Below are 57,671 nucleotides of genomic sequence, written 5' to 3' on the forward strand. Positions count from 1 at the left end.
CGCGATAGTACAACCAACCCACGCCCGCGGCAAGCCCGGTACGCCGACGGCCGGCATACCGTCTCCAGTATGCCGGCCGTCGAACAGGGCCATCAACAACAGCCCAACCCACCGCAATCAGCGGCTCAGCGCGGTTCAGCGCAAATCGTCCCAGCAGCCCGTCGCCTCGAGCGCCTCGACCGCCGCCTGGGTGTCATCGCACAACACGGTGATATGCCCCATCTTGCGGTCGTGCCGCACTTCGGCCTTGCCGTAATCATGCAGATGCCATTCGGGGTGCTCGGGGATGAGCGCGCGCGTCGGCGCCACATGCTGGCCGAGCACATTGACCATGACGGCCGGGCTGAGCAGCCGCGGCTTGGGCAGCGGCCAGCCGGCGATCCCGCGGATATGCTCGTTGAACTGGCTCGAGGAGCACGCCTCGATGGTGTAATGCCCGGAATTATGCGGGCGCGGCGCCAGCTCGTTGACAATCACATGGTCGTCCCTGGTGACGAACAGCTCGATCGCGAGAATACCGGAGAGTTCAAAACCTTTCGCCAGCCTGACGGCAAGCTCATGCGCCTCGCGCTCCACCTCCTGCGAGACGGCCGCCGGGGCGATCGTCATATGCAGGATGTTGTTGCGATGTTCGTTGCGCACCATCGGGAAGGTCACGTAATCATGCCCGTTGCCGGCAACCAGAATCGAGGCCTCGAACGCGAAATCGACGAAACCTTCCAGAATGGACGGCGGGAACATGCCCTCGCGCTGCGCCCGCTCGCGCACCTGGGCGAAATCGTCCGGCCCGTGCAGCACGGTCTGGCCGTGACCGTCATAGCCGCCGGTACGGGTTTTGAGCACCGACGGATAACCGATTTCGCCGAGCGCGGCCTCAAGCTGGTCGATGCTGTCGACCTGCCGCCACGGGGCGGTCGCCGTGCCGTGCTCGTTGATGAAGGTCTTCTCATGGACGCGGTCCTGGGTCACGCGCAGCAAATCAGTGCCCTGCGGGATGGCCACCAGGTCGCGCACGTCATCGAGCGCATCCGCGTCGACGTTCTCGAACTCGTAGGTGAGCACATCGCTGCGTTCGGCAAGCTCGCGGATCGCTGTGACATCGTCGTATTCGGCGGTCACCTGGAAATCGGCCACCTGGGCGGTCGGGCAGCTAGGGGTCGGGTCGAGCACTCCGATACGGAAACCCATCTGGCGTGCGGACAGGGCCATCATGCGGCCCAGCTGGCCGCCGCCGACGATGCCAATCGTCGAACCCGGTTCCAGATACTTGATACGGCCGTTGGTTTCCTCAGACAAGCTCGGCATTGGACTGTGCCACCTTCTCCTTGAGGCTCTCGCGATACGCTTTGAGTTCGTCGGCCAGACGCCCGTCGGTGATGCTCAGGATGCTCACGGCCAGCAGGCCCGCGTTCGTGGCGCCGGAATTGCCGACCGCCGTCGTGGCGACCGGGATACCGCCGGGCATCTGCACGATGGACAGCAAGGAATCCCAGCCGGACAGCGCATGCGAGCGCACCGGCACGCCGATGACCGGCAACGTGGTCTGCGCGGCGACCATACCGGGCAGATGGGCTGCCCCGCCGGCGCCGGCGATAATGACCTTGATACCCTTGTCACGCGCGGAATGCGCGAAATCCGCCATGAGCTCAGGCGTACGGTGGGCGGAGATCACCTGCTTCATGTACGGCACTTTGAACTGGTCAAGCATTTCACAGGCGTGCTTCATGGTCTCCCAATCGCTCGCCGAACCCATAATCACAGCAACTTGCGGCGTTTCTTCAGCCATTCCTACCTCCAGATCGGACAGAGTGGACGCATGGAACCACTCTACGCAACGGCTTCGAAAAACAGCCGTGCAACCACCTTGGATATACGGCACAGATATGCAGTACAATCATCGCGCATGCGATTTACGAAGAAACTGGGGGTATTTTCGCCGCCCTCAATCATTGCGCCGCGCGTAGTCTACAATCTCAAATTTGGGACAAACGGAAGGAGCAAGCGTATGGTTGGCGGTTTTCTGGAGCATATTTCTAGCCCCGCCGACGTGAAAGCGCTTGATTCCAAGGATCTGCCGGCCCTGTGCCAGGAAATCCGCACGACGCTGGTGCGGTACGGCAAACTGCACGGCGGGCATATCGGCTCGAACCTCGGCATGGTGGAGGCGACCGTGGCCCTGCACCGCGTGTTCGATTCGCCGCTCGACAAAATCGTCTTCGACGTCTCCCACCAAAGCTACGTGCACAAGATGCTCACCGGGAGGGCTCCCGCCTATATGGACGAACGGCTGTTCGGCACGGTGACCGGGTTCACGAACCCCAAGGAAAGCGAACATGACATGTTCGTGCTCGGCCACACCGGCACCTCGATTTCGCTGGCGTGCGGGCTCGCGAAAACCCGCGACCTCATGGGCGGGCTTGACGGCACGAGCGGCACGCGCAATGTGATCGCCGTCATCGGCGACGGATCGCTGAGCAGCGCCATCGCGTTCGAGGGGCTCAACAACGCGGCCGAGCAGGGCACGAATATGATCATCGTCGTCAACGACAACGAGATGTCCATCGCCGAGGATTTCGGCGGCATGTACGGGCAGCTCGCCCGGCTGCGCGCATCCGGCGGCACCTCACAGCCCAATATCTTCAACGCGTTCGGCCTTGACTACCGGTATGTCGAGGACGGCAACGATGTGGCCGCGCTCGTGGATGCGTTCAGCCAAGTCAAGGATATCGACCACCCGATCGTCATCCATATCCATACCGCCAAAGGGCTGGGGCTTGACGCCGAGGATGCTGCCGCCGGCGTAAAGGAAGGCCGCTGTGAAGCCAACCACTGGCAGGACCCGCTCGCGACCCAAGGCAATCCGCTCGGCGCGCGCAAGCACTACGGGCAGCTGGCGATGGCGCGGCTGGAACCACGGTTCGCCAGCGAGCCGGGACTTGTGGCCATCTCCCCCGCCACCCCAGGGTCGAACGGCATCACGCGTGAGTTCCGTGAGCGGGCAGGCGCCCATTACGTGGATACCGGCATCACCGAGGAGCATGCGGTCGCGTTCGCCTCGGGTATCGCGAAAGCCGGCGGCACACCGGTGCTCGCAACCAGCGCGACCTTCTTCCAACGCACCTTCGACCAGTTGCAGCAGGAGCTGTCGCTCAACGGGACGCCGGTGACGCTCCTCGTGTTCGGGGCGGGCATTTCCGGCGCCGATAACACGCATTCCGGGGCCTTCGACATCCCGATGTTCGCGAATATCCCCGACCTGACATATCTGACGCCGACGAGCGGGGACGCGTTCCTTGCCATGCTCGACTGGTCGACGACATCGCGCGACCATGGCGCGGTCGCGATCCGCGTGCCGGGCGAGCCGATTCTTGCGGCCGAACGGGCGGCAGCGGCTTATGGCGGCGCATATCCGCGGTATTTCGGCGATACGGACGAAGCGCGCACGAAGGGCGATGCCGGCAATGCCGACACACCGTTCGCCCGGTACCGGGTGACCCGGCAGGGCTCAGATGTCGCGATTCTCGGCTTGGGCAACATGTATCCGCTGGCCGAGCGTATCGCGACGAATCTGGCAGAATCTCGCGATGACGGGACGGCGGCGATCGACGCGACCGTCATTGACCCGCAGCAGTGCACAAGCCTCGACACCGCATGCCTTGAGGCGTTGCGCGGACGTCATTCACTGGTCGTCACGCTTGAGGATGCGCAGCTGTCCGGCGGTTGGGGCGAGCAGGTGACTTGGTATTACGCGAACCGGGAGAACCGGGACGCGCTGCTGCCGGCAGATGGCGGCGAGCGCATGCGCGTGCTGAACTTCGGGGCAGCCAAGGAGTTCACCGACCGCGTGCCCGCGCGCGACCTGTACGAGCGCTACGGGCTGACCGCGCCGCAGGTCGAGCAGGCCATCCGCGCCGCATTGCGGTAGCTTTCTTTGCCGGTAGCGCCTTTGCGGGTTCGTCTTTCCGGGTTGCTGTGACAACCCGGATCGCGCCGGCCTACTGGTTTGATTTGATGGCGTCGAGGGCGGGCACGCGCACCGCCTTGTTCGCCGGACCGAACCCGGAAATCAGGCTGATCAGTGTGGCGAAGGCGATGGCGAACACGTACAGCCACCATGGAATCACCGAGACCCGCGCCGCCTCGTCGCCGGTCCCGTTGCCCAGGATCGCCCACTGCAGGTGTTCCGCGCTGACGCCCCCATACCGGATGAGATTGATTGCCAGGGAAATCAACGCACTCACCAGGCAGCCAATCACGCCGCCAATCACGCCGATCGCACCGGCTTCCACGAGGAACATCGCTCGGATGTCATGGACCGTGCAGCCGAGCGCTTTCATGATGCCGATTTCACGCACCCGCTCGGTGACGGACATGACCATGGTGTTGGCGATGCCGATGGCGGCGACCAGCAGCGCGACCGCACCGATACCGCCCAGAATCAGCTGGATCGAGCGGGTTTGCTCTTTAAGCGAGTCCAGCATGTCCCGGCTCGAGGAGGTCGTGAACCCCATCGTCCTGATCTGGGATTCGACATCGGCGACATGGTCGATGTCCTGCACGCGCACGAGCGCCGAATCATACGCCAGCGAGCTCGTCGCCGCATTCGGCTGGATTTTCGCGACAAGGTCCTTCAACATGCCGATGTCCATGAGCAGACCGGAAGATGTGGCCGGCCCTTTGCCGTAATCCTCCTTGAGCAGCCCGGAAACCTGGATTTGTGCGCCGGAGCCGGAAGCCGATGCCGTATTATCCGTCGTGGTGGCGGTGGACGATGACGACGTGCTCCCGGAATCGTCGGAGGGTGCGGCAGCCACGGTGATTTTGGTCGTAAGGATATTGAAGAACGGGTCCTGTACGTCCGACTTGTCCCGGCAGCCGTTGGCGCGCTCCTCGGCGGTGCAGGATTCGGCGACATTCATCGGTGCCACCCGGTAGTTGTCGCCTTCGGGGCGCAAACTATCCGCGAAATCGTATGCCGTGTACTGCCCGGCAAGCACCTCGCCCTGACGCTCCGGTTTGTGCCCGGAGACCAGCTTGTACCCCATAGCGTCGAACTGGTCCATGTCGATGGCCTCAATCGTCCCGACATCGTTGGTGTACCGGTTGGCGGGGCCTGCGGTCAGGCTCGCCGACGGGTAGGTGATGTGGCCGGTGGCTGCAGCGACGTACTGCAACGAGCGGAAATCCTTGACAGCCTTGTCGTCGAGCCGCTCGGTCGCCGTGCCGGAGCTGTCAGACATCCCCATAGGGCCGGCAACCTGCATGCCGCCGGTACTGTTCGCACCGGTGACGGTGATGATGGTCAGATCGCCCATCGAGGCGAGCATCTGCTTGTTCTGTTCGTCGATGCCGCTGCCGAGCGAGACCATGGTGACGATGGAGCAGCAGCCCACTACCACGCCGAGCACAGTGAGTATGGTACGTGATTTGTGGCGGAACAGGTTCTGCCGACACAGGTGCACGAGGTCGGAGAATCTCATGAGCGCTCCCCCGGCTGCGGGGCAATCACCTCGGTGGGAGCCTGCCGATCGGCATCATCCGTGGCGGGCTGTTCGGAGGTGTGCCCCTGGGTGGTTCCCGGCACGTCGTCGCTGTCCCGGCCATCCTGGCTGTCCTGGCCGTCCTGCCAGTCATCCCACTGCTCGTCCATGGCAGAACGCTTCTTCTTGCGGTGACGCTTCACCAGCATCACAATCACGATAATCGCCACAACCACAACGACCGCGACCGTGGGCAGCAGCCAGACAGGCATACTTGGCTGCTCGTCCTGCATGTCCGCCGCGGTGTCGTCCATGGCGGGAGCGGGGTCGGCGACCGTGAGTTTGACCGGGAATTCCTTGGTTTTCTGCTGGCCGTCGGAATCCTCATACGTAACGGTGATTTTCGCGTCCAAATCCCCGCTGTCCGTGGGTGTGAACGCGTAGGCGATGGTTCCGCTGCCACCGGAGGCGACATTGCCGAGGTACTGCGTCTTTGACACGGTATCGAAGCCTTTGCCGTCCATCGTTGCTTCGACGTTCGAAATGTCACCTTTGCCTTTGTTCACATAGGCGAGGGTGATGGTGCTTTCCTGGCCGTTCTGTGCGTCGTCGGGGATGACGGGGTCGTTGATCTGGAAGCGGTCGGGCTGGCTGACCGGCACGGAGATCTTCTCGTCCACACTGTTGGAGCTGCGCTGGCCAGCGTCCACGTATTCGTAGCGGAAACTCACGACCACGGCCTGCGCGCCGCTTTTCGCGTCAATCAGGGCCTGCATCGGCACGGTCTGACTTTGTGTCGCGCCCGCGGCCAGCTGGGGCACGTAGAAGGTGTTCGTGCCGCCGGCAATGGTCAGCCCGTCACCACCATCCACACTGATGACCATATTCTGGACAGCCACCGCCCCCTTGTTCTGGAAGGAGAATCCGAGGTCGAACTTGCCACCGGCCGGAACGGAACCGTCACCGTAGGTGAAATTCGTGATGATGACATTCGGCACCGGGCCGGCGATGGGGGCTGCGCTCTGTCCGGAATCGCCGCCAGCATTCTGGTCGGTGTCGTCAACGGGTGTGGCGTGCCGGGTTCCGGCATCCCCGGCGACGATGGTATCGGCTGCCGCCGCGGCGGCTCGGCCGGACGCCATCGCGCAGACGGGTGCGGACACACAGGCCACAATCAGGACGGCGAGCGCGATGAGCGCGATAATCGGCTTGACGACGATGGTTCGGGGACGGTTCATGGTGGTCTTTCTCTCTCGTTTTCGGAAAACTTGACTGTTGAGGAATGTGCGGTGCGATTGACGCGGGGCGCCCGGCTGCGCGTGGTATCGGCCTATTCGTCTTGCTCGGTGTCGTGGACGATACGCCCGTCCAACAAGGTGACGATGCGGTCCGCGTAGGCGGCCATATGCTCGTCATGCGTGACCAGCACGATGGTCTGGCCATTCTCGCGGGCGAAATCACGAATCATGTCCATAATGTCGTTTTTCGTCTTGGAATCAAGATTGCCGGTCGGCTCGTCGGCGAACACGACTTGCGGGCGGGTGACGAACGCGCGGGCGATGCCGACACGCTGCTGCTGGCCGCCGGACATCTGTGAGGGGTAATGGTTCAGACGCTTGCCAAGCCCGACGCGCCTGAGCATCGCCCGCGCCCTGGCTTCGCGCTCCTCGCGCGGCACCCCGCGGAACATGAGCGGCATCGCGACGTTTTCGACGGCGTTGAGCCCGGGGAGCAGATTGTAGGACTGGAAGACAAAACCGATGTGCTTTTGCCTGAATTCGGCGAGTTCGCGCTCGTCGAGCCGCGAGACGACGATGCCGCCGATACGCACGCCCCCACGCGTCGGGCGTTCCATGCCGGCAAGCTGGTTGAGCAGCGTGGATTTACCTGAACCGGATTCACCGTAGATGCAGCAGATCTGGCCGTGCGCGATCGTGAGGTTGATCCGGTCGAGGGCTACGACGCGTTCGGTGCCCATGACGTATTCCTTGCGCAGGTTGCGCACTTCGATCATCGGGCGTCCGAAGGTGGGGTGCGTGTCGTTGTGCCGTGCGGGCCGAGGAGCCGGAGTCGCGAGCGCGCCCGAGACATCCGGCACTGCCGACGCATCCGATGCAATCGATGCATCCGTTTTGGCCGTAGGTGGTGGCGACGCGAGCCAAGCCATAGGCGTCCCTTCTCATCTCGCGGCCCCTCAACACAGCGGTGCCGCGTTCATCACTTCAAGTATTCATCCGAGTATATGCCCGAACACCCCCATACGCCACCTGCCGATGCCGCCGGCATGCCGTATGGCGGGCGGCGGGCGCACGTCCCTATGGCTGCTATAATGGCACACGTTGTCTTACGGCCCCGTAGCTCAGTTGGATAGAGCAGGAAACTTCTAATTTCAAGGTCGTCGGTTCGAATCCGACCGGGGTCACTTTTCCATCAAGGTCTTCACGGTAGCACTGCTGCATCAACCGTCATCGCGGTCACGCAACGCAACCGCCCCAACGCAACCACCCCGTGCAACCAGCTATCCCACGCATTCGCTTCCCCAAACTGTCTACGCTCAGACGGCTGTGAGCGTAGACGGTTTGGGAAGGTTACGCGCAGGTCAGTAGGGCGGGCAGGTCAGTAGCGCGCCCAAGTCAGTCGATGATCCACGACAGGCCGACCAGCACCACGAGGAACAGCACGTTGACCGCGCTGTACACGGCAAGGTAGCGGCCTTTTTTGTCCGGGTAGCGCCGGGTCACGTTCTTGTACGAGACCAAGGACGCCATCGAAGCGATCAGCGTGCCCATGCCGCCCAGGTTCGTGCCGATGATCAGATGCGTCCAATCATCGCAGAAGCCCGATAGCAGAATCGTCGTCGGCACATTGCTCATGATCTGGCTGGACACGACCGCCACCTCGAGCGGATGGCCGCCCACTAGGGACGCCGCCAGCGAGTAGAACGCCGGTACGCGCTTCATGTTGCCGATGAAAATGAAGAACATGATGAAGGTCAGCGGCAACCCCCAGTCGACCTTCCGGAACGCCTTGCGATCTGCGAACAGGAACACGCCGAAGACTACGACGCACATCACCCAGATCGGCACCAAGTCGCTGACCACCAGCAGGCACAGCAGGAACAGCGCCGCATACACCCACACGCGCCAGCCGCCATGGCCGGCACCATAGCCAGTCAAGCGGATCTCGTCAGGCTGCGGCTGGTCAGGCTGAGGGGCAAGCACCCCGCGTTCGATATCCTCCCCGTCAAGATCAGCGAACCGGCTTACTTTCTTGCCACCGAACGCCACCGAAATCACCACAATCAGCAATACCGCGGCGACGAAGGAATACGGGGCCATGATGCCGAGGAATTTTCCGGTCGGTATGCCGGACAACGCTTTGAGGTACAGGTTATGCGCGTTGCCCACCGGGGTGAGCATGCTGCCGACATTCGCCCCCACGGTCATCAGCGTCGCCACCAGCACGGCTGACGCTTCCATACCCGCCATCGTGAGCACGGAAATCGCGAACGGGATGAACGTGACCAGCGCGACATCATTAGTAATCAGCATCGAGGAAAAATACGTGAGCGACACCAGTACCAGCACCACACCGCGCTGGGTGCGCACCATGCGCAGCAGACGCGAGCCGACCATGCGGAACACGCCGATACGCTGGAATCCGCACACCACCAGCATCAGACACACCAGCTGGGCGATCGTCTTGGTATGCACATAGCTGCGATACTCGGCATCCGGGGGCACCACGAAACAGGATATGATCGCAAGGACCGTAGCGACGATGAGAATCGTCTCACTCTTGACCACTTCAAGCAACCAACGCCGCATCCAGTCCTCCGTGAACTTGAGTTGAACCCTAGGTGAATTCAACATGTCGCACGCGCGACATGCCTTATCTTAGCGGGGAAATCCGGCAGGCTGAAGCCAAAGACGGCGTGTTCGCGCGGATTGCTCCGACCATCGTCGAAAACGTCGGCGGCAAATGCGCCAGTATTGCCGATATGCCGCCGTTCACACGCGAGAATAAAGCCGACCGGTCGGAACGGAACGACACCGGGGACGGCATGCGTCACTCGCGTGTCACAACGACACCGTCACCACCGTCACCGAATAGGCGGGCAGCCCCAACGCGAACCGCACCGGAGGCCCGGCCATCGCGAAGGTGTCCTCACGACGTTCCGCAGCACCATGCGACACGCCGTCGGTCCCAAGCACATTGCGCGCCTCGGGCGCGGCGCACAGACGCACCACGCGCAACCGGCACGAATCACGACGGGACCGCGCCCCCAACGACCGCAAGCCGAAAGAGATGTCAAGCGTGACATCGATACGGTCGCCACCGGTATTGACCAGCTTGATGAATCTGGTCGACTCATCGCCGGTGGCGCATACGAACAGCCGATCCGTCACCGCCTTGCCGGCGCGGGCATGCCCGATATCGCCCAGCTCGCACTCATAGGCCATCGGGCCGATATGCGTGGCGAATAGCCGCTCCACTTCGGCGTTGAGCGTCGGCATCACCGTGCGCGCGTCGAATTCGATGAGGTTCTGCATCCATCCTTTGCCCGGCACGCGTGCGAGCAGCGGTGCATACGATGTCATGCGCACCACGTCGCTGTTGCGCTCGCACCCCGTGAGGAACGCCGCCTCGCCGAGCGCGGAAGCCCATGTGTTGGCGTGCGCGTTGTCCTGCTTGCGCCCCGCGAGATACCCGTTCGCCGAATACTCCCCGACCATCACGCCGGCGGAATCACGTGGATACCTGTCGTACCGGCGGGCTTGCGAGGCGAACCATTCAGGCGTGTGGTAGGAGTGCTCGTCCACGATGATCCTGCTGCCGGCGAGCGGCGGATCACATGCCGACAGCATCTCGCCACGCCCGGCGGCGATGTCACGCGCATGATTCCACGCCCGGCGCATCGACAGGCGGTACGGGAACAGTCCGGCGCTCATCACGCACAGAATCGACGGATAGCGTTCGTGAATCGCCTTGGCGATGGCATCGAACCGTTCCATATACCCTTCGCCGTAATTCTCGTTGCCGATGCCGATCATGTCGAGGCCGAACGGCGCCGGATGCCCCATATCGCGCCGGACACGCGCCCACTGGCTGGTATCCGGATCACCATTGGCGAATTCGATGAGATCAAGATAATCCTGGACCACCACATCATGGAAATACTCGCTGTCCACAGGAATGGACTGCGGGTCGCGGTACGGCGACTGGCAGGTCATGCCCGCGAACAGGGTCGGCAGCGGTTTGGCGCCCAGATCCTCGCACAGGCAGAAATACTCGTAGAAGCCGATCTGGTAGCTCTGCGAATAGCTTGAACCGTCCGGCATGCGGAACGCCCACATATTGTATTGCTGACGACGCGCATACAAGACTCCAACCGTGTCTTTCCAACGGTACTCGTTGCCCGGCGTGACGCCCTCGGTGATGCAGCCGCCTGGGAACCGCAGGAACGCGGGTTTGAGCGCCGCGATGGCTTCGACTAGGTCGCGGCGGAACCTGCCGTACCGCCATTTGGGGTCGCCCGCACCCCAGGTGTCTGCATCCATGAGGCTGACACAGTCCAGATCGAGGATGGTATCCGAAGCCGGCGCGGCGGGAGCGGCGGCACTGCCATCGCCCGGGGTCGGGATATCGGACTCGGCCGTATCAGCACCCTGCGGAAGCGGCCCCAGACCGATATGCAGTTTTCCCACTCCCGACACCAGTCCGCTAAGCGTGCAGGTCAGGTGAATCCATCCGCCTGCCGGGGGTATGCCGGAAGAATCCGGGACGTCTTCGACGCCGGCGGAATCGCCGATGGCATCGTTCGCACCGTCGTCGCCTTCACCGTCGTCGGTATACCGGTCCGGCACCATCAGCGCGGTGCCGCAGGACAAGGTCACAAGATTCGTCAACGGCACTCCCCCGGCGTCGACGACGCTGACCCTCAGCCCCACTGTCCCGGCAACCGGACGCACGTACACGCCGAAATCGTAACGATGCCCTTGGGCGATCGCCATCGCGCAATCCCCGGCATGCTCGCCGCCGGCGGTATAGCCGAGGTTCTCAATGCTTGCATGGTCCTGCCCCGCCGGTAATGAGATGCGCACATACCTGCTATTGCGGTGCAGCGGTGGCGCCGGACATTCGGTTTCAACCCGTTGGCCGTGCTCGCCGCGGATCTGTGTGCCACAGCTCGTCGCATCAACCCCGTTGAACCGCCAGAACCGCAGGGGGTCGGCCTCGGTACGCCACCGGTCCGCGCCACGCGCGCGCATGCTGCGATGCCGCAGATAGACGCCGTCGAAACTGTAGTTATTGACCATGTTGGCGTTCAAGCCGCCGTCGACCGACATGTTGATGTCCTCGAGAAACACGCCATACAGCCGCCCGCTGACCGGATGCGACGCCGGACCCACCATAACCGTGACCATGGTTCCCATCGTAGGCGAAACGATACGATTTTCCCGGTAGCACACGGCGGGTTGCGCGTCGCGCATGTTCTCACAGTGGCGAGGCGTACGCCGGAAAGCGTAAGGGCGACGTGCGGAATGCACCGAGAGCGTAGATCATGGCGCTGTCCGCGAAGCTAGCATCACCGCCGCCCGGCATCACACACCTCTGCGCACCCATCTGCCGGTTCACACACAGGTGCGATGATATCCGGCATGGTGATGGGGTGAGGAGCCGCCCTCCCTACCAAGATGAACCGTGAAGGCAGCTTGCACCGCCAGATATGACAGTCACATCGCCGACACCGTGCGAGAGCCCATGCACGATGTCAATGCATCCGCACACGCGGGGTGACCCGGTGCCCGCACGCCACATAATGCGTTCCATCGGCACCGTCAAGAAATGCGATTTCCGTGAGTCCCCGTTCATCCGGGCGCCGTAACGCATAGAATCCTTGCGCCGTACGATGCAGCGGCAGCACGAGACGCACACCGTTGGGCCCGTCGTCATCATCCGGGTCGATCATCGCCAACACGCCTGTGGGGCCTCCCGCGCGAAACTCGATATGCTCGCCATGCCGTTCATACACCCCGATAATCGAGTCTTTGCGGTCATCAGGGATGACATCATCCGCTATCGGCACTGGCTGAGGCACGGTTTTCTGTCCAAGCCCGGCGCGTCCGGCGACACATGCCGCGATATGCGCGGCCATCTCCGTCCCGGCATCCGCATTCGTCAACGTGGCGATGATCATCCGGCGATCAGGGAACAGCACGATGCCGGCACGTTGGCCTTCTGTGGCGCCACCATGGCCGACGGCACGCTCGCTTCCCCAATTCGGTATCTGCCATCCCAACGCCCAACCGAGATTCTCCACGCCCTGGTCCGCCAGACTCACCTGCATGGTCAGCATCTGCCGTACCGCGGCAGCTGACAGGATCCGGGTACCGTTCGGCGCCACGCCGCCGTTGAGGAACAACGAGGCGAACGCGAGCAGATCATGAATCGAGCAGGACACGGACCCGCATGGCCCCGTGCATCGCGGCAACTGCCAGATATCCGTCGGCTCGACCGGGGCGGGGAACACCGGCACGTTCGTGGCTACCGCCCGGTGATGCCCCAGCGCGCTGGAATGCAGCAGCACATCCTCCGGCAGGGTGCACACGTCATGCAGGCCCATCGGTCGCGCGATATACCGTTGGATGGCCTCATCCCAAGTCATGCCGCGCAATACCTCAACCACGCGGCCCAGTATCACGAACGCCCCGTTCGAGTAGCTCAGCGGGCCTCCGAGCTCGGTCCGGGCCGGGAACCCGCCGATATACCGCACATATCGCGCCACCGCGTCATCGTCTCGGCCGAGATCGGGGAAAGCGTCCCCCTCGATGCCGCTGATATGGCACATGAGGTGTCGGATGGTGCACCCCTTGGTTGAATCCGGCGCACCGGCGATCGAGAAATCAGGCAGCACATCGACCACCCGCGTCGCCAAAGACAGCTTGCCCTCATCGATGAGCTGCATGGCAAGCACCGTGGTCCAGATCTTGCTGATTGAGCCGATCTGGAACAGCGTATCCGGCAACACCGGGTATTGTGTGGCCATGCTGACCACACCGGCATGCGCGCATGACATGTCAAGGCCGCAATCCGTCTCGTCACCGTGGGGATGCGCCCCGCGACGCCCGGGCATCAGCACGCCGCATACGGCCCCGGGCACCGCGTACTGGCGCAACGCGGTATGCAGCAAACCGTCGAGCCACCCCGTCTCGATACCTCCTGCGGCAGGGGCTGCCATTGCCGAACTTTCCGCCGCCGTCCGCCCTTGGACCGCAGACACCCCATCTGGTGTCGATTCCGATGGCATCAACTGCGTCATATCGTTCTCCCGTCTATGAAACGTTCCGGCTCTGTGGGCCATGGCATCGCCGATTGCGCTCATGTTACAGCCTGCACATATCCGGAACATCAATTCGAGAAACAATAGGGGACGTATGGTTCCATCATCCGCTCACGCGCAACCCGGCAAGGACGGGCTGGCAGGATGCGCGGCAGGAAGAAGATCCCATGCCGCAAGCGTTGGCCATCGGGCACGACGCCCATGCATCGTTGCGCCGTCTGGCCCCATGGTTCGCCGAATACGGTCTTGACAGCGGCATCGTATCGGGCCATGCGCATGGGGCCTGCAATTCCACCCTGAGATCGCGCAAGCGGATATCGAACAATGGGATGCCCGCCAGAAGGCCGATATCGAAGCTGACGGATTCGACTGGGACCAAGTCGTGGCGTATGGAAGGCGTGCAGACCGTGACAACTCTGCCGCGGCCCGGCGGCTCGCCTGCCGCTTCGCCGCGATCTGCACGCATCGTGACGAGGAAACGGGCTGCTGACCTGCTGCCGCCCCGCACGCCGTTCGTTCGGCGATACCATTGACCGCCGAACGATCCGGGGCAGGTCACCGGTGGTGATGCCCGCGCGCGATGTCGGACATCATGCGAATCTGGCGGTAGTAGCGTTCCTCGCTCAGGCCGTCGACCGTCGGGGTGTTACGCATCGTGACCCCGTCAAGCCCGCCGGCGCGCGCGACATCCGCCAGCACCGCCCGATGCCACGCGACGTCAAGCAGCGGCGCCGCCCGACGGCAGCCCATCGCGTACATCGCGCACACCAGCGCATGGCCGCCCCAGTTCGACGTGCCGGAGACGATCAGCTCGTCCGCGGGAACCGTGCAGGCGATACGCTCGCCATGCTCGACGACATCCTCGATGACGATGGAGTCCAGCCTGCCCATGCCGATCTCGTTGCCGCCGTCGCCGATGCCGATCACATGCAAGCCCAGCCCGGTGAGCCGGCTGAGCGGGGCGGTCCACCGGTCGATATCAAAACCCCGCATATTGCGTGGGTTTCCGTCGCGCGCAGGCCCGACGCGCTCGATGTAGATGACGGTGTCGATGCCGTGATGATCGGCAAGCCCGCGCATCGCGTCAATCCACTGGTCGAAGTGTTCTGCATCCGCAGGCGCGATGGCCACATGGTCTTCGGGCAGTCGCGACGAGGCCCCTGCGCGGATAACCGGCTCGCACGGCTCATCGCTGACCAGCCAGGCGTCCGAACCAATGGCCCGTAGCGCCTCGCACAGCTCGACCGCCCCGGCGGGACCATCCGATTCTGCGGCCGGCCGCTCGGCCTGCGGAATGTAGAACCCGGTGACGACCATGGCCTTGTGGCCGCCGGATTTGAGCCACCTGGCGGCATGGAACAGGTCGCCGCGCGCGAAGGTCATCATGGTTTCGCTGCCCCGGCCTACATCCGCCGCAGCGGCATTCTGGATGTGCGCGACGCGCGGTTTCCACCGCCAGCTTGCGATGCGGGCGGCAGGGCTGATGCCGCCATGGTGCGCCGCACTGCCACGGCCGGTATGGAACGTATCCGATTGCCGATTGACATGTCCTGCTTGGTTGTATTGCATCGTTTCCGTCATGTCCGCTCCTCTCCTATCGGCGCCCGGCCGGTCAAATCGGTCGAACGCCGTATGTCATGCCTGTCTCGCTTATCTGTCTCACGTCTTGTCTCACAATTCGATATGTCCCAGCACACTTCCGGATCTCACGCTGTCGCCCGGCTGCGCAGCGATATGGACCACGCCGCCGATCGGGGCCGTAACCTGGATTTCCATCTTCATGGCTTCCAGCACGACAACCGGCATGCCCGCGCCGACTTCAACGCCATCATCGACCAACCAACGCGCCACCGTGCCGGTGATCGAGGCGAGGATATCCCCGGTGTCGTGCGCGGCCGTCTCTCCCACGCCGCCATCGTGCGATGTTCCGCCGGCGGCCCCCGCCGCCCCGAGCGAGGAGACCAGACCGGCCGGCAAGCCGACCTCTACGCGGCGGCCATCCCATTCAATCCATGTGCGATGCAACCCGGTATCGGCGTCATCGAAACGTACCGACGTCCCATCAGGCTTGAGCTGTTCGGGACCAAGCCGCTTGAGCAGCACCTCCTCAATCCACCGGGTGTAGATGCGGAACCCGTGTTCCGCTGTGAAATCAGGGTCGGCGAGCACCACCCGGTCGAAGGGCACGACCGTGGGCACGCCGTCGATGCGCAGTTCGGCGAGCGCCCGCCGCGCCCGTTGTAGGCATTCCTCGCGCGTGGGGGCGTGCACGATGAGTTTGGCGAGCATGGAATCGAAATGGTCGGAGACAATCGAACCGGTTTGCACGCCGGTGTCGAAGCGTATGCCCGGCCCGCTGGGCGCCCTCAGCGCAGTGACGCGCCCGGGGAATGGCGCGAATCCGAGCGACGGGTCTTCCGCGTTGAGGCGAAATTCCATCGCATGCCCATCGTGCGCCGGCTTGAGCGCAGCGATTGACGCGCCCGCGGCGATACGCAGCTGCCAAGCCACCAGGTCGATGCCGCTGGTCATTTCGGTGACCGGGTGTTCGACTTGGATACGCGTGTTGACTTCCATGAACGAGAGCGTGCCGTCCGGGGCCACGAGGAATTCCACGGTTCCGGCACCCACGTACCCGACTTCGGAGCAGATCGCCACGGCCGCATCCTCAAGCCGTTGCGTGATGCTTTCAGGCAGGAAGGGCGCCGGGGCTTCCTCGATAAGCTTCTGGTTGCGCCGCTGGAGCGAGCAGTCCCTAGTGCCAACGGCGATGACCCCGCCATACGCGTCGCCGAGCACCTGAACTTCGACGTGGCGCGGATGGTCAAGGAACCGTTCGATGAAACATTCCCCGTTGCCGAACGCGACTTCTGCCTCGTGGACGGCGGATTCGAAGGCCGGTTCGACGTCGGCGAGGTCGCGCACGACTTTCATGCCGCGACCTCCTCCGCCGTGCACTGCTTTGATGACAATCGGCAGACCATGTTGGCGCGCGAATGCGGCGGCTTCCTGCGCGTCCTTGACCGGTTGCGTGGTGCCCGGGGCCATGGGCGCACCGACTTTCGCGGCGACGGCACGCGCTTCGACTTTGTCTCCGAGCATGCGGATGGTCTGCGGTGATGGGCCGATCCATGTCAACCCGGCATCCTGGACCGCCTGCGCGAAATCGGCGTTCTCTGATAGGAATCCGTACCCTGGATGAACGGCATCCGCATGTCCGCTTGCCGCAGCCTTGAGCAATGCCGGGATGTTCAGGTAGGTTTCCGCCGGCGTCACCCCATGCAGGGCGATGGCCTCATCGGCAAGCTGGACGAACAGCGCGTCGGCGTCATCGTCCGCGTAGACGGCGACCGCCTCCAGTCCCAGATCATGGCAGGCGTGGATGATTCGTACAGCGATTTCCCCGCGATTGGCGACCAGAATGCGCTTCATAGGGACTCCTTTCCATCGTGTTCATCGGGATGGGATACGTCTTGGCCTCCCGATGCCGCCATTGCGCTCTCCCCGGCTTTGCGGAACCGGATGGACGCGCCCGGCGGCAGTTGCGCCGCCAATGCGAGCGCATCAAGCGTGAGTACGGCGATGACCGGGTAACCGCCGGTGACCGGCTGGTCGCGCAGGAACAGCACGGGCCGCCCGCTTCCGGGCACTTCAAGCGAACCGGGGACCATGCCTTCGCTGGGCAGTTCCCGCGTATCTTCGCGTTCCAAAGGCTGCGGGCCGTTGAGCCTCAACCCGGTACGGTTGGATTGCTCGGTGACCCGCCATGAGGTGCCGAAAAGTGTGCCGATGGCGGCCGGCGTGAACCAGTCGTCATGCGGGCCGAGCATGACATCGAGCCAGACTGGATGATTGGCGCTGCCGATTGCCTCCGGACCGGCATGATGCATGGTGCCGGTCGGCAGGTGCCCGTTCCATTCGCATGGCCGTCCTACGCTTCGTGACGGATCGGGGGTTCCGGCGATGAGCATGTCGCCTGCGGCCAGTGGGGCCGGTCCGATGCCGGACATGGTGTCCCGCGAAGCGCTGCCGAGCGTCATCGAGGCTATGAATCCGCCTCGAATGGCGAGATAATCACGCAAGCCGGCGCGCGGCACACCAATGGTCAGGGTTTCACCATCGTGGAGGATGATGGCCTCCTGCCGGTGCAGACGTTGCCGGATGGTCGTGTTGTCTGAATCGGCACCTGACGTGGCGTTCGCGGTGATGCACAAGTCGACCGGGGCTCCTGTAACGGCGACCACCACATTTCCTATTGCGGTGAACGCGGCATCGCCGGCGGTCAGTTCGATGGCGAGCGCACCGGGCGGATTGCCCACAAGCATATTGGCCAAGCGGTAGGCGGGCATATCGCATGCCCCCGATCCGGCGACGCCCATGGCCGAGGCGTGCCGGCCTTCGTCTTCGAACAGGGCGAGCAGGCCGGGGCGGTCCACACGCAAGCCGTGGGCGTGTGTCGTTGAATCTGAACCGCTACCGGAGTTTCCGGTATTCGCCCGGATATCGCGGTCCGTCGGCGTTCGGCGTTGGCGCGCAATATCAGTCATGATTACCTGATCGCGCTCGGCGTGGAACGTCACACGGTCGCCGGGCATGATGGCGGCGGGCGGGTCGGCGTGCACATCCCACATCGGCATGGCCGTGTGCCCAATCAGCTGCCATCCGCCCGAGCTTTCGCGCGGGTAGACGCCGCTGAACCGCCCGGCAAGTCCGACCGCGCCTGAGGGCACGACCAACCGTGGTGTCGTGCGGCGCGGTACGTCGAAAATCGGGTCCCCATCCACCAAATATGTGAATCCGGGGGCGAATCCGCCGAATGCGGCCGTCCACGGGGTGCCGGTATGCCGGGCGACCACCTCGTCGGCGCTGATACCAAACAGCTGTGCCACGGCCTCAAGATCCTCGCCGTCGTAGATGACGGGCACGGTCACCGTCCGATGCTCTTGAGCCTCATCGGGCGTATCGGGCAGCGTCATAATCGCTTCAGCGAGCGAAGCTGGACGAATCTTGCGCGGATCGAATCGCACGAGCACGGTCTGCGCGGCTGGAACGAGCTCGGTGATCGCAGCGAACGGTCGTTCCGGCGCGGGTGAAGCGATGGATTCCCCTGCCGACGCGTTTGCCGAAACGGCATCCTCCATAGCCGCGTTCAGCGCATGATACAGGCCGTGCGTATGGCGCAAATCCCCAGTTTCCACGAGCAGCGCGTCCTGCCCTGCCGGCAATACCCGTCTCATGATTTCGCGGCTTTCGTGGACACTGTTGGCGACAAGCCGTCATCCGCCGCAAACGACCGTACTGTAATCCCGGCATGTTCCAACGCTTTGCGCACCACTGTCGCCATGGCCACCGCCCCCGGCGAATCGCCGTGCACGCACACCGAATCGGCATGCAGGCGGACGATGCTGCCGTCAATCGCCGTCACCGTACCGTCCTCGACCATGCGCAGCACCCGTGCGGCCACCTGTTCCGGGTCGGTGATGACCGCGCCCGGCTCACGTCGCGAGACCAGATGGCCGTCCGGCGTGTACGCGCGGTCGGCGAACGCCTCACGGAACACGCGCAGCCCCGCGCCCTCGGCAAGCCGGCCGACCACCGAACCGGGCAGGGTGAGCAAGGACAGCGACGGGTCCACGGCTTTCATTGCCTCGACCACGGCCTTGGCGTGCCGTTCGTCAATCGCGATCCGGTTGTACAGCGCCCCATGCGGTTTCACATACTTCACTTGTGTTCCAGCTGCCTCCGCGATCCCTTCCAACGCGCCGATCTGGTAGATGACATCGGCAGCGAGATCTTCAGGCGTCTCATCGACATACCGCCGGCCGAACCCGGCAAGATCACGGTACGCCACATGCGCGCCGACCGTCACGCCGTGCGCCGCCGCGTAGCCGACCGTGCGCAGCATTCCAGCCGGGTCGCCCGCATGGAAGCCGCACGCCACATTCGCGCTCGATACCACGCCGAGCAGCGCCGTGTCGTCGCCGAGCGCCCACCGGCCAAAGCTTTCGCCCATATCACTGTTGAGGTCAATCCCCGTCATTGTTGTTCCCCGCTTCCCACTGTTTTCTGCTTTCCCGATATCTGATATCTCCCGCATCACGCGCCACCGGTATTGATTTGCGGCCAACGCAAGTCACACCATGAAACTGCGGTCGGAAATATCCGTGAGGAACATGTGCCCGGGCGCGTGCGTGATCGCGAACGACGGTTTCGATGCCATCACCGCCGCCTGCGGGGTCACCCCGCACGCCCAGAACACGGGGATGTCGCCGTCCTCCATAATCGGCGGATCGCCGTAATCGGGATGTTTCAGGTCCGTGATCCCGATGCCTTCAGGCTCGCCCACCCATACGGGTGCCCCGTGAACGCTCGGATAATAGCCGGAAATCCGCACGGCGTCCGCGATCCGGTCCGGCTGGATGCCACGCATCGATACCACCATCGTCGAACTGAACCGTCCCGCAGGTTTGCAGGCGATCGACGTGTCATACATCGGCACGTTACGTCCCGCCTCGATATGATGCACCGGAATACCCGCCTCCATGAGTGGGAATTCGAAAGTGAAACTGCATCCAATCAGGAACGTGACCAGATTATCATGCCGCGCCCAGATATCGGTGATGTCACTGCATGTGTCCACCAGCTCGCCGTGCTCCCACACGCGGTACAGCGGAATATCCGTACGGATGTCACTACCGGCGGCAATCGAGGGCTTGGGATTGCCGGGGTCAAGGACTTCAAGGATCGGGCAGGGCTTGGGGTTGCGCTGGGTGAACAGCAGGAAATCGAACGCGTATTCGCGCGGCAACGCGATCATATTCGCCTGGGCGAAACCGCGGGCGATGCCGCAGGTCGGGCGCACCACGCCGTGGCGGAACGCCTCACGCGCCTCTTGCGGCGTGGTATCCGCACTCAACGCGGGTGCATCGCCGTGCGCGCCTTCTTCAACCGATGTGCCGAAGGATATCAACGAACCCATAGGAACCTCCCTTTCGTCCACACGCTAAGTTCGGCGCGTTAAACCCTGATTTCACGCAACAACGAGGAAGATCACCAACCTGTGACCGGCGGATTACGGGCATGCCCCATCCGGGCAATCCATGAAATACGCGCGGAATATGGTGTGGCATGTCCGTGAAGGCGATACCGATACAACAAGCAGAGGAGACGAAATGAGCGCAGTCGTACTCGGGGTAGGAAACGCATCCGTATTGTTCAAGGGGTCGGAACACGGCGGCGGGGACGCCGTCACCATCATCGACGCGCATGACGATTGCGCTTCGGCCTTTGACTTGAGCGTATTGCGCGGCGACGGGATCTTCGAGGCGACCACGGTCTACCGGGGATTCCCCGTATCCTTGGAAAACCATCTCAAACGGCTCGCCCATTCCGCCGCACTGGTGGACATGCCCGAGCCAGATGTCGACGCGTTCACCGATGCCTGCCAAGGGGTGATCGACGCCTACGACGGCGCCGAGGAAGCGCCCATGCTGCGCATTCTCGTCTCCCGCGGGCTTGACCCGACCACGGGCATCGGGGTTGAAGCGAAACGTTCAAACATCGGCCCGCTGTCGCCGAGCGTGTGGATATTCCTTGACGGCGAAGGTGCGGGGCACAGCATCGAGCCGATCACCATGGCGACGCTCACCCGCGGATACCCGTCGGATATCACGGCGAAAGCGCCATGGCTGCTCAACGGCGCGAAAACCCTGAGTTATGCGGTCAACCAGGCAATGCACCGGGAATGCGACCGCCGCGGGGTCGGCGACGCGGTCACCACCACAACCGACGGGTATACGTTGGAATGCCCCAACAGCAGCATCGTCGCGCGGTACGGGGATACGTATGTCACGCCGGACCCGCGCATCGGCATCCTGAACGGCACATCGCAGCGCGAACTGTTCGCGTGGGCGCTTGAGGAAGGCAAGCGGACCGCCTACCGCAAGCTGCCGGTCGACGAGCTGCGTGATGCGGATGCGCTGTATATGACGCACGGCGGCTGGGTGGTTCCGGTCAAGGAGCTGGACGGCAAAGCATATGCGGTGGATATGGACGAAATCCGTGCGATGAACGACGCCATCCACGGCGGGCGCACGCATGACGACGCGCTGACCATCGGGCCGAGCGGGGACTATGACGCGTAAGGGGCGTCGTTCTGCCCGAGGCTACCCGACCGTGTTGTTGTACACCTGCGCCTGGAGGTCCTTGCGCGCGGTTTCAAGCGTGGTGATGCTACCGAGCAGCGCGATTTTCTCCTCGCCGTCCGGCAGCTGAGCCATACGGCGTCTGGCCGCGCCGATTCTGCGCATGTAACCGATATCAAGCAGACGGGCCAACAGTTCGGACGCGTACTGGCGCTCCCCCTGGGTCGGCTCCCGCAGCTGGACGTCTGCAACCCCGGGCGCTCCGGCGACGCCGGCGCCTTGTCCGTCACCCGCACCAGGCGCCGACTGCTGGTTCGGCGGGGTCGGCAACGGCAACGGCATCACGGCAAGCTCGTCGATCACCGACTGGAGCATCGGGCCGCCTGCCTTGGTCAGATTGTGCATCCACAAGCCTTGCGGGGTGTCATCCGTCGGTAATCCGCCGGCAGCCGCAATCGCCTGGAACAGCGTGCGGAACACCGGGGTCATGAAATTCGCCAGAGTCAATTGGGCGAACCATTCGCGGTCGATCGCACGCGGGATCTGGATGAGCGTCGCCATGAACTGCTGCTCGCAGATAAACACCGCGTCGTCGATGTGGAAATACGTCTGGTTGGCGGCATCACGATGCTCAAGCTCCCGCCTGCGCGCCGGATTCGCGTACGGGTCATCGCGGTCAGCACGCTCCTCGATACGCACCTGCTGGCGTCGGCGGGGCGCGTAGGCGTCCTCGTCGCGCACGTTGTACTGCCGTCTGGCCTGTCTGACCTCGCGTTGCATGATATCAAGGTCGATGCCGATGCGCCGGGTCGCCTTGCGCGTGTACAAGTCAAGCAGCGAACGGTCGCGGATCTGTGCAATCAGCGGTGCGGCTGCCTTGACCGCCCCCATCTGCCCGGTGGCGTACTGGGTGTCGAAGCGGTCGATTGCCGTATCGATGACGAAATCGTAGAGCGGACGGGCGCTGTCGATCAGTGCGCGCACCGCCTCGTTGCCACGCTGGATCCGCAAATCACACGGATCGAGATTGTCGTCGGCCACGGCGACGAAAGTCTGTGACAGGAACGAGGAATCCAGCCCGAACGCGTGCAGCGCGGCCTTCTGGCCTGCCGCATCGCCATCGAACGTGAAGACGACGCGCGAACTGAGCGACTGTCCTTCGACCTTAAGCGGCCCGACCAGCTGGACGGCGCCCAGTGAATCGTCCGCAATCAGGCGACGGATGATTTTCGCGTGTTCCGTGCCGAACGCGGTGCCGCATGTGGCGACCGCCGTGTCGATACCCGCCAGATGGCAGGCCATGACATCCGTATACCCCTCGACAATCACCGCCTGGCGGTGCTTCACAATCGATGATTTCGCCAGGTCGATGCCGTACAGCACCTGCGTTTTGCGGTACAGCTGCGTATCCGGCGTATTGATGTACTTGGCCGCGATGGTGTCGTCGTCATACAGTTTGCGCGCGCCGAAGCCGAGCGTGCGACCGGTCGAATCGCGAATCGGCCATGTGGCCCGGCCTCGAAAATAGTCATAGATGCCGTGCTGGCCGCGACGGGCGAGTCCGGCGTCCAGCATCTCCTGCTGGGTGAAACCCTTGTCCGCCAGGTGACGCACGAGATTGTCCCAGCCTTGCGGGGCGTAGCCGCAGCCGAAGCGCTCGCAATCGGCCTGGCTGAAATTGCGTCCGCCGAGCAGTTTGCGTGCGGCGAGCGCCTCCTTGCTCATGATCTGCGAGGTGAAGAAGCGCTGGGCTTCCTCGTTCGCTTCAAGCAGACGCGCGCGTTTCGACCCGGCGTGCTCGCTTTGGCGTGGACCTTGGTCGTAATGCAGTTCGATGTGGTATTTGTCGGCGAGCAGTTCGACCGCTTCACGGAAGTCGATGTTCTCCTGGTGCTCGACGAAGCCGAAGACGTCGCCGCCAAGGCCGCAGCCGAAGCAGTGCCAGACACCCAGAGACGGGCGGACGTTGAAACTCGGGGTTTTCTCGTCATGGAAGGGGCACAGGCCGACATAGGTGCCGGTACCCGAGGGCTTGAGTGTGACGGACGCGGATACGATATCGTACAGGTCCGCGGCGGCGCGCACCTTCTCAACGTCTTCTTTCTTGATCATCCCGGGCATAGGTTCCATGCTAGCCTGAGGGCTGTTCAGTGGCGTGCGCCGCCAGAGAACAGCGTGCCGTGCGATGATGCTGTCGCACCGCGGGCCGATACCGGCGACCCACGGTCCCAACCCACCCGATACCTTCGCACCGTGCGATTCAACAGCCACACTACAGGCAAATACCCCACCAAACTACTCCACTGCCCGAGCAATCTACCCGCCGTGCGACTGGTTGGTCACACCACAGGCCGATACCACCGATTCACACCGGCCACCAGCCGATACCCGCCCGCCATGCGACTGAGTAATCGCATCGCGGGCAGATACCCGCCAAACCGCTACCGCAGCCCGTGACATCCGCCCGCCGTGCGACCAGACCATCACATCACAGGCAGATACTGCCGGCTCATGCCGGTCACCAGCCAATACCCACCCGCAATGCGACTCAACAGTCACACCACAAGTAGATACATCGCCAAACCACCACCACAACCCGAGCTACCAGCCAGCCGTGCGATTGATCAGTCACACCGCACGTCGATGCCACCGATTCACGCCGACTACCGACCGATACCAGCTCGCCGTGTGACCGCACAGTCACACAACAGGCCGATACCGACGACTTCCACCGATCACCAGCCGATACCCGCCCGCCGTGCGACCGCACAGTCGCACCGCGAGCCGATAATCACACGCCACAACACTCAGCACAGGATCGAGTGCAAGGTCGCCGCCGAGCCATCCGTCAGGCTCGCCACCTGGTCGATCGCCACGCGCAGCCGTTCACTATCATTCGACGCCTGCCGCCAGTCATCAAGGAATACCGTCTCCAGCGCGTCGCTCGGCCTCGGCGAATCAGTCATCAACACGTCCACCAGATCGGTGACGATCCGCTGCTCTTGCTCATGGAACGGCTCACGTTCGCGGGGAGCCATGACGAAATACACGGACATCCCCTTGAGCGCCAAAATCTCATAGCGTGTCCGGTCAGGCACCACCACCTGCGCCGCATACCGGGTCAACGGCCCGGCGCCATACCGCTGCCGCGTGGCCGATTCCACCGATCCGGCGAACCTGCCGATCAGCGTGCTGGTCATGTTCTTCAACTGCGCCAACGCCTGCCGGGACCCATCGAAACGACTTGGCAACAACTTTCCGTCACGTAGCCGGAGCACCGCCGACAGCAACAGGTCCGGGTCCCACTGCCGCCCGTACCATGCGCGTGCCGATTCGACCACGCGGTCCACAATCCGGTTGTCCGCAAGCGCCACCGGATTCAGTGTGCCGGTCGCGATCGCGTCCTCGATATCATGCACGCTGTAGGCGATGTCGTCAGACAGGTCCATCACCTGGCATTCCATCGGGGTACTGGCCTCGGGCGCCCCCTGCTTGAGCCAGCGGAACACCGGCTCATCGTCTGGGTAGACGCCGAATTTCACGCTGCGCTCCCCCTTGGGGTGCGCGGCAGCCTCGCTGAAAGTCCACGGGTATTTCACTGCGGCGTCCAAGGCGGCGCGTGTCAGATTGACGCCGGCGGACCGCCCGTCGGGGTGGAATATCTTCGGTTCCAGTCGCGTCAACAATCGCAAGGTCTGCGCGTTGCCTTCGAATCCACCGATGTCCTTGGCGATCGCCGCCAGCGCGCGTTCACCGTTGTGTCCGAATGGTGGATGCCCTAGGTCGTGTGCGAGGCACGCGCAATCGACCACATCGGGGTCGCAGCCAAGCAGAGCGCCGATTTGCCGCCCGATCTGCGCGACCTCCAGCGTATGCGTCAATCGTGTGCGCGCGAAATCGTCGGTTCCGGCGACCAGTATCTGGCTTTTCCCGCCCAGACGACGGAAGGCAGACGAGTGAATCAGACGCGCCCGGTCCCGCTGGAACGCGGTGCGCGACGGGGATTTCGGCGGTTCGGGCGCCCAACGTTCCTCATCCGCCGCGGTATACCCTTCGGCAGTCAAGACGCGCTCACCGTCGGCTGTGGTCGTCATTCCCGTCCTTTCTTATCGTCCCGCTCCCGGTTGTGCCGTGTGCGGATGATCGCACGCCATCCGCACACGGCCGGTGTATCAGGAGTTACAGGATGGTCGTCGGGTCGAGTTTCGCCAAATCCTCCGGCGACAGCACCTCCGGCGCGTGCAGGTACAGGCGCGGGATGCGGTTGCGCAGGCAGGTGAAGATCTCGTAGCTGATGGTGTCTGCGGCACGGGCCCAGTCGTCCGCGGTCGGCTCGGCATAGTCTTCTCCCCTGCCCGGGCCGAACAGTTCGACGGTGTCGCCTTCATGGACGCCCATGTCGGCCGCGCTGCCGTGCAGGTCGAGGATGAACTGGTCCATGCACACGCGCCCGGAGACGCGCAGGAGCTTCGGCCCCTGTTCGGTCATGACCCGCACCGGGCCGCCGAGCTTTGTGACGTGTTTGGCGCCCTGCATGTCGAATCCGGAAGCGGAACGGTGGATGCCGTCGGCGTATCCGACCGGCACGATCGCGGTGCTCGTGGATTGCGGGGTCAGATAGGTGCGCCCGTAGGAGATGCCGTGGCCTGATTCCACGTCCTTGACGGTGCCGAGCTGCGCCTGCAGGGTCATCGCCGGCTTCAGGCGATAGGTCTGCGGCGTGCCCATGGCCGGGTCGGGTTCGTACCCGTACAGGCCGACGCCCGGGCGGGTGAGCTCGAAATGGATCTGCGGGCGGTCAAGCGTGGCCGCGGTATTGGCCAGATGCCTGATTTTCGGGGCGATACCCGCTTCACGCATCCGCTGGGTGAACTCGTTGAACGTGGCGACCTGCTGGTCGGTCGCGTCGACGAATTCCGGCACGTCCGGCGAATCGGCGACCGCCAGATGGCTCCACTGCCCGACAACCTCGAAGACGCCTTCCTTGGCGAGCGGGACCAGCTTGTCCAGTGCCGCGCCGAAGCCTTGCGGGGTGAATCCGTTGCGGCCGAACCCGGAATCGACTTTCACGTGGACGCGCGCCGGACGGCCCACCTTGCGGGCGGCCGCCGCAAGCGCGTCGATGCCGGCGAGCGAGCCGACGGAAATGTCAATGTCATTGGCGATCAGCTCATCGAACGGGACCTGTGTGCCGTTGTACACCCAGGTGAGAATGTGGCAACGGTCCGGGCCGATACCCGCCTTGCGCAGCAGCAGCGCCTCATGTGATTGCGCGGTGCCGAGCCATGTGGCGCCTCCTGCGAGCGCGGCGAGGGCGGACGGAATCAGCCCGTGCCCGTACGCGTCCGCCTTGACGACGCCCATGACCGCGGTGCCGGACTGCGGCCCGCCAACCACGGACACCAGATGCCGCATATTGTCACGCATCGCCGCGAGGTCGACGATCGCCTGCGCGGGGTACTGGCGCAACGCGGCCTTATAATTCGCCTCGCCCTGCGCCGAGGAAAACTGCCATGCTGGTACTGCACTCAAAGTCATGCTCCCATTGTTGCGCGGGGAGGTAACATTCGCTCTTCGCGTTTCCTTCCCGGCGGTTCCCTGTCCACATCGTGGAACCCTTCGCGTCATCGCCCCGGCGCGTCGGGCGCGACGGTTATAAAAGAGAAGGCAATGCGAATCATGGGGAATTCTGTTTCCCCGCCCCGATTCCGGATCATTCGTCGCGGCGCATGTCCCGTCGCGTTATCGGAAGAGAATTCATGAACCTGCTACGTAAGAAATCCGTCGAAAGCATGGTGGCGCAGGCCACGCCGCTCAAGCGGACGTTGAAGACCTTCGATCTGACGATGCTCGGCATCGGCGCGATCATCGGCACCGGTATCTTCGTGCTCACCGGCAAGGGAGCGCTGACCGCCGGCCCGGCGTTGTGCGTGTCCTTCCTGTTGGCCGCCGTGTGCTGCGGGTTCGCCGGCCTGTGCTACGCGGAATTCGCATCGATGGTGCCGGTCAGCGGTTCCGCCTACTCGTACGCGTATGTGGCGTTCGGGGAAATCATCGCCTTCATGATCGGCTGGGATCTGATCCTCGAATACGCGCTCCAGGCGGCGACCGTATCGGCCGGATGGAGCGGGTATTTCAACAAGCTGCTGGAAGGCTTCGGCATCCATCTGCCGGTCGAGCTGACCGCCGCATACGGCACTACGCCGGGGGTCACGACCTATTTCAACCTGCCCGGGTTCATCGTCGTGCTGCTCATCACCTGGGTGCTGTCCATCGGCATCAACCAGACGAAACGCACGAACGACATCATGGTGATGATCAAACTCGCAATCATCGTGCTGTTCATCGTATGCACGGTGTGGTATGTCAACCCGGCGAACTGGAAACCGTTCTCCCCGTACGGCTGGTACACCTTCCAGCCGGGTTCGACCAAACCGATGGGCATCATCCCGGCCGCGTCGATCGTGTTCTTCAGCTTCATCGGCTTTGACGCAGTGTCCTCGTCCGCGGAGGAAACGGTCGAACCGAACAAAACCCTGCCGCGCGGCATCCTGTATTCGCTCATCATCTCGACCGTGCTGTATGTCATCATGACGCTCATCATGACCGGCATCGTCAAATACCCCGAATTCGCGAAGTTTGTGGACGCCCCGGTCGCCGGCGTGATTCTCGCCACCGGGCTCAACTGGCTCGCCTTCGTTGTCAATCTGGGCGCGCTGATCGGCATGACCACGGTGATGCTCGTCCAGCTGTACGGCCAGTCGCGCATCTGCTATGCGATGAGCCGCGACGGCCTGTTCCCGAAGTTCTTCGGCGAGGTCAACAAGAAGTACCACACGCCGTTCAAGGGCACATGGTTCTTCGGCATCCTGACGGCGATTGCCGGCGGGTTCATCAACATCAACATCCTGTTCGAACTGGTGAATATCGGCACGCTGTCCGCGTTCATCATCGTGTCCGCGGGCGTGCTGTGGATGCGCAAGACCCAACCGGACGCCCACCGCGGCTTCCGCGCCCCCGGTGTGCCGGTCACGCCGATCCTGGCGATCGTGTTCTGCTGCGTCCTGATCGCCGGCCTCAACTGGGAGACCTGGGTGCGGTTCGTGGTCTGGTTCGCGCTCGGCCTGATCGTGTATTTCGCTTACGGGCGCAGGCATTCGAAGCTTGGCGCGGCAGACGGGAACGATTCAGTTACAGCCCCGGCAGCCGGGAATGACAGCGACAGTCTCGTAGCTTTCGAATCCTGAGCATGGCGAGCGGGCACTGAGCCCAGCGAGCCTCTCTGCAACGCCGAATGCCGCTGATTGCTTCATCGCGATCGGCGGCATCGCTTATTCAACGACGTCTCAACCTTCTGCCGACGCCGAGCGTGTCTTCTGCGTCGGCAGAAGGTTATCAAGGCGACAGATGACACCAATGCGCCGAATGCCGTGGTGACAGAACCGCTGGCTGACTGCGGAACCGTACCAGCCGCCGGCCAGCCGCCTACCGGCCACTCACCATTCGTGGCGCTGGTAGGCGATGCGCGTGGTATCGGTCGGCCGGTCGATGAGCTGGATCAGCCCGCACCGTGTGAATCCGCAGCTTTCCAGCACGTGCTGCATGATGAGATTATTCGGATGGGTGTCGATGCGCACATTACCGTACTTCTTGAGCGTCCATTCGAGGCATTCCCGCGCAGCATGACGAACCAGCCCCGAAGACGCGATGCGATGGATGGTCACGTACGTGTCATCGTCGAGCCACTGGCCATCAATCGTCAGGTATGTCGGATCCTCACCGGTGCAGACCGCGAACTGGGCGAGAATGCGTTCATTCTCCCCGTTGCCGTCAACCAGCAGGATGCTGCGATGCTGCGTGATATCGTCTTCGACGACTTCCGGCCGCGGGAAGGTATGCCCCCATTGGGTGGGGTTCCCATTGCGGGCCATCAGCTCACGGGCACGCTCGTAGTTTTGCTCCATCACAGGAAAATCGCGCATGGTGGCGTGCCGAAATCGCCGTGCAACCATAATCCGTCTCCTCGCCGTAGATAACCTGCTCCACCCTACCACGGCACCGGTTATATGGCGGCGGGCCGCACCATCCTATGATGATGCGGCCCGCCGGCACATACTGTACGGAACGCCTCCGCTCAGACCACCTTACGTTCGAACGGATCGGAGCTGATGCCCTTCGCCAGGATGTCCTTGCACCATTCCTTGGCGGTGAACAGGCTATGGTCGCGGTAGTTGCCGCAGCTTTCGATCGTGGTCGCCGGCACATCGTCCCATGTCGCCTTATAGGCGATGAATTCCAAGGATTCCTTGAGCGCACGCGCAACATCCTCCGTGCTGTGTGTGCCCCACGTCAGCAGATGGAATCCGGTACGGCAGCCGAACGGCGAGCAGTCGATATACCCCGGGATGCGTTCGCGCAACAGCACCGCGATCGTATGCTCGATCGTGTGCAGGCCGGCGGTCGGAATGGCGTTCTCATTGGGCTGGACCAGCCGCAGGTCGTAGTTCGAGATCACATCGCCATGGGGGCCGGTTTCGGTGTCGATGTAGCGCACGTACGGCGCCTTCACCTTCGTGTGATCAAGCTGGAAGCTTTCGACAACCGGCTTGCCGTCCTGCGTGGGCTTGGATTCATCGCTCATAGTACCTCCTCGATGCCGGGGTGGCCCGCGTTGCACACGCGGACCACCCGCTTTCAATGCCTAGTCTAGCCCGCCCGGATGTATGCCGTCGCGGGCGAGAGCGTATAGGACATAGAAAAAAGCTATGCCCGGCTAGCGCGGCACGGGCGGCATGCGCTTCGGCAGCGGATTTTGCTGGCAGCAGCCGGCTCGACGAAAGGCGCTGCGCCGCTCAAACCGGTCAGAAGATGTCCACGTGCAGCGACGGGGCCTTCCAACGACGGCCTTTCAGCTCGGTGTCCAGCGCTTCGAGCGTCCCGTCGGCGGCAGCCTTGTCGTACCGCTCGATCATCGAGGTCGCGTTCTCCTCTTCCTCGACCTGCTCCTTGACGAACCAGTCGAGGAACTTCGCGCTGTCAGCATCCCCTGCCGCCTCTGCGGCATCGTGCAGCGTATGGATCAGCCCGGTGACATACTGTTCATGAGCGAGCGCGAAATGCAACGGATCGGCATCGCCCGTAATGGTTTTGTCGGGTTTTGCAATCGGCAGCAGCTCAATGGTTTCGCCGCGCTTGAGCATCCATGCGCGCATAAGCATCGCATGGTCGCGTTCCTCCTGCACTTGTACGTCGTACCAGTTGCCGAAGCCGTGCAGGCCACGATTGTGATAATAATCCGCGAAATCCATATACAGATAGGCGGAATAGAGCTCCTTGTTGAACTGGTCGTTGAGCAGTTCCCTGAGATGACGGTCCATCATGTCAGCCTCCTTGCTTTTCGGGCGTGCGTTGGGCCCCGGTCGTGCGTACGTGCAGGCGACGCAACGGTCAATCCCGCGGCACCCGCCGGTACCGGTGTCGTCTTCGCCGTCGTTATCGTCTTCGATGACGACACGGTCCATACTATCGCCGCCGAGCCGCAGGGTGTGAGAGGCTCGCCGGCGTGTCACGACCGATCTCGCGTGATGGCTTCCATGAACTTCGCACCATACTGGCGCAACTTGTTCTCCCCCACCCCGCTGACTTCAAGGAATTCCTGATCATTGGAAGGTTTGAGCCGGACCATGTCACGCAACGAACGGTCGGAGAACACGATATACGGCGGCTTGCCGATTTCCTGCGCGATGCTGCGGCGCAAGGCGCGCAACCGTTGGAACAGCTGTTCGTCCGCCTCGGTGAATTCCGCGGCATCCTGCGCTTGCATGGCCGTAGTGCCCTGGCCGAGCGCGCTGCCAGTCGCGCCCGCGGCACGCGAACGCCCACTCTTTTGCCGTTGGATACGCTTGATTTCGTAATGAAAATCAGGGGCGACCGTCTGCGCTGCGAGCGGCCCGAATTGGACGATGGGCAGCCGGCCTTCGGTGATCGCGAGGAAACCGTCAACGCTCATCTGGTTGAGCACATCGCGGATCCGCGCTTCGGGGACACTGCTCAGCACGCCGTAGCTCGGCACCTTATCGAGGCCTCGATTGAGCAAATCCTGGGCTTTGGAACCGCGCAGGACCGCCACGATCTTGCCCATGCCGTAGCTCTGCCCCAAATCGTGGACGCACCGGCTGATCGCCCGCGCGGTGTCCGTAACATCGAGCGTCTCGAAATCGCCTTCGCAGTTCGAGCAGTTCCCGCATTTTGCGGTCGGGTCCTCCGGCTGAGCCGGACCGTTGGACGCAATCAAGTTTGCCGGCCCCTGCTCGGTTTCGGGGTCGGCGAAATACCTGACCATATAGTCATGCAGGCAGTGCGTGGTGCGGCAGTAGCCAATCATCCCATCCAACAGGCGACGTTTCGAGGCGCGGACGATCTGCTGCTCCTCAGGGTCGAGGCGCTCGTTGTCGCCGTTCAAGTCAAGCAGACGCCGGCGGGTGACGATATCGCTGTCATTCCACAGGAGCGTGCACCGGCTGGGTTCGCCGTCACGCCCGGCGCGACCGGCCTCCTGATAGTATGCTTCGATGCTTTCGGGCATATTGTGGTGAATCACATAACGCACGTCAGATTTGTCGATGCCCATACCGAACGCGTTCGTGGCCACGACGACCAGCACGCGGTCGGTGACGAAATCCCGCTGAGTGCGCGACCGGTCTTCCGGCGTCATGCCACCATGGTAGGCAGCGGCAATCGGGCCGTCCGACAAGCCTGCTGGGGCCTCCGCGTCGCCATGTGTTCCGGATGCCGCCATGAGGCTTGGAACCGCATGGTTGAGCGCGGCTGCCACCGCTTCGGTCTCCTTGCGAGTGGCACAGTACACGATGCCGGATTCTCCGGGGTGCGTCGCCACGTATTGCGCAATCCATGCGGTTTTGCGTTTGGTTTCCATCCGGATGACGTCGAAATAGAGGTTTGGACGGTCGAATCCAGTGACGGTGACCAGCGGGTTGCGCAGGTGAATCAGCGAAACGATGTCGCGACGCACTTTGCCTGTCGCGGTCGCGGTGAACGCTGCGACAATCGGCCTAACCGGAAGCGCGTCAATGAACTCGCCGATACCCAGATACGAGGAGCGGAAATCCTGCCCCCACTGCGAAACGCAATGCGCCTCGTCCACCGTGACCAGCGAGATGCGCGCGTGTACGGCAAAATCGCGGAATCGCCCGGTTTCCAAACGTTCCGGGGCAACATACAGCATGCGAATCTTGCCTTGGGCAGCTTGGGTAAGCACGGCGTCCTGCTCGTCAGGGCTTTGCGTGGTGTTCACGTACGCCGCGGGAATGCCCGCGTCTTGGAGCGCATCCACTTGGTCGCGCATCAGGGAAATCAATGGGGAGATGACGATGGTCAGGCCCGGCAGCAGGGTGGCGGGGATCTGGTAGCAGATGGATTTTCCCGCGCCGGTGGGCATGACTCCGAGTACGTCACGGCGTTGAAGGATTGCGGTGACGAGTCCGGATTGGCCGGGGCGGAACGAATCGTAGCCGAAATAATGTTTCAGTGCGGCAAGTGCCGGTGCCGGCGGCGCAATCCCATCCCCCGTGTCGTCATGCGGATGAGTTGCCGTACCCTTCATCGAATTGCCTGCCGTCATAGTCTCCGAGTCTACCGTGCGTCACGGAACAGGCGAGCTTTCCGCCTGTCCTGTGACGAAACGGTCGCACGCCAAGCCGATTGGACGGTGCCGGCCTGGGATGGTCCGCGGTATCTGCCGGCGATGCGACCGGGACGCCACACGGCAAGCCGATAGCACGGAATAATGTCAGCATTCCGGTGGTATCGGCGTGTGATGCGAGAGATGATCGCGCGCCACCCCGGTACCTCCCGCTCGGGTGCGTTCACCCGTCACTTGTACTCCCCGCACCGATACAACAACGGTGGGCGTCCGAACGATACTGGTATCATCCGGACGCCCACCGCTTGCGTCTCCCCCATCCGGCATCAATCATCGCCGCCGGTCAGCTTCTCCTGACGCCACACGTTGGCGTCGTGCAACCCTCCCCCAGCGCAATCAGGCTTGATCAAGCGCCTGATCGAGGTCAGTAATCAAATCATCCGCATCCTCAATGCCCACGGACAGACGCACGAGGTTCGCCGGAACCTCAAGCGTCGTCCCGGACACCGAGGCGTGGGTCATGGCCGCCGGCAGCTCAATCAGGGATTCCACGCCGCCAAGTGATTCGGCGAGCGTAAAGATCTTCGTTGCCGCGGCGAACCGCTTGGCCGCCTCAAGCCCGCCCTTGAACTGGACGGAAACCATGCCGCCGAAGCCGCCGTGCATCTGGCGTGCGGCGATTTCATGACCCGGATGCGATTCGAGACCCGGATACCACACACGTTCAATCTGCGGCTTGCCTTCGAACCACTCGGCCACCTTGAGCGCGTTGCGGCTATGCTGCTTGACGCGCAAATCCAGCGTCTTCAGGCCGCGGATGTCAAGCCAGGAATCAAACGGGGAAGGCACAGCGCCAGCGGAATTCTGCAGGAATGCGACCTTGTCGTGAAGCTCCTCGTCGTTGAGCACGACCGCGCCGCCGACCACGTCGGAATGGCCGCCGATATATTTGGTCGTCGAGTAGACCACCACGTCGGCGCCATCATCAAGCGGATGCTGCAGCACCGGGGATGCGAAGGTGTTGTCCACCGCGACCTTCGTGCCGTGCGCATGCGCGACCGCGGTTGTCGCCGCGATATCGGTGATGTTGAGCAGCGGGTTGCTCGGCGTCTCCACCCAGATCCACTCGTAATGCTTGGATTCGAGGGCCGCGCTCACCGCCGCGGTGTCGGTGATGTCGACCACGTCAAGGTTCACGCCCCACGGCACGAACACCTTGGACAGCAGGCGGTAAGTGCCGCCGTACACGTCGTTGCCGAGCAGGACGCTGTCGCCGGGCTTCAAGGTGGAGCGCAGCAGCACGTCGATCGCGGCAAGACCAGACGAGAAGGCGAGCGCATACTTGGCGCCTTCGATGGCTGCGAGCTGGGCGTCGAAGGAATCACGCGTCGGGTTGATGGAACGGCTGTAATCGTAGCCGTTGCGCAGACCGCCGACGCCGTCCTGCTTGAAGGTCGAGGTCATGTAGATTGGCGTGACGACGGCGCCGGTGATCGGGTCAGGCTCCTGGCCGGCGTGGATGGCTCGCGTGGCGAGCTTGGTTGCGGCGAAATCCTTGGCGGACTGTTCGAATGATGCGACGGACATGATGCGGTTCCTTTCGGTTGTGGTTATGAGCCTAGATGGTTGTGCGGGGTTTGTCCCGCGTGTCGGTATCGGTTTATGTGATGACAGGTTGATGGAAGGTCACAGGTATTGTTCGGCGATGGACGGGCTGCTGGTACGGTCGACGACGTCGCCGTAGCCGTTGGCTCGCATCCAGTCGTCGTTGAAAATCTTCTCCAGATAGCTGCGGCCGGAATCCGGCAGCAGCACGACGACCAGCTGATGCTCGTCCAGATTGTTCTCACGCGCGTATTTGATTGCCCCGGCGACCGCCATGCCGGAGGAGCCGCCGACCAGCAGGCCTTCCTCCTTGGCCAGGCGGCGGGTCATCTCGAAGGCCTCGGCGTCGGTGACCTGCTTGATGTCGTCGGTGATGTTGCGATCGAAGGCCTCGGGGTAGAAGTCCTCGCCGACGCCCTCGATGTTGTACTGGTGGACGTCATTCGGGTTGGAGTAGATGGAGCCTTCCGGATCGGCGCCAATGACCTTGACGGCCCCGTTGGAGACTTCCTTAAGGTAGCGGCCGGTGCCGGAAATCGTACCGCCCGTGCCGATGCCGGCGACGAAATGCGTGACCTTATGGTCGGTCGCCTCCCAGATTTCCGGGCCGGTGGTCTCATAGTGGCTGCGCGGACCGTTCGGGTTGCTGTACTGGTTCGGCTTGAACGCGCCGGGGATGGTGGCAGCAAGCCGGTCGGACACGTTGTAGTAGGAGCGCGGGTCGTCCGGCTCGACGTTGGTCGGAGTGACGACGACTTCGGCGCCGTACGCACGCAACACCGCGCGCTTGGACTCGGACACCTTGTCCGGTACGACGAAAATCGTGCGATAGCCGCGCTGCTGAGCCACCAAAGCGAGGCCGACACCCGTGTTACCGCTGGTCGGTTCCACGATTACGCCACCCGGCTTGAGCTGGCCGGATTCCTCCGCCGCGGTGATGATGCGTTCGGCGATGCGGTCCTTGGACGAGCCGCCCGGGTTGAAGTATTCGACCTTGACGACGATATCCGCTTTCACGCCATCGGTGACGTGGTGCAGACGGACGAGAGGGGTGTTGCCGATGAGGTCGGTGAGTGAATCGTGGATGGTCATGATGTCTCGTTTCTGTGCTTGGGCTTTGTGTCTTGCTTTTGATGGGCTGGCCGATGGATGGGTCGGTGGTGTGGCGCCTGGCCATCGGTTGAGTGCACAAGAAACGGTTCCGGCGAGATGTGATGTCGGTTGTTCCGACCGCATCGGTTCGGGTGATTGCCCGGCGAATCGCCGGTTCATCGTGATTGCGTCACAATCCAGCGTTGACGATGTTCATGATGGTTATTCGTCTTGCTGCAATCGTGTGCAGATCCACATGCCCTTCCATGTGGTCCGCCGGAATCCTATCTCAAGTTGTGCGTTGTCAACCGCTCGCCAAGGGGCGTCGGTTAGCGACAACAACAACATGAGAAATACGTCATGGCTCTTACGTTAGCACGCCCCATGACAACGGCGTGTCACCCCGTCTCATATCGTAAGACAGCCCGCCTGTCCTCTCGCCGCGCGCCCCCTGCCAGCGACACAGCCCGGCAATCATGACCGCCCGCGATACAGTGGAGCCATGCACAGCACCATCACCGACAAGCATCAGGCCCAAACGCCTGCATCAGCCACGACAGCAACAATGAGCGCAGAATCCGCCCGGTCGCGCACCCGACACCGCGTTCCCCGCATTCTTCGCCCGGATTGGCTGCCGTTCGCGATTGTGTGGGTCGTGGCGTCAGTCGTCATCGTACTGCTCACCGTATCGACCCATCCGAGCGACAGTACATACACGCTGCAATATTCGGGCGGGACGTTCCTCGTGGACCGGGCGCAATACCAGCGGCTTGCCGACGCGTTCCTCAACGGCAGGACATGGCTTGACGTCCATGTGCCCGACTGGCTCGCCGCCATGGACAACCCGTATGACCCGCAGGCCAGAGGCGCCCTGGGAGCAGCCAGCGGTGACCCGTCGCTGTGGGATTGGGCGTTCTACCACGGACGCTATTACTGCTATTTCGGGCCGCTCCCGGCAATCGTGCTGTTCGCCCCGTTCAAGGCGTTGACCGGCACGGACCTGTCAACCGCAGCCGCGTGCGCGATCCTCGCCATCGCCGCGTGCGCGTCGCTGGTCTTCCTGGTGCAAACCCTGTGGAAACGATTCTGGAAGGGAACACCACGATGGTTCGCCGTGCTGGCATGCACCGCAATCGTCGCGGCATCGGGACTGTCCTATCTGGTTCTCGTCCCATGGTTCTATTCGATTCCGATTCTCGCCTCGCTCGCGCTTGCGCCAGCGGGAATCGCGCTGTGGGCGCGGTCGGCAGACGATATCGGAGCCGCTCCCCATACCGGGATGGTCGCTGCGGGGTCGTTACTTGTCGCGCTGACCATCACGTGCAGACCGACGTTTATTCTGACGGCGGTCTTCGGGCTCATCCTGCTGTGGCCGCAAATCAGGTCACGAGAGATGCTGGCCGTTCGGTCACGACACGCGGTTCAAGCCAGCCTTGCGGCAATCGCGCCGTTCCTGGTCATCGGGGGCGTGATGATGTGGTACAACGCCGCCCGATTTGGCAATCCGTTCAATTTCGGCGCTAACTATAATCTGACTGGCTTCGATATGACGCAACGCCACGTCAGCCCGCAAGCTCGATTGTTCAGCGCCTCCTTGCTATTGTTCGCACCGATGAGATTCACCCGCAGCTTCCCGTTCACAGCGAATGTCTTCGCAACGGACGGAACGAACCCGTGGGCATTTCTCATCCGCAACAGGAACGTCATCGCGGAGCCGACCGTAGGCGGCATCGTTGCGCTGTCCCCGATCTGCCTGCTCGCGATACCGGCGGTCATCTGGTTCGTTGTCTCGCTCGTCTCACGCAAGCGGGTGAACGACGCCGTGGTAACGGGGACGTCTAGGGTGCCAGAAACGCCACATGTTTCGCGAATCTCAGGGGCCGCAAGATCGTGCGCATTGGGATAACCTGTCTGTTGCTCGCCGGCGTCCTCGCGTGCATCGACGGCCCGTTCGGCGTCAACGCGCGGTATATGTGTGATATGGCTTGGCTGGCGCTGATCGGTACCATGTGTCTGCTGGCCCCGATGGAGTCGGCAAGCCGCGACAAGGGGTATCGCTGGCTGACTATCACGATTGTGATCGTCTTGGTGCTTGGGCTCATGCTCCAAGCGCTTTGGCTCATGACGACCGGTCGGCTCGAAGCCTGGAACGTCTCGAATCCGGCGTTGTACGCGTGGCTTCAGGCAGTGTTCACGCGCTGAGCGCATCTGCCGCCGCGGGTTTTACTGCGATCTGCGCGCGAACCGGCCCTTAGGAATCCGACAAGCTGGGTAGCACTCCACAGTTTTTACTCCGACTTGCACGCGGACCAGTCCCATATGAACTGCCGCAAAGCGAGGGGCGGCACTTCTGTGCTCATCTATCAGGACCATCAGGCGACATGCGATAGACAACAGGCAGTAAGCACAGTCAACCAACAACAGACAGCATCATCAGCTCGCACCTCTGTCTCATTTCTTTGATTGTGAGCCGCCACTCACAACGAACCCACTCGGTCAGACTATCCAGACCATGCATGCCCAACCCATCTTCCGATTGTGAGTCACCACTCACAATCAAATAACTTTCATGCACCAGCCACCCCCGCAACAGGCAATCACCACGTTGATTGTGAGTCGCCACTCACAACGAAGCATCAACGTCTGCGGATTGGCCTCGGAACATCGCACTCTCCCCTTGATTGTGAGCCGTCACTCACAACGAAGAGACATCAGCTCACGAGCCACCCCCGCAACGGCTCACTGCCCTGTTGGTTGTGAGCGACCACTCACAACTAGTCCAACACAGGACGATCGACGCACACTTCCAAGCAACCAGATCGTTGATTGTGAGTCGCCACTCACAACAAAGGACTCCAGTCGTGACAATCATGCCGGACTTACCCAAACCACCAACCAATTGTGAGTCGTCACTCACAACCAGCAGTCACAACCGCCCAACCATACCTGCAATGCCCACTCCCGCTCTTGGTTGTGAGTCGCCACTCACAACCAATGGTTGAACGTCGGAAACCCCGAACGCCGCCACCCAAGTCGTCTGCCGATTGTGAGTACAGACTCACAATCAATGCGTGCAGCCACGCTGTATCCGCCCCAGCCGCATTGCCGACTCATCGATTGTGAACGGCCACTCACAGCCAACGGACGTTGACTTACCAGCCGCACCCGCAATGACCAACCCTCACGTTGATTGTGAGTCGCCACTCACAATCGCTGCGTAATGCCGCACGGACCACAGGTGCAGCAGTGGGATTGCCCCACTGATTGTGAGTCGCCACTCACAACGAAGTGCTATCGGATCACCAGCAGCACCTGCAACGACCGATTGCCATACCTGATTGTGAGCGACGACTCACAATCAACTACAGTGCGGGGCGGTCGATGCACATTGCCGCGCGAACGACTCATTGGTTGTGAGTCGCTACTCACAACCAGGTACGGGGCGAGGGGAAGTCACCGCATCTGAACACCAACACCAATGCCGCACCACCGGCCACCAACCCCGACACTCCCAACACTCCCGACACCGCGCGACCCAACCCACAACCAACACTCCCGACACCGCAATCCAACATCACCACCACCAACACCACCGGCACCAACACTGCCGGCACAACGCCGCCGCATCGAAATGCGCTCGCAACACTGCCGGCACGCATGCGCCTAAGGTGGAAGCATGAGCGAAACATCACCATCAGCTACGACCGGCATCCAGCCGATCATTGAAACCCAGCCCGAGCGCACCGACCTGCCGCTGGCAGTCATGCCGGTGGTCGTCGCCTCCATGATTCCGTACTTCAAGGAGAACATCAGCCTGCTGCACGACGCGGTCCGTCTGCGCATGTACGGCGATTTCACGCTCGACGAAGACACGATTGTCGAACGCTGCAAGGACGCCGACGCCGTAATGGTCATCGGCTTCCATGTCACCGATTCGATCTTCAACCGCCTTACCGAAGGCGCCCATGTGCGCTGCTTCGCGTTCGGCGGCACGGGCGTCGCCAGCTACATCAACTTGCAGGCGGCACGCGATCGAGGTGTGCGCGTGTGCAATGTCGTGCGCTACGGCGATCATGCGGTCGCCGAGCACGCGTTCGCGCTGCTCATGGAACTCGCCCGGCATGTGGGCGATCTCAACCGTCAGGTGCATGCCGGCAGCTGGGAGGGCGCCGACGGTTACGCCCTGCACGGCAAGACGGTCGGATTGGTGGGATTCGGCGGTATCGGACAGGTGTTCGCGCGCATGGTCCAAGGCTTCGGCATGAACGTGCTCGTATGGAACTCGCATCTTGACCAGGGCGCGGTCACGCGGCTCGGGGTCACGCCTGTCGACGATATGGGTGAGATGTTCGAACAATCCGACATCATTTCCCTGCACATGCCGCTGCTCGCCGCGACGAAGGGCATCGTCACCGCGCAATCGCTGGAACATATCAAGCCGGGCACGCTGTTCATCAATACCGCGCGCGCCGAGGTGATCGAGCAGGGTGCGCTTGCCAAGCGGCTTGCCCGCGGTGATGTGAAGGCCGCGCTGGACGTGTTCGAGCATGAACCGCTTCCCCAAGACGACCCGCTGCGCCGGGTGCCGGGCATCATTGTGACCCCGCATGTCGCCTGGCGCAACGAGGAGGCGTACCGTAACCTGACGCGCCAGGTGTTCCAGTCGGTCGCCGCGTTCGCGACCGGCGACGAGTTCAACGCAGTCGTCAAATAGCGGCTATCCGCCGTGTCACCACGCGGCGGCGGCGATGAGTTGTTTGGTATAGGCGGATTGCGGATGCGCGAGCAGGTTGCCGGTGGCGCCGGTCTCCTCGATCCGCCCGTCATGCAGCACGACAATCCGGTCGGCAATATGTTGCACGACTCCCAAGTCGTGGGACACGATGACCATCGCGGTCCGAGGACGTTTCCTCCGGATTTCCGCCAATGCGTCCAGAATCTGGACACGCCCTGAGACGTCGACCGCGCTCATCGGCTCATCGGCAAGCACGATGCTCGGCTCGGCCACGATGGCCCGCGCGATGGCGACCCGCTGCGCCTGCCCGCCGGACATATCGGCCGGGTACCGCCCGATGAACCCGTCCGGGTCGAGCCCGACCACAGACAACGCCCGGCGGACCGCATCGGCGATATCGTCCGATACCGCACGCCCCCCGCGGTTCGAGGCACGCGCGGATCGTCTCGCGGCAAGCGGTTCCGCAATCGATTCCCCGGCCGTCCAGCGCGGGTCGAGTGACGTGAACGGATTCTGGAACACCAAGCCCGATTCGCTTCTCAGCCGCAGCATGCCCGGCGAACGTACTCCGCTCAAGATTTCGCCTCGATACGTGACCGTCCCTGAATCGGCCTGTTCCAAGCCGAATGCGATCCGGGTCAGCGTGGTTTTGCCGGACCCCGACCCGCCGATCACCGCCAGGCACTCCCCTTCGGCGACATCCATATCCACGTTGAACAGCACTTGGGTCCGCCGTGAACGGGAGCCGAAGGACTTGTCGATTCCCCGCACGGACAGCAGCGGCTCCCTCTTGTCTGACACGGCATCGCGCCTGTCGGGAACGATGGCTTCTGCCGGTACGGTGTTCCTGCTTTTCTCACCCATGGTGACGCTCCCGATTCGCATCCATACGCGCGGTGCCGTCCATATCCGCGCTTACACCCGCGCTTACACCAGCATCCGCGTCCAGTGTCAGCAGCTTCGCGGCGTTCACCAGCCTCCGCGTCGCCGGTTCCCCGGGATTACGCAGCAGATCTTCAGTCCTGCCCGTCTCGACCACACGCCCGCCGTCGATGACAACGCACCGCGTGGTCGCACGGGATAATACCGCGAAATCATGGGTGATGAACAGCATGGATGCGCCGGCGGATTCCACCAGCGAGACGAGCAGGTCGATAATCGAACGCTGCACGATGGCATCGAGCGCGGTGGTCGGCTCATCCGCGATAATCAGCCGCGGCGAGGTGATCAGCGCCGTCGCGATGCCGACACGCTGCTGCTGGCCGCCGGAAAGTTCATGCGGGTAGGCTCCGGCGAGGGAACCCGGCAATCCGACCCGTTCCAGCATGGCCATCGCCCGGCCGTGCCGTTCATCAGCATCCAGATCATAGTGCAGCCGCAATGGCAGGCAGACCTGCTGTTCGACGGTGAGCACGGGATTGAGCGCCGCACCGGGATTCTGGAAGACCAGCCCCACGTACCGGCCACGGATATCGGCAAGCGCCACATCATCCATGGTGTCGACCCGCTTGCCGCCTATGGTCACGCTGCCGTCCACACGCGCGGTGTGTGGCACCAGACCGGTGATAGCCTTGACGAGCATGGATTTTCCTGACCCGGATGCGCCGATCAGCCCAACACGTTCCCCGGGCGTCACATGCAAGGACACCCGGTCCACGACGGTATTGCCGCCGATACGTACACTCAGATCGCTGACATCGAGGACATTCGGCCGCACGGCATCAACGGTACCAACGGCGTTGACGACATCGCCCGCATGCATATGGTTCACGCCCGCACTGCTCACGATTGCACCTCCTCGTCTGCGCTGATAGGCACCACACGTTCCGGCACGCGACCATCCGCCACCCGGCGCAGCTCAGGATTCGCCAAAGGATCCGCACAATCGCGAATCGCGTCGCCGAGCAGATACAACGCCGTCACCACCAGCGTGACCACTAGGCCCGGCCACAGCACCGTGAGCGGATACACGCTGATCAGCCGCACCGACGTAGTCAGCGAATGGCCCCAACTCGGCACGCCCGACGGCACGCCGACCCCCAGATAGGTCAACCCCGCTTCGGCAAGGATCGATGTTCCCGCGCTCATGGACAATTGCACGGCAAGCACCGGGAAGGTCGAGGGCACGATATGCCTCACGAACACACGCCAAGCGCCCACACCGGACGCCCTGGCCGCCTCCACGTAGGCGCTGCGGGCCGCCAGGGCCGCCGTAGGCCTGAGGATACGCGCCATATTCAGCCCGTAGGTGATGCCACAAGCGGCGACGACCACCGCGATGGACGCGCCGAAGGGAACGGCGAACAGCAGGGCGAGCAACACCGTAGGAATCGCGATGAGCGCGTCCACAATGACCACGCTGGCCGAGGCGAGCATCCGCCGGGTCGACACCATTGCGGCGGTCAGCGCAAGCCCGATCGCCGCGGAGACCAGCACGGTCAGCAGCGCAATCGCCAGATCTGTGCGAGATCCCGCCATCAGCCAGCTGAGCACGTCCGCGCCCACACCGTCCGTGCCGAGCGGATGGGCCACAGACGGCGACGCCCACGCATTGCCGCCATCGGTGTGCAGCAGCGGGTACGGCGTCCACACGAGAGAGACCACGGACACAGCCAGCCACAATGCCATGACGACCAACGCGAACCGCCCGCCCGGCGACCTCCACATGCTGTGCGCAACAGCACCGATCCTGGCCTGCAACGGCGGCCTGCCGTAGAAACCGGCGCCGCCGGACGTGCGTGACCTGCCGTGAGCCATGGGCGCGGAATTTGCGCTCACGGCCGGGCGGCCGATTTCCCCAGGATGTTCGCGACGATGCGTCTGTTGCATCATGCATCCCCCTTTGCTCTCGAGGCACGACCCTGTTCTCCCAGCCGCGGGTCAAGCACGTGGTGCAACAGGTCGACCAGCAAGCCGAGCAGCAGGAAGAACGCGGCGAGCAGGAACAGTTCGCTTTGCACGGCGACCAGATCTCGATTGCCGACATCGTTGATGAGCATCGCACCCAATCCCGGCAGGTTGAACAGGCTTTCAACAACCATGACACCGGTGGTCATCTGCGCGAAGGTCAGCCCGGCCACCGACACCAGCTGGGCGGCGGACAGCCGCAACCCCACGCCGAGCATCGCCTGCCTGCGGGTCATGCCGCACGCCATGGCCATCGCCACGGCGTCATGGTCTTCCATCGCAATGAGGCATGCGCGCGTATACCGCATGATTCCGGCCCCTGCCACCAGCCCGGTCGCCACGGCAGGCAAGATCAGCGAAGCGAGCGCCGACCCCGGAGCCCGCCAGCCGGCATCCGGGAATCCTTGCGATGGCAGGATGCCAACAAGCCCGACCCCGCGACCGAACAGCATGATGAGCAGCAGACCTCCCCACAGCGCCGGTACGGCACCACCCACAATGGCAAGGCCATGCAATACCGCGCGAAGATGTGGATTCGCGGCAAGCACCGCCTGGCAGCCGAGCGGAACGCCTACGCCGAGGGCGACAATCAGGCTCAACACGATAAGCGGCATGGTGATCGAGGCGTGCGACCCGACCTGCGAAGCGACGGTGCGACCGCTGATCGCAGACACACCCATATCGCCATGGAGCAGACCCCACAGCCAATCCGCATATTGCTGCGGGTACGGGCGGTCCAACCCCATCTGCGAGCGCAACGCGGCCACGCGCGCAGGTGTGGCGTTCGTGCCCGCCATGACGGACGCCACATCGCCCGGCAGTATCCGCAATGCGGCGAACACCAGCAGCGACAGGCCGAGCAGGGCCGCCACGAACAGTGCGAGCCGCCGGATCAGATACCTCATTGCCTTGATGCTCCTTGTCTGTGCCCCTTGCCGCGTATCGTCGTTACACCGTTGCGCCGCTACGTTCTACGCCTGTGCCGGCGTGTACGCGACCTTCCACAACGGCAGCACGCTCTGGGTCAGCCGGGAAGGGAACCCGGTGACCCCTTTGGCCTGTGCGACGCTCACCCGGTAGGCGAACAGCCAGTCGGCGGGCGCATCCTGGCTGACGATTCTCGCCGCCTGCTTGAGATAGTCTGCGCTGTCCTCGTCGTCCGTAGCGGCGAGCGCCTTGGCATACAGTGCCTGCACCTGCGGATTGTCGTAATGGTAGTAGTAGTCGGGCTGCGTCCACTTGTAGAAGTCGTGGCTCTCCGCATGGTCGACGAGCGAGAGGTCGTAATCGCCGTTGGTGTGCACGTCCTGGAGCCATGTGGAGAATTCCACGGTGTTGACGTTGAGGTCGATGCCGATACGGCTCAATTGGCTGCGCAGCTGCTCGCCAAGCTCTGAACCGTACACGTTCGCGTAGGTGAGCGTCAGCTTGAGCGGGTGGCTGGTGGAGTAGCCCGCCTGTTGCATGAGGCTCTTGGCCTTGGCTGGATCGTACGGGTACAGGCCGGTCAGGTCCTCGTAGCCGGGGTCGACGGACGGGATCGGCCCGCCGAGCGCCGCATCCACTCCCCCGCGCGAGGCGATGATCTCCTTGTGGTTGATGGCGTAGCGGATCGCCTGCCGTACGCGCTTGTCGGAGGTTTTCGCGCCGGTGCAGTTGAACGCAAGCACGAATTTATCACTGCCGTTGGTCGCCTTGACGGTGTATTTCCCACTGCTTTTGAGTTTGCTGGTCATATTCGCGTTGACCGGGGACAGCACCTGCACGTCCCCACTGGTCAACGCGTTGAGCGCCGCGTTGTCGTCCGGCAGGAACCGCACGGTGACGGTGTTTGTGCGGGCTTTGTGCGCGCTACCCCAATATTTCGGGTTCGCCTGCAAAACGAGCTTGCTGCTGGAATCAAAGGACTTGACCAGATACGGCCCGGAACCGATCGCCGTGGTTTTCGCGTCGTAGTGCGCGTCCTTGTCGAAGACCAGGCCGGGACGGCCGGAAAGGTACCACAGCATATTCGCGTCGGGACGGCTCAGCGTGAGTTTCACGGTGGTCGCGTCGGGGGCGCTGGCTTGCTTGAGGTTCTCGACCTGGTCGCTGTTGTAGTAGTGCTTGGATTTGAGCTGGTTGATGGACCAGGCCACGTCGGTGGCGTCGAGCGGGTCGCCGTTGGAGAAGTTCATATGCTCGTTGAGCTTGAAGGTGTAGGTCAGCCCGTCGTCGCTGATGGTCCAGCTTTTTGCAAGACCTGGTTCGACCTCGTTGTTCGAGTTGCGCGAGACGAGCGCTTCGTAGACATTGCCAATGAGCAGCTGTTCGAGCGCGGAACCGGATTGGTTGCGGATGTCGAGGCTCACTGGCGCGAGTTTGATGCCGATGGCGATGCTGTCCGATTGGGCCGGCGCTGCGGCCTTGCGGGAGCGTGAGTTCACGATGGCGATACATGCGACAAGCGCGACGACGACCAATGCCGCGACAATCCAGATAAGGAGCCGGTGATGCCTGTTCTTGGGTTGTTTGATGCGCGCGTTGAGACTGGCATCGGTGCTGGCGTCCGTATTGGCGCCTGCCGTCGATGCGGGTGTCTGTGTTGTGGTATCTGGTTGCGTGGTGTCTGGTTCGGTTGCGTCGGACTCGCCGTGCGCACCATTGGACTGGACCATGGTCTCTCCTCTGTTCGGCCTTTGGGCCTGCTTGTGTTGTATCGGTTGACCGCCCGTGCGGGTCGATCACCGTGTCCCATCATACGCACGCAGGCGGATGGCCGAGATCACGGGCCCGCCGTGAATGCCGCGCGCGGACGCCTGGTATCGGCTGCTCTACGACATTCAGCGCGTGTTGCGTTCGTAGATGTGCGCGAGCCCTTTGAAGATCAAATCAGGGTCATATACGTCAATCAGCTCGGTATCGTCCTTGAACATGCGCCCAAGCCCGCCGGTGGCGATGACGCGGAACTCCCCGTCGATCTCCTGCTGGAACTGGCGGATGATGCGTTCGATGCCGCCGAGGAAGTTGTAGTACAGCCCGGCCTGCATCGCGTCCTTCGTGTTCGTCGCGAGAATCGACTTGGGCCGTGTGATTTCGACTTCCGGCAGCTGGGCGGTCTCGTTCCACAGGGCCGCCGCCGCGGTGCGGATGCCGGTGGTGATCAAACCACTGCGAATACTGCCTTTGCCGTCCACATAATTGAAGGTCGTGGCCGTCCCGAAATCCGCGACCAGCGCCGGTCCACCGTACGTGAAGTACGCGCCCACACAATCGGCGAGACAATCCGCGCCCATGGTCTTGGGATTGTCCATGACCACATTGATGCCGGTTTTGATGCCCGGCCCGACGATCATCGGGTCGATATCGAAGAATTTCACGATGCTTGCGCGGAACGAATGCATGACTTTCGGCACGACGGACACGATGATCACATCCTGCACATCGCTTGGGCGGTACCCGCTCATTGCAAGGAATTGGGTGATCATCAACCCGTATTCGTCCGACGTGTGGTTCGCTTTCGTGGTGATCCGGTACGTGCCGGTGATTTGCTCCCCACGCTCCCCGTCAAGGAAGCCGAGCACGATATTCGTATTGCCGATGTCCACTGCCAGCAGCATGTCGCATCCTTTCTTTCCCGGTGTCCCGGATTCCCGTCCGACGACGCCTTTACGCCAATCGCGGCTTGTTGTCCGCCAATCGTTCCTGCCGTATACTCGCGAGCCGGCTGACGATACGTGCGGCAAGATCACGCTTGTCCATCAGCGGCAGCGGCTCAACGCGTACACGCGGCGTGGACGCACCGCCATCAGACGTGTCTGCAGCCTGCGGCGTCAAGATCACGACGCGATTGGTGTCATGGGCGAAACCGGCGCCCGGCTCGTTGAGATCGTTGGCGACGAGCATGTCGCAATGTTTGCGTTGCAGCTTGGATTGTGCGTTGGCGAGCAAATCCTGCGTCTCCATGGCGAACCCGCACACAACTTGCGAGCCGTCCGCACGCTTGTGTTCACCCGCCCACGCGAGGATGTCCGGATTCTGCACCAACACGATCGGCGGCATGGCTCCCCCGGTTTTCTTGATTTTCTGCTCGCTTGGATGTTCGGGGCGGAAATCGCCGACCGCGGCGGCCATGACGGTCAAATCCGCTTGGCTGAAATGTTCACGAACCGCGTCGAACATCTCCTGCGCGGTCTGCACCCGGATGGTGTGCACGCCTTGCGGCTCGTCGAGCGAGACCGGTCCGGATACGAGCGTGACCTCGGCTCCCATGGACTGCGCCGCCTGGGCGAGGGCGTACCCCATTTTCCCGGTCGAATGGTTGGTCAGGTACCGTACCGGATCGAGCGGCTCCTGGGTGGGTCCGGCGGTGACCAGCACGTGCAATCCAGCCAATTCGCCATCCGCCAGCCGTCCGGGTTTCGTCGTCGTGCCGCGTTCGCCAACAACCGCACTCCCGATGGCCGTTTCGACCGCCGCTTCGATATCCCCCAGGTCGGCGAGTTTGCCTTTGCCGGTATCTTGGCAGGCGAGCCGCCCGGTTGCCGGTTCCACGATGGTCCACCCGAATTCGCGGCATTCGGCGAGGTTGCGCTGGGTGACAGGATTGTCGTACATGCGCGTGTTCATTGCCGGGCACAGAATTTTCGGCCCCTGATAGGCAAGCGTCATCGAGGTGAGGTAATCATCGGCGATACCATGGGCGATTTTCGCGATGATATCGGCGGTGGCGGGCGCGATGACCAGCACGTCGGCCCATTTCGCGTCATCGATATGGCCGATGCCAAGTCGCTGCGCGTCAATCGCGTCCTGGGAATCCGCAGTGTCAGGGAACATGGCTGTACGCACGGGCGTATGCGCCAATGACGCGAACGAAAGCGGGGTGACGAACCGCTGCGCGGCGGCGGTCATAGTGACACGCGTCTCATATCCGCGTTTGCCCCAATCGCTGACCAGCTGACAGGCTTTGAACGCCGCGATACTGCCGGTGACACCGAGCATGATATGGGTTGAAGCCATACGACCTCCCGATCGCCGCGCTGTTGCGGCGGACTTGTGTTGTCGCTGCGGCGGTCGCCGTCAGCGCTGCCGCCAGTATAAGCCGCACAACTGACTGTGCTGTTCGCCACCGGCAAGGCTCATTGGATGGTGAAGCCCTGATTGGCCCCGTACTCCTTGATGTCCTTCTGCCAGCTGGCGAGCGCCCCCGCGAGGGAGACTTTCGGCCCGGGATCGTCCGGCACGGTCACGGGGTTGCCGTCATCATCGGTCATGCCGGCCTTGTAGCGCTTCCTGGCGATGATCCGCCGCTGGTTGGCGGACTCCCACTTGTAGGCCTTGCCCATGGTGGAGCGGAAGTCGCTGCGCGCATACACTTCGAACGGCAGGTACTGATAGTCCGGCGAGACGTTGTTCGCCGCCTGGGCAAGGACCTTGTTGAACTTCTGGCCGCCGAAATACGCGATCTGGATGCCTCGCGAATCGCGGATGGTCGTTTTGTCAAGAAACGCCTCGGATTCCAAGGTCGCCGTGTCCGCGGGGAACGCCCCGCCATCGATGCGTGCCGCGATGCCTTCGGCGTCATGGCACACGTATTCGATGAACCGGTATGCCGCTTCGGGTTTGCGCGTGGTGTTGAGCATGGTCAGGGCCGAGCCGCCGGTTTCGGCGTTCGTGATGCTGCCGTCGACGGTCGGGATGGTGCCGACCCGCCATTGTCCGGCGGCGCCGGGGATGTCGGCAAGCAGCATGGACGGCATCCATGCGCCTGAGAACACCGAGGCGACGGTGCCGTCGCCGAGTGCTTTCTTCCACCCGTTCGACCATGTGGACAGCCTGGTGTTGATCAGCCCTTCATCCATCATTTTCTGCCAGTATTCGATGAAGGTGCTCACTCCCGTGTCCCCTTTGAGGTCCACAGTGACGGTTTTGCCATCGGACGAGGTGCGGAACGGCCTGCCCCCCGCAAGCCAGATCATCGCATCGAAGAAGCTCGCGTCGCCGGCGTCCGCCGCGATATACACCCCGATCTTCTTGAGTTTCCGGGCCGCCTGGTAGTAGTCCTCCCAGGTGCGGATGGCCGTGGGGTCGACCCCCGCCTGCCTGAACACGCTGTCGTTGTAGAAGAACGCCATCGGGCCGGAATCCATGGGCAGGCCGTACATGCGCCCGCCCAGTTGCACCGACGACCAGGTTCCCGGCGTGTAGAAGCTCCCGTAGGATTCCACCCGGCTGGTCAGGTCGCGCAGCTGCCCGCTGACCGCGTATTGCGGCAACGCGTAGTATTCGATCTGCGCGACATCCGGCAGCCCGTATCCGTCCTGGATGGCGGTATTGAGGTTCTCGTAGCCGCTGGTGTCTTTGACGACGACATGGACATCGGGGTTGGCCGCTTCGAACGCCTGGGCGAGCTTGCCCATGCTTGGCTCCCACGACCATACGGTGATGGTGGTGCGCGTGTCCTGCCCGGAGCAGGCGGCGGTGGCGAGCAGCATGACAAAAGCCATCATGGCCGCGCAGATCCTCGATACCCGGGATGCTGAATGCCGCGAAATACTGGTGGTCATGCTGCTCCTCACTGCTGGCGTGCCGTCTCCTGTCACCGCTTGGTGACAAGGACGCCGTTGGGGCTGATCATGGCCGTACCGTCCGCATTGGTTGCCGCGAGCGAGGCGACGAGAACCGTGCCCGGCGCGTCCGCCGTGACGGGATGATGGGTGCGGTTGAACTGGAAGACGAACCGGGATGCCGGCCGGTCGCCGTCGCTGCGGCCTTCGCGCTCGACACGCAGGATATCGCCGGAGCCATGCCACGCCGGCAATGCCACGTCCATGGCTTCGAACATGGCCGGCAGGCTCGCGGCCAAGCCGTCCGCCCCTAGGCGGCAGCCTACGTATGCCGCATGGCCCTCGCCGTACGTGTTGACCGTGATGGCGGGGATCCCGTCCATGCCGGTCCACGGGTCTGCCTGGTAGGTGGCGAGGACACGTGCGGAATCTGCGGTCGAGGTGATGACATCGGCGATATCGTGCGCTACGGTGCCGTTGCTCAGGTCGAGGTGGTCGAGGGTGCCGTCGCCTTCGCCCATGGGCGCGAACTCCTCGGACCGCACGCCGACAACGTCCCGGATGGCCCCGGGATAGCCGCCCAGCCACACGTGGTCGTGTTCGTCGCTGATGCCCGTGTAATAGGTGGCGAACAGTTTGCCGCCGGCCATGACATAGTCGCGCACACGTCTCGCATCGTCCTCACCCAGCAGGTACACGCTGGGCAGCACGACCATGTCGTAATGGTCCCAGTCGCCGGCCAGGGGTACCACGTCGGCGGTCAGGCCGCAGTCGGCGAGCGCGGTGAACCAGTCAAGCGGTTCCGTCCAGTGTCGTACCGATTGGGTGGGGGTGGTGGTATGTTCGGTTGCCCATTCGCTGGCGTAATCGTAGACGACGGCGATGCGCGAGGTGCTCAGCGTGGTACCGGGCAGACCGGCCTGTGACAGGGCGCGCAGGTCCTTGCCGAGCGCGCACACGTCACGGTAGACCTGGCTGTCCGCGCCGGCGTGCGGCACCATGCCGCTGTGGAATTTCTCCGCGCCCGCCTGGGATTGGCGCCATTGGAAGAAGCAGATCGCGTCCGCGCCCATGGCGAGGTGCGCCATCGCGTCGCGTTCCAGCTGCCCGGGCTCCTTGCGGTAGTTGATGCCCCGCCAGTTGACGGCGCTGGTGGAATGTTCCATGAGGAACCACGGGTGTTTGCGGCTGATGCCGTCGACCAGCGAGGACGAGTATGCGAGCTCGTCAAGATGCCGGCGCCCTGCGGTGAAGTAATGGTCGTTGGACACGAAGTCCACTTGCGCGCCCCAATCGTCGTAGTCGAGGGCGTTGCCGGGGGCGCTGACCATGAAGTTCGTGGTCAGCGGGATATTCGGGGTGATTTCGGCGAGCGTGTCGCGTTCCGCCTTGAAGAATTCCTTGAGCGCGTCGGAGCTGAACCGCTTGAAATCCAGGAGCTTGCCCGGGTTCATGAAGTTGCCTTCGCCGATGTAGCGCGGAGGGATGATCTGGGTGAAGTCGGTCATGCGCTGGGACCAGAACGCGGTGCCCCACGCGTCGTTGACCGCATCGATATCCCCGTAGCGCTCCTTGCACCAGCGCTGGAAGGCGCGCATGGCGTCATCGGAATAGTCGAACCGGTTGTGGCAGCCGTATTCGTTGCTGACATGCCATGCGACAATGGCGGGATTGTCCCGGTAATGCTCGGCCATCTTGCGGCATAGCCGCAACGCGTATTCACGGAACACCGGGCTGGTAGGCCGCCAATGCTGGCGTGCGCCCGGCCAACAGGCGTCCCCGCGCTCGTCCTTCCACAGGACCTCGGGATGCTCCTGGGTCAGCCACATCGGCGGCGTGGCGGTCGCGGAGGCGAGATCGACGGCGATGCCGGCCTTGTACAGTTTGTCGATGACCCGGTCGAGCCAGGCGAAATCATACACGCCGTCTTCCGGTTCGATCGCCGACCATGCGAAGATGCCGAGCGAGACGATGTTGACCCCCGCCCGGGTCATCAGTTCGATGTCTTCATCCCATACGGATTCGGGCCACTGCTCTGGGTTGTAGTCCCCTCCGTACCAGATGCGTCGGGCAGTGTTGTCCAGTGGCTTCGGCCAGCGGTGTGTCCTGCGTTGTGTCATGACGCTCCATATCCGTGTCGTTGGTTACCGATGCCAACCATAGCATCGACTCCTGTGTACCGCACAGGCCGAGGCGTCCCGGTGCCGCGCGCCACGATGGCGTTATGCGGCCAGCGGCATCGCCGAACCACGCTCGATGAGCGTCGCCGGGATCACGGTCTTCACCCCGGTCTGGACGTGACCGCCTTCGCACTGTTCACGCAGCATCGTGAACGCCTTCTTCCCGATGACATCGAAATGCATGCGCATCGTGGTCATGTCGAGCCGGGGAACCACGCCTCCAAGCGAATCGTCCACGCCGACGATGCTCACGTCCTCGGGCACCCTGCGGCCACCGTCCCTCAACCCGAGCATGGCGCCGTACGCCATCTGGTCGTTGGCCGCGTATATCGCGGTGCATTCCGGATTGCTTGCAAGCTCAAGTCCCGCATGATAGCCGCTGTCGGCACCCCAATCGCCGATATGCGCCTTGGGCACGCTGATGCCACGGCGTTCGAGCGCGTCACGCCACCCCCGCATGCGGCTGCGCGCCGCGCGCGAGTGCGACGGTCCGGCGATATGGTAGACCGTATGGTGCCCCTGACCGAGCAGGTAATCGACCACCGTGGTGGAGCACCCGTACTGGTCCGCGTCGACCGTGGGGCATGACTGGGACGCGTCCTCGCATACCAGGACGACCGGCAGCTCCTTGGGCGGCACAAATGACATGAAATCCGGAACATCCTGTTGCAAAATCACGATGATCCCGTCGACGGGAAGCTGCTCCATACGGCTGACCGCGGCCTGCAGCGTACGCTCTTTGCCGACCCCCATGGTGTGGACGGTGACGGCGTACCCCTCGTCGACCGCAGCGGTGACGATACCGTCCAGGATGCGTGAATCGCCGTAATCGTACAGGCTGAACATCACGACGCCGATATCGTTGAACCGGCCGTGTTTCAATGCGCGAGCCGCGTAATTCGGCCGATAGCCGAGCTCGTCCATGGCTTGTTCGACACGTCGCCTGGTTTCGGGGCGGACCGCGGCGCTGCCGTTGGCGACGCGGGAGACGGTCTGGGGAGAGACACCTGCCGCTTTGGCGACATCCTGCATGGAGACAGTAAGGTTCCGGTTCATCGTTCCCCTTCCTTGCGCGTACTATCGTGCCAGTATAGGCGATGTGTCCGAAATGGGCATCGGCCCGCCCGCCATGTGCATGTGCATTGTATTCCCGGATTCCCGTTCACCCGGGCCAGCGGCGGCGGACGGCACCACGGCAAACGTCATACCGATGGGATGCATTGCAAGGCAGCCGACGACACGAACGCCATGTCCCGCCCGCTGACCGGATCGGTGAACTCGAGCCGGCGCGCGACCAATTGCAACGCCGTGCTGAAATCATCCGGACCATAAGGTTTGAGTGTCGGGTAGAACGGGTCACCCACGATCGGCAGGCCAATCGAGCTCATGTGGACGCGCAGCTGGTGGGTTTTGCCGGTCACCGGGTGCAGGACGTACCGACGCATGCCCGCAGGCAGTGCCGCTGCGCCCGGAGTGTCGGCGGTCATGCCGCAGGTGTCGGGCAGCTCGATAATCGTCCGCGCGTTCAGCTCCCCCGGTATCTCGTAGGCTTGCAGGCGTCCGCGGTCCTTGACGATATGCGAGCAACGCAGAAGCGGGAACACCGCCGGGGCGTTGAGGCGCGTGAGCGTGCCGGTATGCGGGCGTGTGATCGGCGCCGCCGGGGCCAGACATTCGTAGGTCTTGCGCGCCCGGTGGTTCTGGAACAGCATCTGGTAGGCGCCACGGCATGCCGGGTCGCGCACGAAGACCACGATGCCGGCGGTCAGCCGATCCAGCCGGTGCGCCGGCGTAATCTGCGGCTCCGCGTAGTGCTCGCGCAGCCTGATGAGCGCGGACTGCCGGTACCACATGCCGCGCGGCGTGGTCGGCACAAAATGCGGCTTGTCGATGACGATGATCCGCTCGTCCTCGTACAGCACGTCGGGGCGGAACGGAATCTCAGGCTCGTCGGTCACCCAGCGGTGCCGCCTAGCTTGCGGAACGCGCGTCCCGGCATCATCGGAGCCGGATTGCGCGTCGGGGCGCCCATGAGGCAGCGAAGCCATACCGGACGCCCCGACGCTGCGAGTCGCCGCGGACATGCGAGGCATCACTCGACAGTCACGGATTTCGCGAGATTACGCGGCTTGTCAACGTCATAACCCTTGAGCATGGCCATATCCATGGCGAACAGCTGCAACGGCACCACGTCCACCAGCGGGCTGAGCAGCGTGGGGCAGACCGGTCGCCAGAAGACGACGTCCGCGTACTGTTCGACATCCGGGTCACCCAATTCGGCGACCGCGATGGTGAACGCGCCACGCGCCTTGACTTCCTCGATGCCGGAAATCACCTTGTTGTGCAGGATGTTGCGCCCGCGCGCCGACGGCACGATCACGACGACCGGCTCGCCCGCATCAACCAGCGCGATCGGTCCATGCTTGAGCTCGCCCGCGGCGAAGCCCTCAGTGAAGGTGTAGGCGATCTCCTTGAGCTTCAACGCACCCTCCAGCGCGACCGGATAGCCCACATGGCGGCCGAGGAACAGGAAGGAATGCGCGTTGACCATCTGCTTGGCGGCCTGCTCGACATTGCCTGCCTGGTTGTCCAGCACCCACTGGATCTTCTGCGGCATGTCCTTGAGTTGTTCGAGGATGTGCCTGATCTCGTCACGGTACATCGTGCCCTTCACCTGCGCCAGATACAGGCCCAGCAGGTAGGCTGCGACAATCTGCGCGACAAAGGCCTTGGTGGAGGCGACCGCGATTTCCGGGCCCGCGTGCGTGTACAGCACGGCGTCGGATTCGCGCGGGATGCTTGCGCCCTGCGTGTTGCAAATCGCCAGCACGCGCGACCCCTGTTCGCGGGCGTGGCGCAAGGCCATCAGCGTGTCCATTGTCTCACCGGACTGCGAAATCGCGACGACCAGCGTGCGCGGGGTCAGAATCGGGTCGCGGTAACGGAATTCGTGCGCGAGCTCCACCTCGACCGGGATGCGTACCCAATGCTCAATCGCGTATTTGGCGACCATGCCCGCATAACTTGCCGTGCCGCACGCCACAACGATGATCTTGTCGATCTGGCGGAACACGTCCAGTCCGATATGCACTTCGTCGAGCACGATATCGCCCTGGTCGTCGAAGCGGCCGAGCAGTGTATTGGCCACGGCCTCCGGGTCCTCGTGAATCTCCTTGTCCATGAACGAGGGCCAGCCGCCCTTTTCCGCCGCGGAAGCGTCCCAATCGACGGTGAACCGCTTGGAATCCTTCACCGGGTTGCCGTTGAAATCGGTGACGATCACCTGGTCGCCGCTGATGCACACGGCCTGGTCCTGCCCGATTTCCATGGCCTGCTTGGTGTAGGCGACGAACGCGGCGACATCCGAGCCGAGGAAGTTCTCCCCCTCGCCCAGGCCCACCACGAGCGGGGAATCATGCCGCGCGCCGACAACGATATCCGGCTGGCGGCAGTCCACGGCGAGGATGGTGAACGCGCCGGTCAGCATGCGGGCTACGCGCCGCAACGCTTCGAACAGGTCGGGTTTGCCGGTTTCCTCGATGATGGTGTTGGCAACCTTGCCGAGCAGTTTCGCCGCGACTTCGGTATCAGTGCCGGAGGAGAACACGTACCCTTCGGATTGCAGATCCATTTTCAGCTGTGATGCGTTTTCGATGATGCCATTGTGGATGATGGCGATTTTCCCGTCCGCGCTCACATGCGGATGCGCGTTGGTGTCGCTGGGCTCGCCGTTCGTGGCCCACCGCGTATGTCCGATGCCGACCGTTGCGTCCGGAAGAGGCGAACGCTTGAGGTCGGCTTTGAGATTGTCCAGGCGACCTGCCTTCTTGCGAACGGCTACGAGATTCATGCCAGGTGCGGCAAGTGCGACGCCCGCGGAATCATATCCACGGTATTCCAGCCTGCCCAGGCCTTGCATGCATACTTCCAATGGTTTGCCGCATGCGGTCATGCCGCCTGCATATCCTACGATTCCGCACATAGCACACCAGTGTATCGGACGATTATGTCAAGCGCCGATGGCGAAAGTCACTTTCACATAACCGGCCAATCGGCGCTTGGAATGCACATCACGAATTCGTTTGGCACGCTTCGTACAGTTTCGCCTTCGCGGCATCATACCCTGGGGCGGATTCGTCGAAATACTTGCCGAATACGTCCTTGTCCTTGTTCTCGTCGCTGACGATCGCCTTGTAATCATCCACCGTCATGGATTGTTCGGCGAGCCCGTTTTTCTTCAGGCATTGGAGCAACGGTACCGCTGGATCCTCGTTCTTGGGATTGCTTTTCATGCTGTCGTGCAGAATGCTCATGCTGGTGAAATCATTGTCCTCGTCGCATTGGGCGACAGCGGAATCGCCATCGCTTTGGCTCATTCCGGCGGGATACGTGGTTTGCATGCCGCCTTGCGAGTCAAAAGTGACATCGACGCCTTGCTGTTTCGCGCAATCGCTGAAATGCTCGCTGAGTTCGTTGAACTCTTCGTCGGTGATTTTGCTGTCCTTCAGTATCTTCTTGGTCAGGGACTGGTGTGCATCATCGTAGGTGCGTTTGATTTGTTGCGCGTAGTATCCGGTGAAGACGGTGCCGTCCTTCGCAGTGGCGCTACTCGATGCACTTGTCGCGGTGCCAGTGGACGGAGCGGTATGTCCTCCGCCCGCACAGCCCGAAAGCAATGTTGCACAGCACGCCATGGCGCATACCATGACTGTCACAGCGGTGTGACGGTTCCCCCTATTGTTGGTCTTTTTCATGATTTCACTTCTCGGAGTGGTGATTCTTTCGTTTCGCAGAGTCGGAAGGTGGGCTTGTGCCGCGAGTCCCGTAGCGCAAGCCCGCCTTCGCGGTTATTTATCATTTGGATTGATCGTTATCATCGGGATGTTCATGGACGTATACGTAGTGGGACAGATCGTTGATCTTATACCCGTCGTAACGTTCCATGCATTGCTTCGCAATCTTGTTCATCCTCTTCGC

Annotated in this window: 43 protein-coding genes and 1 tRNA gene (1 of these 44 only partly in view); 8 read left to right on the forward strand and 36 right to left on the reverse strand. The window is 62.9% G+C overall.

The window, feature by feature from the left end; translation table 11 throughout:
- Positions 1 to 135 precede the first annotated feature (135 nt).
- Complete coding sequence (purK, locus tag WD012_RS00460) at positions 136 to 1,305, reverse strand: 5-(carboxyamino)imidazole ribonucleotide synthase (RefSeq protein WP_339561858.1); 1,170 nt, start codon at positions 1,303 to 1,305, stop codon at positions 136 to 138.
- On the reverse strand, positions 1,289 to 1,786 hold the full coding sequence (gene purE, locus WD012_RS00465; protein WP_026502227.1) for a 5-(carboxyamino)imidazole ribonucleotide mutase: 498 nt from the start codon (positions 1,784 to 1,786) through the stop codon (positions 1,289 to 1,291). The genes purK and purE overlap by 17 nt, the downstream gene beginning before the upstream one ends.
- A gap of 219 nt (positions 1,787 to 2,005) precedes the next feature.
- On the opposite strand from purE, the gene WD012_RS00470 reads away from it, so the two are divergent.
- Positions 2,006 to 3,925: a 1-deoxy-D-xylulose-5-phosphate synthase gene (locus tag WD012_RS00470; RefSeq protein ID WP_339561859.1), complete on the forward strand. Its 1,920-nt coding sequence runs from the start codon at positions 2,006 to 2,008 to the stop codon at positions 3,923 to 3,925.
- 70 nt (positions 3,926 to 3,995) lie between these two features.
- Here the strand turns inward: WD012_RS00470 and WD012_RS00475 are convergent, their stop codons facing one another.
- From WD012_RS00475 to WD012_RS00485, 3 genes are all read right to left on the reverse strand, one after another.
- Positions 3,996 to 5,480 (reverse strand): ABC transporter permease, encoded by a 1,485-nt coding sequence (locus tag WD012_RS00475; protein ID WP_339561860.1) that lies wholly within the window; start codon positions 5,478 to 5,480, stop codon positions 3,996 to 3,998.
- Entirely contained in the window at positions 5,477 to 6,718 is a 1,242-nt protein-coding gene (locus WD012_RS00480; protein ID WP_339561861.1) for a COG1361 S-layer family protein, read from the reverse strand. Before WD012_RS00480 ends, WD012_RS00475 begins: the two co-directional genes overlap by 4 nt.
- Before the next feature lie 92 nt (positions 6,719 to 6,810).
- Positions 6,811 to 7,494 carry an ABC transporter ATP-binding protein gene (locus WD012_RS00485; RefSeq protein ID WP_339562085.1) on the reverse strand — a complete coding sequence of 228 codons (684 nt, stop codon included), beginning with the start codon at positions 7,492 to 7,494 and terminating at the stop codon, positions 6,811 to 6,813.
- Between the two features lie 334 nt (positions 7,495 to 7,828).
- Between WD012_RS00485 and WD012_RS00490 the strand changes: the two genes are divergently transcribed.
- Positions 7,829 to 7,902, forward strand: a tRNA-Arg gene (locus WD012_RS00490).
- Positions 7,903 to 8,113: 211 nt separating this feature from the next.
- Here the strand turns inward: WD012_RS00490 and WD012_RS00495 are convergent.
- From WD012_RS00495 to WD012_RS00505, 3 genes are all read right to left on the reverse strand, one after another.
- Positions 8,114 to 9,307 (reverse strand): SLC13 family permease, encoded by a 1,194-nt coding sequence (locus WD012_RS00495; protein ID WP_339561862.1) that lies wholly within the window; start codon positions 9,305 to 9,307, stop codon positions 8,114 to 8,116.
- A gap of 252 nt (positions 9,308 to 9,559) precedes the next feature.
- Positions 9,560 to 11,896, reverse strand: coding sequence for an alpha-L-arabinofuranosidase C-terminal domain-containing protein (locus WD012_RS00500; RefSeq protein ID WP_339561863.1), 2,337 nt, complete (start codon positions 11,894 to 11,896; stop codon positions 9,560 to 9,562).
- Between the two features lie 359 nt (positions 11,897 to 12,255).
- The gene (locus WD012_RS00505; RefSeq protein WP_339561864.1) at positions 12,256 to 13,722 is read right to left on the reverse strand and encodes a serine hydrolase domain-containing protein; all 1,467 of its coding nucleotides are present in this window, start codon (positions 13,720 to 13,722) and stop codon (positions 12,256 to 12,258) included.
- Positions 13,723 to 13,991: 269 nt separating this feature from the next.
- Between WD012_RS00505 and WD012_RS00510 the strand changes: the two genes are divergently transcribed.
- On the forward strand, positions 13,992 to 14,357 hold the full coding sequence (locus tag WD012_RS00510; protein WP_339561865.1) for a hypothetical protein: 366 nt from the start codon (positions 13,992 to 13,994) through the stop codon (positions 14,355 to 14,357).
- A gap of 22 nt (positions 14,358 to 14,379) precedes the next feature.
- Here the strand turns inward: WD012_RS00510 and WD012_RS00515 are convergent, their stop codons facing one another.
- The 5 genes from WD012_RS00515 to WD012_RS00535 form a co-directional block, all read right to left on the reverse strand.
- The gene (locus tag WD012_RS00515) at positions 14,380 to 15,405 is read right to left on the reverse strand and encodes a glutamate cyclase domain-containing protein (protein WP_339561866.1); all 1,026 of its coding nucleotides are present in this window, start codon (positions 15,403 to 15,405) and stop codon (positions 14,380 to 14,382) included.
- 90 nt (positions 15,406 to 15,495) lie between these two features.
- On the reverse strand, positions 15,496 to 17,256 hold the full coding sequence (locus WD012_RS00520) for an acetyl/propionyl/methylcrotonyl-CoA carboxylase subunit alpha (protein WP_339561867.1): 1,761 nt from the start codon (positions 17,254 to 17,256) through the stop codon (positions 15,496 to 15,498).
- Positions 17,253 to 19,061: a 5-oxoprolinase subunit B/C family protein gene (locus tag WD012_RS00525; RefSeq protein ID WP_339561868.1), complete on the reverse strand. Its 1,809-nt coding sequence runs from the start codon at positions 19,059 to 19,061 to the stop codon at positions 17,253 to 17,255. Before WD012_RS00525 ends, WD012_RS00520 begins: the two co-directional genes overlap by 4 nt.
- Positions 19,058 to 19,864 (reverse strand): LamB/YcsF family protein, encoded by an 807-nt coding sequence (locus tag WD012_RS00530; RefSeq protein ID WP_339561869.1) that lies wholly within the window; start codon positions 19,862 to 19,864, stop codon positions 19,058 to 19,060. Before WD012_RS00530 ends, WD012_RS00525 begins: the two co-directional genes overlap by 4 nt.
- A 93-nt stretch (positions 19,865 to 19,957) precedes the next feature.
- Complete coding sequence (locus tag WD012_RS00535) at positions 19,958 to 20,803, reverse strand: putative hydro-lyase (protein WP_339561870.1); 846 nt, start codon at positions 20,801 to 20,803, stop codon at positions 19,958 to 19,960.
- A gap of 193 nt (positions 20,804 to 20,996) precedes the next feature.
- On the opposite strand from WD012_RS00535, the gene WD012_RS00540 reads away from it, so the two are divergent.
- Positions 20,997 to 21,968, forward strand: a complete 972-nt coding sequence (locus tag WD012_RS00540) for an aminodeoxychorismate lyase (RefSeq protein ID WP_339561871.1) — start codon at positions 20,997 to 20,999, stop codon at positions 21,966 to 21,968.
- A gap of 21 nt (positions 21,969 to 21,989) precedes the next feature.
- On the opposite strand, the gene dnaG is transcribed toward WD012_RS00540, so the two are convergent.
- The 3 genes from dnaG to alr form a co-directional block, all read right to left on the reverse strand.
- A complete protein-coding gene (gene dnaG, locus WD012_RS00545) occupies positions 21,990 to 24,089 on the reverse strand; it encodes a DNA primase (protein WP_339561872.1) in 2,100 nt (699 codons plus the stop codon).
- Between the two features lie 686 nt (positions 24,090 to 24,775).
- Complete coding sequence (locus tag WD012_RS00550) at positions 24,776 to 26,062, reverse strand: deoxyguanosinetriphosphate triphosphohydrolase (RefSeq protein ID WP_339561873.1); 1,287 nt, start codon at positions 26,060 to 26,062, stop codon at positions 24,776 to 24,778.
- A gap of 85 nt (positions 26,063 to 26,147) precedes the next feature.
- Positions 26,148 to 27,506: an alanine racemase gene (gene alr / locus WD012_RS00555; protein WP_339561874.1), complete on the reverse strand. Its 1,359-nt coding sequence runs from the start codon at positions 27,504 to 27,506 to the stop codon at positions 26,148 to 26,150.
- A gap of 221 nt (positions 27,507 to 27,727) precedes the next feature.
- On the opposite strand from alr, the gene WD012_RS00560 reads away from it, so the two are divergent.
- Entirely contained in the window at positions 27,728 to 29,215 is a 1,488-nt protein-coding gene (locus WD012_RS00560; RefSeq protein ID WP_339561875.1) for an APC family permease, read from the forward strand.
- A 249-nt stretch (positions 29,216 to 29,464) separates the two neighbouring features.
- Here the strand turns inward: WD012_RS00560 and WD012_RS00565 are convergent, their stop codons facing one another.
- The 6 genes from WD012_RS00565 to WD012_RS00590 form a co-directional block, all read right to left on the reverse strand.
- Positions 29,465 to 29,980 (reverse strand): GNAT family N-acetyltransferase, encoded by a 516-nt coding sequence (locus WD012_RS00565; protein WP_339561876.1) that lies wholly within the window; start codon positions 29,978 to 29,980, stop codon positions 29,465 to 29,467.
- Positions 29,981 to 30,102: 122 nt separating this feature from the next.
- A complete protein-coding gene (locus WD012_RS00570) occupies positions 30,103 to 30,609 on the reverse strand; it encodes an S-ribosylhomocysteine lyase (protein WP_339561877.1) in 507 nt (168 codons plus the stop codon).
- Positions 30,610 to 30,829: 220 nt separating this feature from the next.
- Positions 30,830 to 31,489 carry a ferritin gene (locus WD012_RS00575; RefSeq protein ID WP_339561878.1) on the reverse strand — a complete coding sequence of 220 codons (660 nt, stop codon included), beginning with the start codon at positions 31,487 to 31,489 and terminating at the stop codon, positions 30,830 to 30,832.
- A 44-nt stretch (positions 31,490 to 31,533) separates the two neighbouring features.
- The gene (locus WD012_RS00580; protein ID WP_422614326.1) at positions 31,534 to 33,591 is read right to left on the reverse strand and encodes a RecQ family ATP-dependent DNA helicase; all 2,058 of its coding nucleotides are present in this window, start codon (positions 33,589 to 33,591) and stop codon (positions 31,534 to 31,536) included.
- 435 nt (positions 33,592 to 34,026) lie between these two features.
- Positions 34,027 to 35,217 (reverse strand): cystathionine gamma-synthase, encoded by a 1,191-nt coding sequence (locus WD012_RS00585; RefSeq protein ID WP_339561880.1) that lies wholly within the window; start codon positions 35,215 to 35,217, stop codon positions 34,027 to 34,029.
- A 99-nt stretch (positions 35,218 to 35,316) separates the two neighbouring features.
- Entirely contained in the window at positions 35,317 to 36,327 is a 1,011-nt protein-coding gene (locus tag WD012_RS00590; RefSeq protein ID WP_339561881.1) for a cystathionine beta-synthase, read from the reverse strand.
- A 565-nt stretch (positions 36,328 to 36,892) separates the two neighbouring features.
- Between WD012_RS00590 and WD012_RS00595 the strand changes: the two genes are divergently transcribed.
- The 3 genes from WD012_RS00595 to WD012_RS00605 all read left to right on the forward strand — a co-directional run bounded on the left by WD012_RS00595 (position 36,893) and on the right by WD012_RS00605 (position 41,041).
- Positions 36,893 to 38,233 carry a hypothetical protein gene (locus tag WD012_RS00595; RefSeq protein ID WP_339561882.1) on the forward strand — a complete coding sequence of 447 codons (1,341 nt, stop codon included), beginning with the start codon at positions 36,893 to 36,895 and terminating at the stop codon, positions 38,231 to 38,233.
- Positions 38,218 to 38,529, forward strand: a complete 312-nt coding sequence (locus tag WD012_RS00600; protein ID WP_339561883.1) for a hypothetical protein — start codon at positions 38,218 to 38,220, stop codon at positions 38,527 to 38,529. The genes WD012_RS00595 and WD012_RS00600 overlap by 16 nt, the downstream gene beginning before the upstream one ends.
- Positions 38,530 to 40,003: 1,474 nt before the next feature.
- On the forward strand, positions 40,004 to 41,041 hold the full coding sequence (locus tag WD012_RS00605; RefSeq protein WP_339561884.1) for a D-2-hydroxyacid dehydrogenase family protein: 1,038 nt from the start codon (positions 40,004 to 40,006) through the stop codon (positions 41,039 to 41,041).
- Positions 41,042 to 41,056: 15 nt separating this feature from the next.
- On the opposite strand, the gene WD012_RS00610 is transcribed toward WD012_RS00605, so the two are convergent.
- The 14 genes from WD012_RS00610 to WD012_RS00675 all read right to left on the reverse strand — a co-directional run.
- Positions 41,057 to 41,863: an ABC transporter ATP-binding protein gene (locus WD012_RS00610; protein ID WP_339562086.1), complete on the reverse strand. Its 807-nt coding sequence runs from the start codon at positions 41,861 to 41,863 to the stop codon at positions 41,057 to 41,059.
- A 55-nt stretch (positions 41,864 to 41,918) separates the two neighbouring features.
- Entirely contained in the window at positions 41,919 to 42,824 is a 906-nt protein-coding gene (locus WD012_RS00615) for an ABC transporter ATP-binding protein (RefSeq protein WP_339562087.1), read from the reverse strand.
- A gap of 20 nt (positions 42,825 to 42,844) precedes the next feature.
- On the reverse strand, positions 42,845 to 43,819 hold the full coding sequence (locus WD012_RS00620) for an ABC transporter permease (protein ID WP_339562088.1): 975 nt from the start codon (positions 43,817 to 43,819) through the stop codon (positions 42,845 to 42,847).
- A gap of 71 nt (positions 43,820 to 43,890) precedes the next feature.
- Positions 43,891 to 44,874 carry an ABC transporter permease gene (locus WD012_RS00625; RefSeq protein WP_339561885.1) on the reverse strand — a complete coding sequence of 328 codons (984 nt, stop codon included), beginning with the start codon at positions 44,872 to 44,874 and terminating at the stop codon, positions 43,891 to 43,893.
- A 66-nt stretch (positions 44,875 to 44,940) separates the two neighbouring features.
- Entirely contained in the window at positions 44,941 to 46,626 is a 1,686-nt protein-coding gene (locus tag WD012_RS00630) for an ABC transporter substrate-binding protein (protein WP_339561886.1), read from the reverse strand.
- Positions 46,627 to 46,791: 165 nt separating this feature from the next.
- Entirely contained in the window at positions 46,792 to 47,568 is a 777-nt protein-coding gene (locus WD012_RS00635; protein ID WP_339561887.1) for a type III pantothenate kinase, read from the reverse strand.
- Positions 47,569 to 47,617: 49 nt separating this feature from the next.
- Positions 47,618 to 48,967, reverse strand: a complete 1,350-nt coding sequence (gene coaBC / locus WD012_RS00640) for a bifunctional phosphopantothenoylcysteine decarboxylase/phosphopantothenate--cysteine ligase CoaBC (RefSeq protein ID WP_339561888.1) — start codon at positions 48,965 to 48,967, stop codon at positions 47,618 to 47,620.
- 119 nt (positions 48,968 to 49,086) lie between these two features.
- Entirely contained in the window at positions 49,087 to 50,454 is a 1,368-nt protein-coding gene (locus tag WD012_RS00645; RefSeq protein WP_339562089.1) for an ABC transporter substrate-binding protein, read from the reverse strand.
- Between the two features lie 92 nt (positions 50,455 to 50,546).
- Entirely contained in the window at positions 50,547 to 52,634 is a 2,088-nt protein-coding gene (locus tag WD012_RS00650; RefSeq protein WP_339561889.1) for a beta-galactosidase, read from the reverse strand.
- A gap of 102 nt (positions 52,635 to 52,736) precedes the next feature.
- Positions 52,737 to 53,750 (reverse strand): LacI family DNA-binding transcriptional regulator, encoded by a 1,014-nt coding sequence (locus WD012_RS00655; RefSeq protein WP_422614323.1) that lies wholly within the window; start codon positions 53,748 to 53,750, stop codon positions 52,737 to 52,739.
- A 146-nt stretch (positions 53,751 to 53,896) separates the two neighbouring features.
- Positions 53,897 to 54,652 carry a pseudouridine synthase gene (locus tag WD012_RS00660; protein WP_339562091.1) on the reverse strand — a complete coding sequence of 252 codons (756 nt, stop codon included), beginning with the start codon at positions 54,650 to 54,652 and terminating at the stop codon, positions 53,897 to 53,899.
- A 134-nt stretch (positions 54,653 to 54,786) separates the two neighbouring features.
- Positions 54,787 to 56,676, reverse strand: coding sequence for a glutamine--fructose-6-phosphate transaminase (isomerizing) (gene glmS / locus WD012_RS00665; protein ID WP_339561890.1), 1,890 nt, complete (start codon positions 56,674 to 56,676; stop codon positions 54,787 to 54,789).
- Between the two features lie 88 nt (positions 56,677 to 56,764).
- Entirely contained in the window at positions 56,765 to 57,388 is a 624-nt protein-coding gene (locus WD012_RS00670) for a hypothetical protein (protein WP_015450777.1), read from the reverse strand.
- 160 nt (positions 57,389 to 57,548) lie between these two features.
- Positions 57,549 to 57,671, reverse strand: partial view of a hypothetical protein gene (locus WD012_RS00675; protein ID WP_231485427.1) — the end only. Its footprint extends 417 nt past the window's final position; 123 of the gene's 540 nt are visible here — the last part of the coding sequence; its start codon lies beyond the right edge, outside the window — the gene reads right to left on this strand; the stop codon is at positions 57,549 to 57,551.

This window comes from Bifidobacterium thermophilum (assembly GCF_037482445.1).
Taxonomy (GTDB): domain Bacteria; phylum Actinomycetota; class Actinomycetes; order Actinomycetales; family Bifidobacteriaceae; genus Bifidobacterium; species Bifidobacterium thermophilum_B.

Bases quoted from the DNA above. Each gene is read 5' to 3' on its own strand.
- purK (WP_339561858.1), bottom strand. From the start codon at position 1,305: ATGCCGAGCTTGTCTGAGGAAACCAACGGCCGTATCAAGTATCTGGAA.
- purE (WP_026502227.1), bottom strand. From the start codon at position 1,786: ATGGCTGAAGAAACGCCGCAAGTTGCTGTGATTATGGGTTCGGCGAGC.
- WD012_RS00470 (WP_339561859.1), top strand. From the start codon at position 2,006: ATGGTTGGCGGTTTTCTGGAGCATATTTCTAGCCCCGCCGACGTGAAA.
- WD012_RS00475 (WP_339561860.1), bottom strand. From the start codon at position 5,480: ATGAGATTCTCCGACCTCGTGCACCTGTGTCGGCAGAACCTGTTCCGC.
- WD012_RS00480 (WP_339561861.1), bottom strand. From the start codon at position 6,718: ATGAACCGTCCCCGAACCATCGTCGTCAAGCCGATTATCGCGCTCATC.
- WD012_RS00485 (WP_339562085.1), bottom strand. From the start codon at position 7,494: ATGATCGAAGTGCGCAACCTGCGCAAGGAATACGTCATGGGCACCGAA.
- WD012_RS00495 (WP_339561862.1), bottom strand. From the start codon at position 9,307: ATGCGGCGTTGGTTGCTTGAAGTGGTCAAGAGTGAGACGATTCTCATC.
- WD012_RS00500 (WP_339561863.1), bottom strand. From the start codon at position 11,896: ATGGTGGGTCCGGCGTCGCATCCGGTCAGCGGGCGGCTGTATGGCGTG.
- WD012_RS00505 (WP_339561864.1), bottom strand. From the start codon at position 13,722: ATGGCAGCCCCTGCCGCAGGAGGTATCGAGACGGGGTGGCTCGACGGT.
- WD012_RS00510 (WP_339561865.1), top strand. From the start codon at position 13,992: ATGCCGCAAGCGTTGGCCATCGGGCACGACGCCCATGCATCGTTGCGC.
- WD012_RS00515 (WP_339561866.1), bottom strand. From the start codon at position 15,405: ATGACGGAAACGATGCAATACAACCAAGCAGGACATGTCAATCGGCAA.
- WD012_RS00520 (WP_339561867.1), bottom strand. From the start codon at position 17,256: ATGAAGCGCATTCTGGTCGCCAATCGCGGGGAAATCGCTGTACGAATC.
- WD012_RS00525 (WP_339561868.1), bottom strand. From the start codon at position 19,061: ATGAGACGGGTATTGCCGGCAGGGCAGGACGCGCTGCTCGTGGAAACT.
- WD012_RS00530 (WP_339561869.1), bottom strand. From the start codon at position 19,864: ATGACGGGGATTGACCTCAACAGTGATATGGGCGAAAGCTTTGGCCGG.
- WD012_RS00535 (WP_339561870.1), bottom strand. From the start codon at position 20,803: ATGGGTTCGTTGATATCCTTCGGCACATCGGTTGAAGAAGGCGCGCAC.
- WD012_RS00540 (WP_339561871.1), top strand. From the start codon at position 20,997: ATGAGCGCAGTCGTACTCGGGGTAGGAAACGCATCCGTATTGTTCAAG.
- dnaG (WP_339561872.1), bottom strand. From the start codon at position 24,089: ATGCCCGGGATGATCAAGAAAGAAGACGTTGAGAAGGTGCGCGCCGCC.
- WD012_RS00550 (WP_339561873.1), bottom strand. From the start codon at position 26,062: ATGACGACCACAGCCGACGGTGAGCGCGTCTTGACTGCCGAAGGGTAT.
- alr (WP_339561874.1), bottom strand. From the start codon at position 27,506: ATGACTTTGAGTGCAGTACCAGCATGGCAGTTTTCCTCGGCGCAGGGC.
- WD012_RS00560 (WP_339561875.1), top strand. From the start codon at position 27,728: ATGAACCTGCTACGTAAGAAATCCGTCGAAAGCATGGTGGCGCAGGCC.
- WD012_RS00565 (WP_339561876.1), bottom strand. From the start codon at position 29,980: ATGGTTGCACGGCGATTTCGGCACGCCACCATGCGCGATTTTCCTGTG.
- WD012_RS00570 (WP_339561877.1), bottom strand. From the start codon at position 30,609: ATGAGCGATGAATCCAAGCCCACGCAGGACGGCAAGCCGGTTGTCGAA.
- WD012_RS00575 (WP_339561878.1), bottom strand. From the start codon at position 31,489: ATGGACCGTGTCGTCATCGAAGACGATAACGACGGCGAAGACGACACC.
- WD012_RS00580 (WP_422614326.1), bottom strand. From the start codon at position 33,591: ATGAAGGGTACGGCAACTCATCCGCATGACGACACGGGGGATGGGATT.
- WD012_RS00585 (WP_339561880.1), bottom strand. From the start codon at position 35,217: ATGTCCGTCGCATCATTCGAACAGTCCGCCAAGGATTTCGCCGCAACC.
- WD012_RS00590 (WP_339561881.1), bottom strand. From the start codon at position 36,327: ATGACCATCCACGATTCACTCACCGACCTCATCGGCAACACCCCTCTC.
- WD012_RS00595 (WP_339561882.1), top strand. From the start codon at position 36,893: ATGAGCGCAGAATCCGCCCGGTCGCGCACCCGACACCGCGTTCCCCGC.
- WD012_RS00605 (WP_339561884.1), top strand. From the start codon at position 40,004: ATGAGCGAAACATCACCATCAGCTACGACCGGCATCCAGCCGATCATT.
- WD012_RS00615 (WP_339562087.1), bottom strand. From the start codon at position 42,824: ATGCATGCGGGCGATGTCGTCAACGCCGTTGGTACCGTTGATGCCGTG.
- WD012_RS00620 (WP_339562088.1), bottom strand. From the start codon at position 43,819: ATGGCTCACGGCAGGTCACGCACGTCCGGCGGCGCCGGTTTCTACGGC.
- WD012_RS00625 (WP_339561885.1), bottom strand. From the start codon at position 44,874: ATGAGGTATCTGATCCGGCGGCTCGCACTGTTCGTGGCGGCCCTGCTC.
- WD012_RS00630 (WP_339561886.1), bottom strand. From the start codon at position 46,626: ATGGTCCAGTCCAATGGTGCGCACGGCGAGTCCGACGCAACCGAACCA.
- WD012_RS00635 (WP_339561887.1), bottom strand. From the start codon at position 47,568: ATGCTGCTGGCAGTGGACATCGGCAATACGAATATCGTGCTCGGCTTC.
- coaBC (WP_339561888.1), bottom strand. From the start codon at position 48,967: ATGGCTTCAACCCATATCATGCTCGGTGTCACCGGCAGTATCGCGGCG.
- WD012_RS00645 (WP_339562089.1), bottom strand. From the start codon at position 50,454: ATGGCTTTTGTCATGCTGCTCGCCACCGCCGCCTGCTCCGGGCAGGAC.
- WD012_RS00650 (WP_339561889.1), bottom strand. From the start codon at position 52,634: ATGACACAACGCAGGACACACCGCTGGCCGAAGCCACTGGACAACACT.
- WD012_RS00655 (WP_422614323.1), bottom strand. From the start codon at position 53,750: ATGAACCGGAACCTTACTGTCTCCATGCAGGATGTCGCCAAAGCGGCA.
- glmS (WP_339561890.1), bottom strand. From the start codon at position 56,676: ATGTGCGGAATCGTAGGATATGCAGGCGGCATGACCGCATGCGGCAAA.
- WD012_RS00670 (WP_015450777.1), bottom strand. From the start codon at position 57,388: ATGGCGTGCTGTGCAACATTGCTTTCGGGCTGTGCGGGCGGAGGACAT.